At 65.3% G+C, this 42,759-nt stretch carries 41 protein-coding genes and 1 tRNA gene; 20 read left to right on the forward strand and 22 right to left on the reverse strand.

Going from position 1 to position 42,759, the window contains the following annotated elements; all coding sequences use genetic code 11:
* Together sphst_RS10805 and sphst_RS20500 are read right to left on the reverse strand one after the other, a co-directional pair.
* On the reverse strand, positions 1 to 1,142 hold a 1,142-nt coding region (locus sphst_RS10805; protein ID WP_159043579.1), incomplete at its 3' end, for a beta family protein.
* A 145-nt stretch (positions 1,143 to 1,287) separates the two neighbouring features.
* Positions 1,288 to 1,527 carry a BrnA antitoxin family protein gene (locus sphst_RS20500; protein ID WP_051916286.1) on the reverse strand — a complete coding sequence of 80 codons (240 nt, stop codon included), beginning with the start codon at positions 1,525 to 1,527 and terminating at the stop codon, positions 1,288 to 1,290.
* A gap of 318 nt (positions 1,528 to 1,845) precedes the next feature.
* Here sphst_RS20500 and sphst_RS10815 point away from each other — a divergent pair, with 318 nt between their 5' ends.
* The 6 genes from sphst_RS10815 (at position 1,846) to sphst_RS10835 (ending at position 5,537) form a co-directional block, all read left to right on the forward strand.
* Complete coding sequence (locus sphst_RS10815; RefSeq protein WP_107045541.1) at positions 1,846 to 3,474, forward strand: hypothetical protein; 1,629 nt, start codon at positions 1,846 to 1,848, stop codon at positions 3,472 to 3,474.
* A 27-nt stretch (positions 3,475 to 3,501) separates the two neighbouring features.
* Complete coding sequence (locus tag sphst_RS20505; protein WP_159043580.1) at positions 3,502 to 3,756, forward strand: hypothetical protein; 255 nt, start codon at positions 3,502 to 3,504, stop codon at positions 3,754 to 3,756.
* 59 nt (positions 3,757 to 3,815) lie between these two features.
* Positions 3,816 to 4,259 carry a DUF3597 domain-containing protein gene (locus tag sphst_RS10820; RefSeq protein WP_107045542.1) on the forward strand — a complete coding sequence of 148 codons (444 nt, stop codon included), beginning with the start codon at positions 3,816 to 3,818 and terminating at the stop codon, positions 4,257 to 4,259.
* 74 nt (positions 4,260 to 4,333) lie between these two features.
* Complete coding sequence (locus sphst_RS10825) at positions 4,334 to 4,747, forward strand: glycine zipper 2TM domain-containing protein (protein ID WP_031394997.1); 414 nt, start codon at positions 4,334 to 4,336, stop codon at positions 4,745 to 4,747.
* A 249-nt stretch (positions 4,748 to 4,996) separates the two neighbouring features.
* The gene (locus sphst_RS10830; RefSeq protein WP_031394996.1) at positions 4,997 to 5,209 is read left to right on the forward strand and encodes a cold-shock protein; all 213 of its coding nucleotides are present in this window, start codon (positions 4,997 to 4,999) and stop codon (positions 5,207 to 5,209) included.
* A 103-nt stretch (positions 5,210 to 5,312) separates the two neighbouring features.
* Positions 5,313 to 5,537 (forward strand): hypothetical protein, encoded by a 225-nt coding sequence (locus tag sphst_RS10835; RefSeq protein ID WP_056405216.1) that lies wholly within the window; start codon positions 5,313 to 5,315, stop codon positions 5,535 to 5,537.
* Between the two features lie 76 nt (positions 5,538 to 5,613).
* Here sphst_RS10835 and sphst_RS10840 read toward each other — a convergent pair whose 3' ends face one another.
* The 14 genes from sphst_RS10840 to sphst_RS10905 form a co-directional block, all read right to left on the reverse strand.
* Positions 5,614 to 6,333 carry a cell wall hydrolase gene (locus tag sphst_RS10840; RefSeq protein ID WP_442800396.1) on the reverse strand — a complete coding sequence of 240 codons (720 nt, stop codon included), beginning with the start codon at positions 6,331 to 6,333 and terminating at the stop codon, positions 5,614 to 5,616.
* A gap of 386 nt (positions 6,334 to 6,719) precedes the next feature.
* A complete protein-coding gene (locus tag sphst_RS10845; protein ID WP_031394994.1) occupies positions 6,720 to 9,557 on the reverse strand; it encodes a M16 family metallopeptidase in 2,838 nt (945 codons plus the stop codon).
* A gap of 8 nt (positions 9,558 to 9,565) precedes the next feature.
* On the reverse strand, positions 9,566 to 9,781 hold the full coding sequence (locus sphst_RS10850) for a hypothetical protein (RefSeq protein WP_197975095.1): 216 nt from the start codon (positions 9,779 to 9,781) through the stop codon (positions 9,566 to 9,568).
* A 9-nt stretch (positions 9,782 to 9,790) separates the two neighbouring features.
* Positions 9,791 to 10,936 (reverse strand): tRNA guanosine(34) transglycosylase Tgt, encoded by a 1,146-nt coding sequence (gene tgt, locus sphst_RS10855; protein WP_031394992.1) that lies wholly within the window; start codon positions 10,934 to 10,936, stop codon positions 9,791 to 9,793.
* A complete protein-coding gene (locus sphst_RS10860) occupies positions 10,936 to 11,379 on the reverse strand; it encodes a calcium-binding protein (protein WP_031394991.1) in 444 nt (147 codons plus the stop codon). The genes tgt and sphst_RS10860 overlap by 1 nt, the downstream gene beginning before the upstream one ends.
* A 7-nt stretch (positions 11,380 to 11,386) precedes the next feature.
* The gene (queA, locus tag sphst_RS10865; protein WP_031394990.1) at positions 11,387 to 12,442 is read right to left on the reverse strand and encodes a tRNA preQ1(34) S-adenosylmethionine ribosyltransferase-isomerase QueA; all 1,056 of its coding nucleotides are present in this window, start codon (positions 12,440 to 12,442) and stop codon (positions 11,387 to 11,389) included.
* A gap of 7 nt (positions 12,443 to 12,449) precedes the next feature.
* Entirely contained in the window at positions 12,450 to 13,172 is a 723-nt protein-coding gene (locus sphst_RS10870) for a peptidylprolyl isomerase (protein ID WP_031394989.1), read from the reverse strand.
* A 116-nt stretch (positions 13,173 to 13,288) separates the two neighbouring features.
* Positions 13,289 to 13,810: a pantetheine-phosphate adenylyltransferase gene (coaD, locus tag sphst_RS10875; RefSeq protein ID WP_031394988.1), complete on the reverse strand. Its 522-nt coding sequence runs from the start codon at positions 13,808 to 13,810 to the stop codon at positions 13,289 to 13,291.
* Positions 13,811 to 13,831: 21 nt separating this feature from the next.
* Positions 13,832 to 14,731: a polyprenyl synthetase family protein gene (locus tag sphst_RS10880; RefSeq protein ID WP_031394987.1), complete on the reverse strand. Its 900-nt coding sequence runs from the start codon at positions 14,729 to 14,731 to the stop codon at positions 13,832 to 13,834.
* Positions 14,732 to 14,738: 7 nt separating this feature from the next.
* Complete coding sequence (locus tag sphst_RS10885; protein ID WP_031394986.1) at positions 14,739 to 14,978, reverse strand: exodeoxyribonuclease VII small subunit; 240 nt, start codon at positions 14,976 to 14,978, stop codon at positions 14,739 to 14,741.
* 96 nt (positions 14,979 to 15,074) lie between these two features.
* Positions 15,075 to 15,272: a hypothetical protein gene (locus sphst_RS10890; protein ID WP_031394985.1), complete on the reverse strand. Its 198-nt coding sequence runs from the start codon at positions 15,270 to 15,272 to the stop codon at positions 15,075 to 15,077.
* A 75-nt stretch (positions 15,273 to 15,347) separates the two neighbouring features.
* Positions 15,348 to 17,006 carry a GGDEF domain-containing protein gene (locus sphst_RS10895; RefSeq protein WP_234387578.1) on the reverse strand — a complete coding sequence of 553 codons (1,659 nt, stop codon included), beginning with the start codon at positions 17,004 to 17,006 and terminating at the stop codon, positions 15,348 to 15,350.
* A 139-nt stretch (positions 17,007 to 17,145) separates the two neighbouring features.
* Positions 17,146 to 19,464, reverse strand: a complete 2,319-nt coding sequence (gene clpA / locus sphst_RS10900; RefSeq protein ID WP_031394983.1) for an ATP-dependent Clp protease ATP-binding subunit ClpA — start codon at positions 19,462 to 19,464, stop codon at positions 17,146 to 17,148.
* Between the two features lie 143 nt (positions 19,465 to 19,607).
* Positions 19,608 to 19,802, reverse strand: a complete 195-nt coding sequence (locus sphst_RS10905; protein ID WP_031394982.1) for a DUF1192 domain-containing protein — start codon at positions 19,800 to 19,802, stop codon at positions 19,608 to 19,610.
* A gap of 73 nt (positions 19,803 to 19,875) precedes the next feature.
* On the opposite strand from sphst_RS10905, the gene sphst_RS10910 reads away from it, so the two are divergent.
* The 7 genes from sphst_RS10910 (at position 19,876) to sphst_RS10940 (ending at position 26,692) form a co-directional block, all read left to right on the forward strand.
* Positions 19,876 to 20,901, forward strand: coding sequence for an NAD(P)H-quinone oxidoreductase (locus sphst_RS10910; protein ID WP_234387579.1), 1,026 nt, complete (start codon positions 19,876 to 19,878; stop codon positions 20,899 to 20,901).
* A 158-nt stretch (positions 20,902 to 21,059) separates the two neighbouring features.
* Positions 21,060 to 21,941, forward strand: coding sequence for a UDP-2,3-diacylglucosamine diphosphatase (locus sphst_RS10915; protein ID WP_031394980.1), 882 nt, complete (start codon positions 21,060 to 21,062; stop codon positions 21,939 to 21,941).
* 45 nt (positions 21,942 to 21,986) lie between these two features.
* Entirely contained in the window at positions 21,987 to 23,021 is a 1,035-nt protein-coding gene (locus sphst_RS10920; RefSeq protein WP_031394979.1) for a glycosyltransferase family 4 protein, read from the forward strand.
* 111 nt (positions 23,022 to 23,132) lie between these two features.
* Positions 23,133 to 23,810, forward strand: coding sequence for a DUF1013 domain-containing protein (locus sphst_RS10925; RefSeq protein WP_081877642.1), 678 nt, complete (start codon positions 23,133 to 23,135; stop codon positions 23,808 to 23,810).
* 177 nt (positions 23,811 to 23,987) lie between these two features.
* Positions 23,988 to 25,052 carry an MBL fold metallo-hydrolase gene (locus tag sphst_RS10930; RefSeq protein WP_031394977.1) on the forward strand — a complete coding sequence of 355 codons (1,065 nt, stop codon included), beginning with the start codon at positions 23,988 to 23,990 and terminating at the stop codon, positions 25,050 to 25,052.
* A 35-nt stretch (positions 25,053 to 25,087) separates the two neighbouring features.
* On the forward strand, positions 25,088 to 25,957 hold the full coding sequence (locus sphst_RS10935) for a dienelactone hydrolase family protein (RefSeq protein ID WP_031394976.1): 870 nt from the start codon (positions 25,088 to 25,090) through the stop codon (positions 25,955 to 25,957).
* A gap of 117 nt (positions 25,958 to 26,074) precedes the next feature.
* Positions 26,075 to 26,692, forward strand: coding sequence for a glutathione S-transferase family protein (locus sphst_RS10940; RefSeq protein WP_031394975.1), 618 nt, complete (start codon positions 26,075 to 26,077; stop codon positions 26,690 to 26,692).
* A 213-nt stretch (positions 26,693 to 26,905) separates the two neighbouring features.
* Here sphst_RS10940 and sphst_RS10945 read toward each other — a convergent pair whose 3' ends face one another.
* Both sphst_RS10945 and sphst_RS10950 read right to left on the reverse strand, forming a co-directional pair.
* Positions 26,906 to 28,495 (reverse strand): DEAD/DEAH box helicase, encoded by a 1,590-nt coding sequence (locus sphst_RS10945; RefSeq protein WP_031394974.1) that lies wholly within the window; start codon positions 28,493 to 28,495, stop codon positions 26,906 to 26,908.
* Between the two features lie 130 nt (positions 28,496 to 28,625).
* Positions 28,626 to 29,099 (reverse strand): hypothetical protein, encoded by a 474-nt coding sequence (locus sphst_RS10950; RefSeq protein WP_031394973.1) that lies wholly within the window; start codon positions 29,097 to 29,099, stop codon positions 28,626 to 28,628.
* Positions 29,100 to 29,165: 66 nt separating this feature from the next.
* Between sphst_RS10950 and sphst_RS10955 the strand changes: the two genes are divergently transcribed.
* Positions 29,166 to 30,614: an FAD-binding oxidoreductase gene (locus tag sphst_RS10955; protein ID WP_056405234.1), complete on the forward strand. Its 1,449-nt coding sequence runs from the start codon at positions 29,166 to 29,168 to the stop codon at positions 30,612 to 30,614.
* Between the two features lie 64 nt (positions 30,615 to 30,678).
* Positions 30,679 to 31,446, forward strand: a complete 768-nt coding sequence (locus sphst_RS10960) for a SapC family protein (RefSeq protein ID WP_031394972.1) — start codon at positions 30,679 to 30,681, stop codon at positions 31,444 to 31,446.
* A 303-nt stretch (positions 31,447 to 31,749) separates the two neighbouring features.
* On the opposite strand, the gene sphst_RS10965 is transcribed toward sphst_RS10960, so the two are convergent.
* Positions 31,750 to 32,628, reverse strand: a complete 879-nt coding sequence (locus sphst_RS10965) for an N-formylglutamate amidohydrolase (RefSeq protein ID WP_107045547.1) — start codon at positions 32,626 to 32,628, stop codon at positions 31,750 to 31,752.
* A gap of 97 nt (positions 32,629 to 32,725) precedes the next feature.
* Here sphst_RS10965 and cpdR point away from each other — a divergent pair, with 97 nt between their 5' ends.
* Together cpdR and sphst_RS10975 are read left to right on the forward strand one after the other, a co-directional pair.
* Positions 32,726 to 33,103, forward strand: coding sequence for a cell cycle two-component system response regulator CpdR (gene cpdR / locus sphst_RS10970; RefSeq protein ID WP_031394969.1), 378 nt, complete (start codon positions 32,726 to 32,728; stop codon positions 33,101 to 33,103).
* 44 nt (positions 33,104 to 33,147) lie between these two features.
* Positions 33,148 to 33,222: transfer RNA gene (locus sphst_RS10975), tRNA-Val, on the forward strand.
* A 189-nt stretch (positions 33,223 to 33,411) separates the two neighbouring features.
* Here the strand turns inward: sphst_RS10975 and sphst_RS10980 are convergent.
* Together sphst_RS10980 and sphst_RS10985 are read right to left on the reverse strand one after the other, a co-directional pair.
* Entirely contained in the window at positions 33,412 to 34,161 is a 750-nt protein-coding gene (locus tag sphst_RS10980; RefSeq protein ID WP_051916469.1) for a TorF family putative porin, read from the reverse strand.
* Positions 34,158 to 34,607: a hypothetical protein gene (locus sphst_RS10985; protein ID WP_234387580.1), complete on the reverse strand. Its 450-nt coding sequence runs from the start codon at positions 34,605 to 34,607 to the stop codon at positions 34,158 to 34,160. Before sphst_RS10985 ends, sphst_RS10980 begins: the two co-directional genes overlap by 4 nt.
* Before the next feature lie 336 nt (positions 34,608 to 34,943).
* On the opposite strand from sphst_RS10985, the gene sphst_RS10990 reads away from it, so the two are divergent.
* The 3 genes from sphst_RS10990 to alr all read left to right on the forward strand — a co-directional run bounded on the left by sphst_RS10990 (position 34,944) and on the right by alr (position 39,442).
* Positions 34,944 to 36,128, forward strand: coding sequence for an acetyl-CoA C-acyltransferase (locus tag sphst_RS10990; protein WP_107045543.1), 1,185 nt, complete (start codon positions 34,944 to 34,946; stop codon positions 36,126 to 36,128).
* A 112-nt stretch (positions 36,129 to 36,240) separates the two neighbouring features.
* A complete protein-coding gene (locus sphst_RS10995) occupies positions 36,241 to 38,310 on the forward strand; it encodes a TonB-dependent receptor (protein WP_234387581.1) in 2,070 nt (689 codons plus the stop codon).
* An 88-nt stretch (positions 38,311 to 38,398) separates the two neighbouring features.
* The gene (gene alr / locus sphst_RS11000) at positions 38,399 to 39,442 is read left to right on the forward strand and encodes an alanine racemase (RefSeq protein ID WP_234387583.1); all 1,044 of its coding nucleotides are present in this window, start codon (positions 38,399 to 38,401) and stop codon (positions 39,440 to 39,442) included.
* 141 nt (positions 39,443 to 39,583) lie between these two features.
* On the opposite strand, the gene sphst_RS11005 is transcribed toward alr, so the two are convergent.
* Positions 39,584 to 42,759, reverse strand: a 3,176-nt coding sequence (locus tag sphst_RS11005) for a TonB-dependent receptor domain-containing protein (RefSeq protein ID WP_325049473.1), incomplete at its 5' end; no start/stop codon positions are given.

The following is a 42,759-nucleotide window of genomic DNA, read 5'->3' on the forward strand; positions in this document are numbered from 1 at the left end:
TAGTCTGGCTGATAGCTAAATTGCCGATCGATGTGTCCGGCAATCCGGCTTGCATGCCATGGGCGAGGCGTATCCATACCCGCAATGTTCCCGCCTGCAGCAGCTATAATTCCGTTGTCGCTCCAAGAGTCTATCGCAGCGAACGCGGCGTCATTAGTTATAACCTGCGACCCAACTATCCACCCCTGAGGATCATCTGAGTTCTCGTGTCGGTGAACTAGCCATTGATCGTTTCGGGAGTGAACTACGGTCGCTCGGAATTTACGTGGCAGAAAAGCGCTAAGGTTTGGCAAACGTGGCGATGCAGCGTAGTCGCCAAAATGAAACGGAAATTGCTCGTACGCTGCCTCCCATATCTGACGATCGCAATTAGGTACCGCCCGCAACCCGGTATGATTCATCTGAGGATATGAATTACTCATGCACACGATAGATAGACCCATCATCTGCTCAGGTTCTATCTTCGCGGATATGCTTGCTAGACAGTCAAGGACCCACTGGGTTTTCTCAGCGACGCCGCGACGGCCTTGGCCACAGTCGAGGATTAGTAAAAGTTGGCCGCTTTCTGGGAAAGTCGCTAAAATTCGGGTTGCAATCGTCAGCAGTTCTTCGTGCTGAATCCGTCCCATTCTTAGCGCAACGCTGTTGCCTCCATGTCCAAGCAGTGCTGCTTGACGTAATATGGCATTTTGTTGTGCCGCTGGATCTGTAAACTGGATAACAGGAACTGCATTTGGGAACATAGCGCAGATATGTCGCCAGCGCTCAAAGCCGTTGTTAGGGGCGAGCAATGAAGAAAGATATGCGTTGTATGCATCATTCTCTTGTGTTTCACGAGTGATGCGTAGTTGCTCTGCAGCAGGATTGGTCGGATTTGCCGATTGATAAGGCGGCGGAGCATATCGCTTATCTAGATCGAGTAAAAATGGGAGATCGACTGTGCTCTGGACAAGTTCGATCGAAGATTGGAGAGTCTCTGCGCTTCTGTGTCTTGTCAATTCGAATAACGGCAGAATGCCCGCTCGCGTATCAGGCCTTAAATGCCCGTACGCTAGCCGTTCGACCTCTGTGCTCGCAAGTACTGGAATATACTCGTAGTTTCCAAAGGTCACCAGCGGCATAATATTATCTCCAGTGTTCACGACTCGTTCTTACAGCATAGAACTAGCGTTTACAATATGGAGGTACGTGAGGTCTCGCTAACAACCCACTAATAGCGCTGGCTCAACTTAACCCCGCCGCCGCGCGTAACGCCGCATTGATCCGCCCCTGCCAGCCCGGCCCGCCCTAGCGAAACTTCGCCAGCACGTCGGGATCGAGCTGCAGCGTCACCTGCTGCGTGGCACGGTCGCGCAAGGGAGGGCGGCCCTTCACGACGCCGGTCGGCTCCAGATAGCCCGTCGCCGGCCGGATCACCGTGCCGCCGATCGAAAACTCGGCGATCTCGAACATCTCGTCGGTCAGTTCCGGCGCGTCGTCGTTCGGATCAAGTAAGGTAGCGGGCGAACCGTTTGCGTTCTCTGGCATTGGCCTTCCTCATCGAGATGACGCGCCGACCGTCCTCGGCATCGACCCATAATATCACGACCACGCGCTCTTCGAGCATCCCGATCTTCGCCGGCACAGACCGGTCGAGCCGCACCGTTCCCTACGGCCCGACCCTGCAACCCCTCGGCCGAGTCGCGCCGTCTCTGCCGCCCGATCCGGCCCCCCACCGCCGCCCGGCCGCCGAATTGCACGAAACACCTCGCCCAATGGTACGGAATGACCGCCCCGGGGGGCTGTCCTACTACCCCCGTTTCAGCATATCTGATCGGTCCTCTCCCCTCGGGATAGGATCAAACCGTGAACAAACGTTCCGACACGCCGCCCCGCCCACCGGCCTTCGCGACGGTCCCCGGCACCGACTATGCCGCGCTCTACGCGCCCGAGCCCATAAAGCCCCGCATCACCTCGACCGCCGACACCCCCAGATGGGGCGGGACCCCGGCGCGGCTGCGCGTGCAGCCCGGCCCCGCCGTCCCGGGCGCCGGTCTGTCGGTCCCCCGCGCGATCGTCCCCGGAGGCGGCGCCCCCGCGAGCTATCCCCGCAAGGACGATCGCCACACGGCCGTGATGGCCTCGCCGCCCACCACCTTCGTCACCGGCGGCGCGGAGGAGGAGGACGACGACGCCCTCGACACGCCCGACGCCGCGGCACCGCCCCGCGCGTCCGCCGACCCGGACACGCCCGGCGACGACCCCGACCCGCACCAGCCCGCGCCCGACGCTCTCGAGCTCATGCCACCGGGCGCCGCCTGCGGCTCGCGCCGCCAGGACGGCTGGTCCGCCGCCAACCAGCGCCGCTTTCTCGAGGCGCTCGCCGAGGGGCACGGGGTCGATGTCGCCGCGCGCCGCGTCGGCCTGTCCGCCACCTCGGCCTATGCGTTCCGCCGCACCGCCAAGGGCGCGGTGTTCGCGCTCGGCTGGCGCGCCGCCGCGCTCGTCGCGCGCGATTCGATCGCCGAGACGTTGCTCGTCCGCGCGCTCGAGGGGACGGTCGACACGATCGTCCGCGGCGAGACGGTCATCACCCGCCACAAATATGACAACCGGCTCGGCCTCGCGCTGCTCGCCCGGCTCGATCGCCAGGCGGAGAGCGCGCCCGATGCCGATGCCAAGGCCGCGCGGCTCGTCGCGCAGGAATTCGACGCCTATCTCGATCTCGTCGGGCGCGATCAGGGCGCGGCGCGCGCGGGGCTGTTCCTCGCGCGGCGGACCGGCGGGGCCGGGGCCGGGGCAGGGGGCGCCGATGATGCCGCGGGGGCCGACGCGCATGATCTCGGGCCGATCTACGCGCTCGCCGCCGCCGACCGGCTCGTCCGCACCGGCGTCGCGACCGCGGCCGAGGTCGATATCGCCGATCTCGATCCCGCCGCACGCGCCGGCTGGAGCGGCGAGCAATGGGCGCGCGCCGAGGCCGCCGGGATGGTCGCGCTCGCCCCGCCGCCCCCCGCGCCCCCTCCCGCCGGGGACGACGAAACCGCGCTGGCGTCTCAACATTCGCAACATTCGGCCGCGGAGGAGGACGACGACGATCATGACGACGACGATGACTATGCGGAGGCGGGGGACGTCGGGCGCGCGCTGCCCGGTTTCGACCCGCCGGTCTGGCGCTGCGCGGCGACCGGCGCGTGGCGCACCCGCTTCCCGCCGCCGGCGGGGTTCGCCGGCGCGGTGATCGGCGACTATGGCGACGACGACTATGCCCGTGCGCTCACGCCGGCCGAGGCCGAGCTGATGGACGCGGCGCAGGACCTGTCGCGCGCGTCGCTCGCGGCGTCGGAGCGGCAGGATCGCGACCGCTGGTTCGCGCGCGTCACGACGCGGATCGCCGCCCTGACGGTTCAGCTCGCCGCGTCGGCGGATCCCGGCGACGGTTCCGGTGCCGAACCCGGCCTCGATCCGGGAACAGGGTTGCACGCAAGCCGTTGAGGCTGCGCAACAACCAGGACATTCGTCATGCCAACCCCCGTGCGTCACCCGCACCGCAAGCCCAAGACCTTCGGCCGCACCGCGATCGCCGCGGGGGTCGCCGCGCTCGGCCTGGGCGGCGCGCTGCTCGCGGCCTGGCTGCGCCGCGCACCCGCCAAGCCGGCCGAGCATGCCGCCCCCGATCTCGCCCCCGCCCGCCCGCCCGCATCCCGGCCCCGCCGACCGCGCGCCGGAGGCCTTCCGCCCCGATCCCACCGCGGTCCCGACCAAGGCGGAATATGACTCGCTGCGTCCCGCGACGCTGCCGGTCACCTGATTTCAGTTTTTCCACGGAGAATTTCATGAGCATTTTCAGCAAGATCAAATCCGCCATCTTCGGCGAAAAGGGCCCGCTCGGCAGCGGCCATTTCGGCACCCCCAAGCCCGCCGCCCCGGCACCCGCGCCGGCCCCCGCCGCCATCGCCCCGAAGCCCGCCCCCGCTGCCCCGGCGGCACCCGCCCCACAGACCGCCCCCGCCGCCACCCAGCCGGTCGATGTCGAGGCGGTGCTCTCGGGCATGGCGTCGCGCAAGAATTCGGATCTCAACTGGCGCAGCTCGATCGTCGACCTGATGAAGCTGCTCGACCTCGACTCCAGCCTCGACAACCGCAAGGAACTCGCCACCGAGCTCGGCTATACCGGCGCGAAGGACGGCAGCGCGGAGATGAACATCTGGCTGCACAAGGCCGTGATGCGCGAACTGGCCAAGAATGGCGGCACCGTCCCCGCAGGTCTGCAGGACTGAGTGCATCGGCGCCGGCAACCAAGGCCGGCGCCGAGCATTGAGGTGATACCTACAGCCCTCTGAAAGGACACGAAATGCGCGCTATGACGCTGGGCCTTATGGCCGCCTCCACCCTGATCGCCGGCTGCGTCGGCGGTGGCGGCGACCGCTACGGCGTCGACCCGCGCTATCGGTCCTATGACTATAACCGGCCCGACCCCGCCTATGGCAGCTACGACGCCGGCCGCTACTACCGCGACGACCGCCGCTACCGCGAACGCCGCCTGTCGAACAACGACCGCATCTATCGCGGCAATGACGGCCGCTATTATTGCCGCCGCAACGACGGGACGACCGGTCTGATCGTCGGCGGCGTGGCCGGCGGCGTGCTCGGCAACGTGATCGCGCCCGGCGGTTCGGGACTTCTCGGCACCGTGCTCGGCGCCGCCGGCGGCGCGCTCGCCGGACGCGCGGTCGATCGCGGCAACACCCCGGCACGCTGCCGCTAATGACCGGGGCCGGCGGCGATATGTTACGCCGCCGGTCTTGGTGCTGCGGGAGGACTTTCTGATGGTAATGGTCGTCTAAAAACACCGCCAGATTTGCAATTTCGGGTCGTCTGGCCCATATGGAGATTTGCTACAGTCGCATATCGACGGTTCTTGGCGCTTTGCGGCACCTTTCTCCTTCTTTCCCTGCTCCGCGGCATCGGGCGGTCCGAACCTCGGATTGCCCCATAACAAAGAAGGAGCCATCGCATGGCTATCACTGGCACCGTAAAGTTCTTCAACGCCGACAAGGGCTATGGCTTCATCGCTCCCGATGGCGGTGGCAACGACGCATTCGTGCATATCACCGCGGTTGAGCGCGCCGGCATGCCGACGCTGAACCAGAACCAGCGCGTCACCTACGAGCTCGAGCCCGACAAGCGCGGCAAGCAGTCGGCTGTGAACCTCCAGCCGGCCGACTGAGGCTGTCGGCGGACTTGTCCGCCGATGACTGATTTCGGTTGCGGCGCGGCGACCCCTCTGGTCGCCGCGCCTACTTCCTCTAGGTCCTCAGGAGCGCAGCAGCATGGCCGATAATCCAGAATTCTACCGGGCCCGCGCTGAAGAAGAGCGTCGCAACGGCGATGCCGCCTCGCTCGACAATGTCCGCGACCGCTGCCGCCGCGCCGAAAAGGCCTGGGATGACATGGCCAACCGTGCCGAGCGCACGCAGACGTTGCGCGCCGCCCGCGAAGCCGCCCCCCCCGGTGGCGAGCGCATGGCAAATACCACGATGATCCCCGCCGAATAGGATCGGCTTAGAACGGCCGCCGCCATCGGCGGCCGTTTCCATATTCAGCGTTCGAGCGTGGCTACACGCCGCACCGTCAGCGCAGCCCGCCTGTATCTTTCCACCTATCGAGGATTTCCGGAGCGGGGGGTAATCGATCCGCTTCGACTGGTGTCGACGCACTAGTGGCCGCACTTTTTGGAACCGTAGCCGGCACGGTTCCAGCCAGACCTGAATCGCCTCTAGCGCCACCCGCACTATCAGGCAGCGCTGTGGTCGAGAGTGCTGCCAACGCCGCCCCGATGGCCTCACCTGGCACCGGCTCGTGGCCGAGATAGTGCTGGTCAAAGGCAGCCGCGGTGCCCCAATAGCCTTTCCACCGGTGGAAGAAGTGTGCGCCGACCACCGCCGTCATCACCAGACTCCTGCTCCAAGGCGGCGTGACGGCATAGGTATGATAATGCGTTGCTAGCCCGACCGGCGCATACACATAGCCCGCCAAAACCATCGCCGCATTCCGCTCGGCCCGGACCCACGCAAGCCTAGCCGGCGCGCGCGCGGTCGCACCGTCACAGGCAAAGCTAAACTGACATGCAGCCGGTGCCCCGCCTGAATGCGGCCCCTGATAGACCACGCCGCAGACGCTTGCCGGAAAGGCGGGATGGCGGACACGATTGAGAATGACCTGCGCGACCGCGCGTTGCCCGGCATCGGGCTCGGATGCGGCCTCGTAATAGATTGCCGTCGTCAGGCAGAACAACGCCCGCGCCCGGTCCGCCGCGCTGGTCCCCGTCATTGAAAAGGGACGCGCTGCCACGACGCCGGGATCCCCTGTACGAACATCAACGGAACTGGGCACCTTGGGGAGGGCGGTCGTTCCCGTCACTCCGGGGACGGGAGCCCCAAAGTCCCCGGGAATGCTCTCGAGGGCATTGCTATGGCGCCCCTCGCCATTGCCGCCACGCAAAGGTGTCCCGGCATCCCTTGGCGCGTCACGGAACGCTGCGTGCGCAAACAGCGCGGTCGACGCGATCACGCCGGATATGGCCACCGGCAACCATCGCCGTCTCGATGACCGGGAGGCCCAGCGCGTCGTGTTCAAAATCCCGCTATCCTTGCGCCACCGTCATCAAAGACGGCCAGCCATATCGCAGGAAACCCTACCGTTCCGCTACCGAATGCCCGCGGTCGTCCCGACGAGAGTCATTTAAGTGCGGCGGTATCGAGCTTTAACGCAGCCTCGGGGATCAGCTCGGTCTGCGGGTAGGCTTGACGGAGCGAGGGGGCGAACTGCCTGGCATCGCCGACAACCACAATACTGGCCTTTTTGGGATCGAGCAGCGCCGCGGCTGCGGTTTGGACCGACGCGGAATCAACTGCGCCAACCTTTGCCGTAAACTGCTGCAGTTCATCGACGCTGACGCCGTTCTGGACATAAGATCCCAAAATTCCCGCAACGCCGGACGTCGTCTCGATCCCGCGCCCGAAATTCCCGACAAGTACCGCCTTGCGCGTTTCCAGTTCACCCGGGGATACGGGTGCCTTGCCCATGCCCGCCAGTTCAGTTGCGATCAGCGAGACCACTTCCGTTGCGGTAGGGTTCTTGGTCTGTGTCCGCGCGGCAATCGTTCCCTGTGTCTTCCCCGCGTCCAGCGTGCTGCCGGCGCCATAGGCCAGACCGCGCTTGATCCGGATTTCCTGGTTCAGCCGTGAAGAAAAGCCTCCGCCAAGTACGGTGTTCGCTACCGCCAGCGAATAATAGCGGGGGTCGGTGCGCGCGATCGCCGGCCGGGCGACGACGACGCCAGCCTGGCCCGCATCGGGCATGTCGACGACGATCACGCGAGGCGCCGGGTAATCGATAGCCATGACGGGTGTCGCCGCCGCGCCGGTCTTCTTCCAGGGGCCGAGTTGGCCGTTGGCCAGCCTCATCGCCTGCGCCGCGGTGACGTCGCCGACCATGATGAGCGTAGCCTGATCGGGGCTGAAGCTGCGCGCATAGGCCGCGGTGATGTCGGCCCGGGTGATCGCCTTCAACGAGATCGGCGTTCCGCCGACCGGCGCGCCATAGGCAGACGTGCCTAGAACCGCCCGATCGGCGACCAGTGCGGCCAGCTGCGCCGGATTCTTGAGCGCGAGTGATACTGCGTCGACCTGCTGCGTCCGTGCCCGTTCGATTTCGTCGGGCGCGAATGCAGGGTGCATCGCCACGTCGGCGAGGATCGACAGCGCGGGGGCAAGCTGATCAGCCTTCACCGTGACGTCGACGGAGGCACCGTCGCTGCCTGCATCGCTGCCGATCGATCCGCCGAGGCCTTCGATCTGGCGCGCTATCTGCGTGGCTGTCCGCGTGCGCGTGCCTTTGGTCAGCAACTCGGCCGCCAAGCTGCTCACGCCTGCTCGATTGGCAGGATCGGTTGCCGCGCCGCCACCGGTAACGAGATAGGCGGTGACGATCGGCAGATCGTGCCGTTCCACGGTGATAAGCCGCATGCCATTGGCGAGCTGCGTCGTGATCGGCTGGGGCAGGGTCGGCGATATCGGTGTACCGGGGGCGGGCGGAAGGATGCGCTGTCCTTCGGCGGCGGGGGTAACAATCTCGACGCTGGCGGGCGCCTTGAGATCCTCGACGCGGACGGTGGGGGCCACATCGATCGTCGCGACCCGCGTCGCGGCCGGCTTGGCATCGAGCGGGAGATACCGGATCGTCGCGGATTGCGCGTCAGCCAGATAGGTCCGTGCGACGCGCTGGATATCTGCGGCCGTGACCTGCGCAATGGCCGCGAGCTGGCGGTCTGCGGCGCGGGGATCACCATCCACGATCACCGATGACGCAAGGGTGCTCGCCTTTCCTTCGGCGGTTTCCCGGGCGATGATCGACGCTGTCAGAATTTCGTTCTTCGCTTCGGCCAGTTCGGCAGGGGTGACGGGGGCGTCGCGCAGCCGTGCGATCTCTCGCTTGAGCGCGGCCTCGCCAGCGTCGACGCTCTTGCCCCCGGCCATGATGGCATAGACGACCAGATTGCCGGTCGACTGCTTGCTGTCGATCATGGCGTCCGCGGACTGTGCGAGTTGATCGCGGTAGACGACGCTCTCGTAGAGCCGCGAGCTTTCGCCCTCCGACAATATCGCTTTCAGGAGACTGAGCGCGGGAATGTCGGCAGCGCGGTCCGCCGGGATATGATAGCTGATCAGCACCGCGGGGAGCGGCGTGTTGGGCTCGTAGACGGTACGCGTCACGGCTTGGGTACGGGCCGGCTCGGCGACCGTTACCCGAGGAATTTCCCCGCTCGGCTTCTTGATGGGGGCGAAGTAGGTGTCGATCCAGCGATTGAGCTGTGCCGGCTCGAAGTTGCCCGAGACGACCAGAACCGCATTGTCGGGTCGATAATAGGTTGCATGAAAGGCGCGGACGTCGTCGATGCCGGCGGCTTCGAGATTTTCCAGGCTGCCGATCGTACCACGTGCATAGGGATGTCGTGCATAGGCAAGCGCGGGATAATAGAGCGAGAACAGCTTGCCATAGGGCCGAGCCAGCGTGCTCTGGCGAAGCTCCTCCTTCACGACGTCGCGTTCGGAGGCGAAGCTCTTGGGCTCGACCACGAGGCTCGCCATCCGGTCGGCTTCGGCGAAGAGCAGACGCTGCAAGTGATTGGCCGGCACCACCTCGTAATAGTTTGTATAGTCGTCGTTGGTCGATGCGTTGTTATACCCGCCAACGTCTTCGGTCAGCCGGTCCATCTGTTCCGACACCAGATTGCGGGTCGATTTGAACATCAGATGTTCGAACATATGGGCAAAGCCCGACCGGCCCTTTGGATCGTCCTTTGACCCGACATCGTACCAGACCTGGACCGACACATTGGGTGTCGCCGTGTCCCGGATAGCATAGACGCGGAGGCCGTTGGCCAGCACGCGTTCGGTGAAGGCGAGCGGCTTTACCGATACGTTCGACGTGGGCTTTGGAGGAGCGGACTGCGCCACCACCGCTGCAGGACAACAGGCTGCACCAAGCAGCAAGGCGGAGCGGAGGAGGCGCATCTGTGTCCTTACTTCTGGGTACGCGAGCGGTTGAAAAGCACCGCGCCGGCGATGGCGGCTGAGCCTATGCCGACGCCAAGCCCGATCTTCGCAAGCGGCCAGGTCTTCGCCTTCTCTACGGTCGCCTTTGCTGCGGCTTCGGCGTGAAGCTTTGCTTCCTTGGCTGCGGCGAGAATTTCGTTGGGGGTATCGTCGTCGGCAGCCGTTGTGATGGGGTCGGTCACGTCACTCTCCTAACTCGATTTCCGACCATACTCCGCTCGGAAATCATTTGCGAACTTCGTCAATGTACCGGCGGCGATCGCAGCGCGCAGATCTGCCATCAGCGTTTCGTAGAACCAGATATTGTGTTCGGTCATCAACATCGCGCCCAGCATTTCGCCCGCACGGACGAGGTGATGCAGATAGGCCCGGCTCCAGGTGGCGCAGACCGGGCAGGCACAGTCGGCCGCCAGCGGCGACTGGTCCTCGGCAAACCGGGCGTTGCGGATGTTGATCGGCCCGTTGCGCGTGAACGCCTGGCCGGTTCGCCCTGACCGGGTCGGCATGACGCAATCGAACATGTCGATTCCGCGCTCGACAGCGCCCACGATATCATCAGGCTTGCCGACGCCCATCAGATAGCGGGGTTTGTCGGCGGGCAATTGTCCGGGGGCGAAATCCAGGCATCCGAACATCGCCTCCTGTCCTTCGCCGACCGCCAATCCGCCGACCGCATAGCCATCGAAGCCGATATCGATTAGCGCGTCCGCCGAGGATTTGCGGAACGACTCATTCAGCGCGCCTTGCTGGATTCCGAAGATCGCGTTGTTCTCCGCATGGGCACCGCCTGCATCGAAGGCGTCGCGCGATCGCTTCGCCCAGCGCATCGATCGTTCCATGGCGGCGGCCTGAACCTCCCGCGTGGAGGTCGTCGGGACAAGCTCGTCGAACGCCATGACGATGTTCGACCCCAATAATCGCTGGATCTCGATCGACCGTTCGGGGCTGAGCAGGTGCCGGGTGCCGTCAAGATGCGATTTGAACGACACGCCCTCCTCGGAGCGCTTGGTAAGATCGGCAAGGCTCATCACCTGATACCCGCCCGAGTCGGTCAGGATGGGCTTCGACCAGCCCATGAAGCCGTGAAGCCCGCCCAGTCGCGCGACGCGTTCCGCGCCGGGACGCAGCATGAGATGATAGGTGTTGCCGAGGATGATGTCGGCCCCCGCGGCCGCCACGTCGTCGGGCTTCATCGCCTTGACCGTCGCGGCGGTGCCGACCGGCATGAAGGCGGGGGTGCGGATCACGCCGCGCTGCATCGCGATCTGGCCCGTGCGTGCTGCGCCATCGGTGGCAGAAATGGTGAAGTCGAAACGAGGGGACACGGGATGATCCATTAACGGCGCTTGCCGCGCGGTGGGGCGTTGGGGGCAAAGCTCCTGATCGTGAGCAGCTCCTCGCGCACGAGCACACCGTCCCGGTTGCGGTCGAAGCGGAGAAAGAACTGCGCAAATCTGGCCTGAAGCTCGGCAAGGGTGATCGCGTTGTCGCCGTCGCGATCGACTTCGAAGGGGCTGGGCAGGGCGTTGCGATCGCCAAGCCATTTCAGCGACCAGTCGGCATAGGCGATATAGCCGATCTTGCCCGTCATGCTGCCCTCGGCGCCCGCAAAGCTCCGCGCGAGGCAAGCATCGAGTTCGGGCCTGGTCACGCGCGCGTCGCGATCCGCATCGCAGGCGGCGATCAGCATTGCGGCCGGTTCGGCAAAGATCGTTGCGGGCGGTTGCGCGATCCCAGCGGAAGGCACGACTTGCAAAGCCAGAATCAATGGGATCAACATGGGCCGGTCATGGCAGCAGCAGGCTGGCATCGCCATAGCTGTAGAAGCGATACTTGGCCGCAATTGCATGCGCATAGCCAGCCTGCATCCGCTCGCGTCCCATCAGCGCCGATACCAGCATGAACAACGTTGACCGCGGAAGGTGGAAATTGGTCATCAGGCCATCGATCCCCTTGAAGCGGTAGCCCGGCGTGATGAAGATCGCCGTGTCGCCCTCAAACGGGCGGATGACGCCGTCGTCACCGGTCGCGCTCTCGATCAGTCGCAGCGATGTCGTGCCGACCGCGATCACCCGGCCGCCGGCGGCGCGGACCGCGTTCAGCTGGTCCGCCGTGGTCGCATCGATCCGGCCCCATTCGGCATGCATCTGGTGATCGTCGGTATCGTCCACCTTCATCGGCAGGAACGTGCCCGCACCGACGTGCAGCGTCAGCGTGGCCTTCCCGATGCCCGCAGCCTCGAGCGCCGCCATGACCGATGGGGTGAAGTGCAGCGCCGCGGTCGGTGCGGCGACCGCGCCGGGCTCGGCGGCGAACATTGTCTGATAATCCTCGGCGTCGCGCGCATCCGTCGCGCGCTTCGCCGCGATATAGGGAGGCAAGGGCATTCGCCCCGCGCGATCAAGCAGCAGTTCGATCGGTTCGTCGCCAGCGAATTCGAGCGCGTAGCTGCCGTCTTCTGCCCGGTCGACCGCCCGGGCGACGACGCCGTTGCCGAAATCGATCGGATCCCCATCGCGCAGACGGCGCGCATTTCGAATGAAGGCGCGCCAACGTCGCGGCCCTTCGCGCTTGTGCAGCGTCGCCCCGATCTTCGCCCCGGACGATAGCTGCCCGTCCTGCTCGATCCCAGCACGACGTCCTTCGAGCTGCGCCGGGATGACCCGCGTGTCGTTGAACACCAGCAGGTCGCCGCGACGCAGCTGTCCAGCCAGATCGGTGACGCGCAGGTCGCGTGTTGCATCCCCGTCCAAGACCAACAGCCGTGCGGCATCGCGCGGCGTTTCGGGCCGGAGTGCGATACGATCGGTCGGCAGGTCGAAGTCGAAAAGGTCGACGTTCAACGGACTCTCACTTCTTCGCGGGGGCCTTCTTGGCGAGCTTGGGCTTTGCAACGACCGCCGGTGCTGGCCTCGACTTGCTGCTGCCGGTCCCCGGCAGGGTTACAGGCGCGCCCAGTGCCGGTGGCGGGGTAACGGGCGCGGCGACATAGGCCGGCGGGCTGTCCGCAGCGATATAGGCGTGCAGGATCCGCGAGGGGTTTGCCGGCGGCTCGCCGCGCTCAATGGCGTCGACATATTGCATGCCGTCGATCACCCGGCCGAACACGGTATATTTCTTGTCGAGGCTGAGGCGCGGCTGAAAGACGATGAAGAACTGACTGTTCGCGCTGTCTTCCTTTTCCGAACGCGCCGCGGACACCGCGCCGCGAACGTGCGGCAGATAATTGAACTCGGCCTTGACGTCGGGCAGGGGTGAGCCACCGGTGCCGTCACCCTTTGGATCGCCGCCCTGTGCCATGAACCCGTCGATCACCCGGTGAAACGCCAGGCCGTCGTAGAAACGCTGCCGAGTTAGGGTTTTGATGCGCTCGACCATCAAAGGGGCGACATCGGGACGAAGCCAGATCGTGACCCGGCCCCCCGTCGACAGGTCAAGCAGCAGCAGGTTCTGCGTGTCCGTCGTCAACGGCGGGGTAGCGCGTCCGGCAACGGCGGGATCGATGATCTGGGCGGACGCAGGCGCCGCGACGAGGCACCCGAGGATCGCAAACATACCGGCGAAAAAGCGCATCAAATCCCTACTCGCATTGGCCATGAGGCCGGGGCCGACCTTGAAGCCCGCCGCTTAGAACAAATCCGTGCTTGCGCCAAACTGAACATCGTCTGCCGACTGGCGTCCCGCGCGCGTCAACTTCCCTTGCGGCCGATCTGATTGACGCGGGCAATGACCTCTTCACTGACGGCAGGCGGCACGAATTTAGCTATGTCCCCGCCAAAGAGCGCGATTTCCTTGACCAGCTTGCTCGCAATCGGCTGCAGCGCGACATCCGCCATCAGGAACACCGTCTCGACCCGCGGATTGATCTGCTGGTTCATCCCCGCCATCTGATATTCATATTCGAAGTCGGCGACGGCACGTAGACCGCGGACGATGACCTTTGCGCCTTCGCGCTCGGCAAAATCCATCAACAGAGAATCGAACGCGACCACGTGGATCTCGCCGGCCACGCCGTCTACCTCACGCCTCACCATCGCCATGCGTTCCTCGATCGTAAACATCGGCGATTTGGAGGCATTCGTCGTGACGCCGACGACCAGCCGGTCGACCAGCTTCGCGCCACGCCGGATGATGTCCATATGGCCCAGCGTGATAGGGTCGAACGTACCCGGGTAAACACCGACCCTTACGGTCTCGTGGCTTGCCGTCATGGTCGGTGTCTCCGGAAGAGGTCAGCGGTCGCGGTCAAGCACGAAGCGTGCGATCTCGCGGAGCAGATCGGCCTCGCGGCCATAGCTGTGCAGATGTGCGATCGCCTGGTCGACAAGCATGCGGGCCTGTTCACGCGCGCGATCCGCGCCGAGCAGCGACAGGAACGTCTCCTTGCCCGCACCGGCATCCTTGCGGAGGCGTTTACCCGCCGCCGCCTCATCGCCTTCGGCGTCGAGCAGATCGTCGGCGATCTGAAAGGCAAGCCCCAGGTCGTGCGCATAGCCGCGCAGGCCAACCCGGCCCTCGGGCGCAATCCTGCCAAGAATGGCGCCTGCCTCGACGGACGCCAAAATCAGCGCACCGGTCTTCATCTGTTGAAGCCGGGTGACAGTGTTCAGATCGAACCGGGCATTCTCCGCCTCGAGATCCATCATCTGGCCGCCGGCCATCCCAGTCGGGCCGGACGCCTTGGCAAGGTCGAGCACCAGATCGGCGCGCACGAACGGATCGGGGTGCGTTGACGGGTCGGCGAGGATCTCGAACGCCAGCGCGTGAAGGCAGTCACCTGCGAGGATCGCGCATGCTTCGCTGAACATCTTGTGCACGGTCGGCTTGCCACGACGCATGTCGTCGTCGTCCATGGCCGGGAGATCGTCATGGATCAGCGAATAGACATGGATCGCCTCGATGGCCGTGGCCACCCGCGCCGCACAAGCACGGTCGACCCCAAACAGGCTGGCGGTCGCGAAAACAAGCAACGGGCGTAGCCGCTTGCCGCCGCCGATCGCGGCATGGCGCATCGCGCGATACAGGTCCGCACGCGGATCTTCGGGGATCGCCAGAAGGACGTCGAACTGCGCGTCGATCTCTGCGGAAACCTCAGCGAGCGCTTCCGCCAGCGACTGCGGCAAGGTCGTCATGCGCGGCTCAACCTGCCGCAAAGGGGCGAACCCCAGCCGGCTTACCCTCGGCATCGAGCCGGATCGCTTCAATCCGCGCCTGCGCAGCGTCGAGCCGATCGGCACAACGCTGGCGCAGCTTGTTGCCGCGTTCGTACAGCTCGATGGCCTGCTGCAGCGGCGTATCGCCACGCTCGAGCTGCCCCACGATCGTCTCCAGCTCTTTCAATGCCTCTTCGAATGAGAGGTCTTCGGTCGGCGTTTCCATGGGTGCTGCTATGGAGCAGGCGCGCGACGGGGGTCAAGGACGCGTCGACGGCGGAGGCTATGCCGCGGCCGGCGCGCGCCGTGTTTGCTGCAAATTCTAGTGCAGCCGCTCGACGGTCCAGGTGTAAAGCACCGATATGCCGATCAGCCCCAGGTCGACGGCAGCCTGCATCCTGTGCGGCGCGGGGTCGGACGGGTCATGCGTGATGAGGCGGATATCCGCCGTCGGTCGCGGCATTACTGCGAGCGTCAGCACCAGCGCAGCGACAGCAAGGGCAGCCTTACGATTACGCATCGTCATTCTCCCGGGGGAAGCTGCATCCTGACGTCGTCAATCCGCTTTGACAAGCCGCGGCACCAGGCACCGCACTCAGGCGGCCGAGACGAGGCTGACCGCGCTTCGCGATCGATCACGGCCCGCCGCCTTGGCCTCGAACAAGGCGCGGTCGGCGTCGCGGTAGAGCGTCTTCCAGTCGGCGTCGTGCAACAGGGGGCCGGTGCACGTACCGATGCTGGCGGTGACGGTGATATCATACGGCATCGACTGGCCGCGGACACGGTCGCGGATTGCGCAGGCCGAAACCGATGTCGAGGCATCGACGAGGATGGCAAACTCCTCGCCACCGATCCGGGCGATGAGTGTATCCGTTGGCAGTGCGCTGCGCAGCGCACGGGCGAAGGCCCGCAACACCTCGTCGCCGCCATCATGACCGATCGTTTCGTTGACCCGCTTGAAATGGTCGATGTCGGCGATCAGCAGCGTCTGCTCGCCGGGGCGGCCAATCGCGCGTGCCAGGAAGGCGCGACGATTGAGCAGACCGGTCAGCGGGTCAGTATCGGCAAGCAGGCGCGCTGCGATCTCCTGTTCCCGTGCAGCGTCGCGTTCGCGGCTCAGCAACAGGATGCGATAGGCAATCGCCGTGCTCGACAGAAGCGCCTCGATCGCCATCGCGATGACCGTCGAATTGTCGACCAGCAGGCTCGGCTCGACCATCCCGAAGCTGCTGGCGATGCGAAGCCCGGACATGACGATCGGTGCACCCCACGCAAGCGCAAACAACCACAGATAATTGCTGCGGACGCGCCACGCGCGCCACAGGATGATCGCCACGACCCCGATGAATCCCAGATAGGCGATCGACATACAGGTATCGAGAACATGGATCGCGCGTGGGGCGAGCATGACCCAGAGCCCCGCCATGCCGACCAGCCCGACCATCACAGCACTGCTGAGCGGCCGTACCCAACCCGAGAACACGGCGCGTTCGAAAAAGCTGCGGGCGAAAAGGAGTGCTGTGCTGGCTGATGCGGCCAGGAACAGTATGTTGAGCCGCTGGCGGTCGTTATTGTCGAGGCCCGTAAAGACTTGGCCGGCAGCACCTGATGACGTCGATACATAGGCCAGAAGGCACAGGACGAGCAGGCAGTAAATTGGCTGGAAGGACTGGCGAAGCGCTCCCCATAGCGCCAGATTGTAGACGATCAGCGCGATCGCCATGCCGGCAAACGCGCCGTAAAGTGCGCCGCGCACGATCTCGGTCGTCGCCGCCTCGCCATGATCCGCCAGTGCCGGCTGCAGGATGACGCCGCGAAGGTTCGTGGCGCCTTCGACATGCCACAGGAGACGTACCGGTGGCGCGTCATGGCGCGGCAGCGGTTGCGAGAGGACGGCGCCGAGGTTCAGGATCTCATGGGCGGTTTTTGGCGTGACGCCGACCTGGCGAATCGCACCATCGGCATAGCGGACATAGAGCGTGATGCGCGTCATCCAGATGCTGCCGATACGCGCGCTGGTGCCGCGTAGCTGAGCCGCGGGAAGCGGCTGTGACAGGACCCAGAAATCACCCGGGCCGAATCGGCGCTGTGGGGTGGTGCAGTCGAATCGTTCCGGCGTCTTGAACAGGGCCGGCGCCGTCATGCCGGGTGCTGCGCGGACGAGACAGGTCGCCAGGGGGAAGGCGGTCGCGGCGGCGGGCTGTGCAGTTACCAAGCAGAGCGTCCACAGCAGCAAGACCATGACCCACCGCATATATGCCCGTATCCCCATGACATGCCTCGTAAAGCGCGTTCGGCAAAGAACGGTAAACGTGGCTGGCTATGGCACAAAAAAACCCGGCGGCAAGCGCTGCCGCCGGGTCTCATAAACGCAGCTTGACGCCGTCTCGCTGCTACTTGGCAGAGACGGGTTCAGCCTTCCCCTTCTTCTTGGGCTTTTTCGGCGCCGCACTTTCAATCGCGAACGATAGCGCACCATCCTTCATCTTCACCGTCACCTCGCCGCCATGGACCAGTTTCCCGAACAGCAGTTCCTCGGCGAGTGGCTGCTTGATCTTTTCTTGGATCAAACGGCCCATCGGACGCGCTCCGTAGAGCTTGTCATAGCCCTTCTCGGTGAGCCACGCCTTCGACTCGTCATCGAGCTGGATATGGACGCCGCGATCCGCCAGCTGAAGCTCGAGCTGAAGAATGAACTTGTCCACGACCCGGGCGACCACGGTCGTCGGCAGATAGCCGAACGGCACGATCGCATCGAGGCGATTGCGGAACTCCGGCGTGAACATCTTCTGCACCGCCTGTTCGTCCTCGCCTTCACGCGTAAGGTTACCGAAGCCCACCGTCTCGCGCGCCATGTCGCTGGCCCCCGCATTCGTCGTCATGATCAGGATGACGTTGCGGAAATCGACCGACTTGCCGTGCTGGTCGGTAAGGCGCCCGTTGTCCATTACCTGCAACAGGATGTTGAACAGGTCTGGATGCGCCTTCTCGATCTCGTCAAGCAGCAGCACGCAATGCGGATTCTGGTCGACCGCATCGGTCAGCAGACCACCCTGATCGAACCCGACATAGCCCGGGGGCGCACCGATCAGACGGCTGACCGAGTGCCGCTCCATATATTCGGACATGTCGAACCGCTGGAGCGGGATGCCCAAGATCGAAGACAGCTGCTTGGCCACCTCCGTCTTGCCGACGCCGGTGGGGCCGGTGAACAGATAGTTGCCGATCGGCTTCTCTGGCTCGCGTAGACCCGCTCGCGCCAGCTTAATCGCCGAACTGAGCTTCTCAATCGCCGCATTCTGCCCGAACACCACGCGCTTCAGATCTGTTTCGAGCGTGGCAAGTGCGAGCTTGTCGTCGGTCGAAACCGATTTCGGCGGGATGCGCGCCATGGTCGCGATGACCTGTTCGATCTCCTTGGGGGTGATCGTCTTCTTGCGCTTGTTCGGCGGCACCAGCATCTGCATCGCACCGACCTCGTCGATCACGTCGATCGCCTTGTCGGGCAGCTTGCGGTCGTTGATGTAGCGCGCGCTAAGCTCCACCGCCGACTTGATCGCGTCGGGGGTGTATTTGACGTTGTGGTGATCCTCGAACGCCGAGCGCAGGCCAGCCAGGATCTTGATTGTATCCTCGATCGTCGGCTCGTTCACATCGATCTTCTGGAAGCGCCGCAGTAGGGCGCGATCCTTCTCGAAATGATTGCGGAATTCCTTGTACGTCGTCGAGCCGATGCAGCGGATTGTCCCGCCTGAGAGCGCCGGCTTGAGCAGGTTTGACGCATCCATCGCACCGCCGCTCGTCGCGCCGGCACCGATGACTGTGTGGATCTCGTCGATGAACAATACCGCGTCCGGCATCTTCTCCAACTCGTTGACGACCGCCTTCAGGCGCTCCTCGAAATCACCACGATACCGGGTGCCTGCCAGCAATGCGCCCATGTCGAGCGAGTAGATCACCGCCGGCTTGAGCACGTCGGGGACCTCGCCCTCGACAATCTTCCGCGCGAGGCCCTCCGCAATCGCGGTTTTTCCGACGCCGGGATCGCCGACATAAAGTGGATTGTTCTTCGAGCGACGGCATAGGATCTGAATCGTGCGATCCACCTCCGGCCCGCGCCCGATCAGGGGATCAACCTTCCCGTTCTTGGCTTTCTCGTTCAGGTCGACCGTGAATTGCTTGAGCGCGCTTTCCGTCTTGCCCTTCTCCTGTCCCTTGGTCGGCTTCTCGTCGTCGGCACCCTTGGGCGTCGAAGCTTCAGTCGGCTGCTGTCCGCCCTTGCCGACGCCGTGGCTGATGAAGCTGACCGCATCGAGGCGGCTCATGTCCTGCTGTTGCAGGAAATAGACGGCATAGCTTTCCCGCTCGCTAAACAAGGCAACGAGCACATTGGCACCCGTCACTTCGTCGCGGCCCGAAGACTGGACATGAAGGATGGCGCGCTGGACGACGCGCTGGAAGCCGCTCGTCGGCGAAGGATCGGTCGCGGCATCGACCTTGAGCGCATCGAGCTCGGTGTCGAGATAATGCGCGACCGTGGTTTTCAGTTCGCCCAGATCGACGTTGCAGGCGCCCATGACCTTCGATCCGTGCTCGTCGTCGATCAACGCCAGCAAGAGATGCTCGAGCGTCGCATATTCGTGGCGTCGGGACGATGCAGCCTCGAGTGCCTTGTGCAGGGTGGTCTCGAGGGCGGGTGCAAATGACGGCATTTACATTACTCCTGTCGGGCCACGCAGACGCAGGCCCTTTGCCACTATGTCGGAACGGTAATCGATCGCATCAAGCACTTGACCCCGCCGGCCTGCGTTCCTGCACCGTCCAAATGCGGACCGCCGAGACGAGGTCGAGGACATCACCGTCTAAATAGGTCGTCGGCGCTGGCGCGGTGGCTAATCGCTCGATCTTTTTTCAACTGGCAGCGCGCAATCTCGCCTTGCAGCACGGTGATCCGCGCATCGAGCTCGGCGACCGAGAGCGAGTCGATGTCCTGACGCACGAGCGCATCGAGGAAATCGTCGGGACGAGAGGGGGCGTCATCCGGATCCATTGCGCCTGTAACGTTGACCCGCACCGGAGTGATGTCAATAAGGCACGGGAATCCAATGGGGCGTCTCGATCACATGACTGCAAAAACCGTGACTCCGCGTTACATCGTCCCTGACGTCATGAAGGCAATCGATCCCGAAGCCCCGGGAGGCCCTGAAGTGCTCGTCCTTGTGGAGCGCGCCGTGCCGCATCCCGGAGCCGGCGAGGTCCTCGTCAAGGTTGCGGCGGCGGGCGTCAATCGTCCCGAGGTGATGCAACGGCAGGGTAAATATCCGCCGCCGCCCGGTGCCCCGTCGATCTTGGGCATGGAGATTGCCGGGACGATCGTCGCGGTCGGCGACGGGGTCGGCGAGGAACAGATCGGGCAGCGGGTCTGTGCGTTGATCACGGGCGGTGCCTATGCCGAATATGCGGTTGCGCCGTTCGGCCAGTGCCTCTCCGTGCCCGAAGCGCTGACGATGGTCGAAGCCGCGGCGATGCCCGAGACGTTGTTCACGGTGTGGACCAACCTGTTCGAGCGTGCCTATGCGACCGAAGGCGATACGGTACTCGTCCATGGCGGCACGAGCGGGATCGGCACGATGGCGATCGGCTTGTGTGCCATCTTCGGGATCGACATCATCGTCACCGCGGGCTCGAAGGCGAAATGCCAAGCCGCGCTCAGCCTCGGCGCGACGCACGCGATCGACTACAAGACCGAGGACTTCGTCGAACGGGTCAAGCAGATCACCGGCGGCAAGGGTGTTGCGGCCGTACTCGATATGGTGGGTGGCGACTATGTCGCGCGTAATCTGCAATGTCTGGCCGAAGACGGGCGGCACGTATCGATCGCGGTTCAGGGTGGGGCGAATGCGACAGTGCCGCTGTTCGAGATCATGCGCCGTCGTCTGACCTTGACGGGATCGACGCTGCGCCCGCGTGATACCGCGTTCAAGTCGCTCGTGGCCGATGAACTGGCACGGACGGTCTGGCCGCATGTCGAGGCCGGCAAGCTCAAGCCAGTGATCGATCGCGTCTTTGCCTTTGCCGACGCCCCGGCGGCGCATGCGCGGATGGAGGCGGGCGATCACGTCGGGAAGATCGTGCTGTCCATGACGTGACGCGGACATGCCTAACCAGGCTGTCCCCGAGCCGCCTCTGTATTCGTGACGGAGGCTGTGCGTCGTCCGATGACTTAGAATAGTCACCGGACTGCGACTGCCATGTCATATTGCGCCGCTAGACAGGACCGCAACGAACAGATTTGCGGGGCAGGCCGATGGACATCGTCACGTTTCCAACCGACGCGTTGCCGATAGCCGATGTGGCGGACATCGCGGACTTCATCCATTCGCGACCCGTTGTGCCCGAACGCGTGGTCGACCGGCGGCAATATCGCACGATCTGGATTTCCGACGTCCATCTCGGCACGCGTGGCTGCAACGCGGCGATGCTCAACGACTTTCTCGACCATGTCGACAGCGAGACGATGTTCCTGGTCGGCGACATGATCGATGGCTGGCGATTGAAGAAGAAATTCTACTGGCCGGCGGCGCATAACGACGTGCTGTGGCGGCTGCTCAAGCGCGCGAAGCGCGGTACGCGGGTCGTCTATATTCCGGGCAACCATGACGAGGTGTTCCGGCAATATTCGGGGCTCGACTTCGGTGGGATCTCGATCCGGCGCAAGGCGATCCACGAGACCGCCGACGGCCGCCGCCTGCTGGTTCTGCACGGTGACGAGTTCGACGCTATCACGCTGGCGCATCGCTGGGTCGCGCATATTGGGGATGCGGCGTACACATTGCTCATGGGGCTCAACCGGTGGGTGAATGGCGCGCGCCGACGCCTCGGCATGCCCTATTGGTCGCTCTCGAAACACGCCAAGGCCAAGGTCAAGAACGCGGTCGCCTTCATATCGCATTTCGAAGAAGTCGTCGCGCACGCGGCCGGCGTGCGGGGGGTCGACGGCGTCGTGTGCGGACACATCCATACGGCGGAAATGCGCGATATCGCCGGCGTTGCCTATTATAATGACGGCGACTGGGTCGAAGGCTGCACCGCGCTTGTCGAGCATTTCGACGGGCGGATGGAACTGCTTCACTGGGCAGACGAAATCGCCGCGCGTGAGGTCGATAACATCGTCACGCTGGCCGCCTGACCCACGTCAATTCGGCTCATGCCGCGGTTACCCAAGGAGACCCCGATGCGTATCGCGATCGTCACCGATGCCTGGAGCCCGCAAGTCAACGGCGTGGTTCGCACCCTGCAGTCCGTCCGGCGGGAACTCGAAGTGACGGGTCATCAAGTGCTGATCATATCCCCCGCGCAGTTCGCCTCGATGCCGTGTCCGACCTATCCCGAGATTCGGCTGGCCTTTGCACGGTCGGGCGCAGTCGGACGATTGCTCGAAAGCTTTGGCGCCGATGCGATACACCTCGCGACGGAAGGTCCGGTCTGCCTCGCCGCACGAACCTGGTGCCTGGCTCGAGATTTGCCGTTCACAACTGCCTATCATACCCAGTTTCCCGATTACATCGCGGCACGGACGGGTGCGAACCCCGCCTGGATATGGCGCTATATTCGTTGGTTCCATCGTCCCGCCGAGTCGATCCTGGTCTCCACCCCCTCCGTCGCAACAACACTTACTGCACAGGGCCTGCATCAGGTTCGCGAATGGGGGCGAGGCGTCGATTTTGCACAATTCGGGCTGGACGGCGCCCGCGATCCGGAGATGGCGGCGCTGCCCGGCCCGATCCTGCTCTATGTCGGGCGCGTCGCCGTCGAGAAGAATGTCGAGGCCTTCCTGTCGTCCGCGCATAGGGGAACGAAGGTCGTCGTCGGCGACGGACCCGCGCGCGCCACGCTTGCACGTCGCTTCCCCGATGCCGTGTTTCTTGGCCAGCGTGACGGACAAGGGCTGGCGGCGGCCTATCGTACCGCGGACGTCCTCGTCTTTCCCAGCCGGACCGACACCTTCGGGCTGGTCATGATCGAGGCGCTCGCGTGCGGGACGCCGGTTGCGGCCTATCCCGTCGCCGGCCCGATCGACGTACTCGACCCGCGCGTTGGCGTGATGCATGAGGATCTCGACGAAGCGATCGCGGCGGCACTGACTCGCGATCCCGTCGCCTGCGCCGCCTATGCTGCCCGGTACAGCTGGCCCGCAAGTGCGCGCCAGTTTCTGCGTGCCCTTGTTCCGCTTGCCCGTCCACTCGATCGACCGCGCATGGCGGCATGATGCGACGCGACGATCGCGCGCTTGCCTGTTAGCCATGGGCGCACTAAGTCGTGTGTCATGTCAGGCCGCTCCGAAAGGGGCGGCCCTTTCTATTTTTACGGAGTTTCCGCCGTGGCCCAGCCGCTCATGCCCCATGCGACCGCCGCTTGGATGGTCGACAACACTGCGCTCAGTTTCGAACAGATCGCAGATTTTTGCGGTCTGCACATTCTCGAGATCCAGGCGATCGCCGACGACACCACGTCGACCAAGCTGACGGGGCGTGATCCCGTCCGCGCGCATGAGGTCACGCAGGACGAGATCGACAAGGGCGCGGCCGACCCCGATTATCAGCTTAAGATGATCAAGGGTCCCGAGCAGGTCCGCCGGACCAAGGGCCCGCGTTACACGCCGGTGTCTAAGCGTCAGGACAAGCCCGATGGCATTGCCTGGATTATCCGCAATCATCCCGAGATCACAGATGGCGCAATCTCGTTGCTGATCGGCACGACGCGCACGACGATCGCCGCGATCCGTGACCGTAGCCACTGGAACATCGCCAACATCACGCCAAAGGATCCGGTCACGCTCGGCCTGACGTCGCAGCGCGAACTCGACGCCGCGGTTGCCAAGGCCGCCAAGGCGGCGGGTATGGAAGCACCGACCGACACGCGTCTCGAAGGTGATCGTGAGGCGCTGCTCGAGCAGCTTCGTAACGAGCGTACGCAGGCAGCGGCGGACGCGCAGTTCGTCGCAGACGGCGGTGTCCTGCCGGTCAAGCCGCTGTTCGACGACCCCTTCAAGCGCTGAACGTTCCCGGTCCCCGCGTGGCGCGGTGCGGGGCCGGTACGAGCTATCAAACAGGTTTGCGGTCCTGACGGCGCGGGGATGGCCGGCGACACAGGGCATTGAGGGCACGCGGCATGGCTGATGCGCGTGTCGGCCCAGGGACTATCTCTGGCGCCTAGTGGTTGCTACCTGCGGTACATGACGTCGCTGCCGGCTGCACAGGATGAACCGCTAACACACAAGGGGCTGGTCTACCCCTTTGGCCACCGCGAGCCCGAACCCGGTAACGTATTTCGCATCGCTCCCGGCGTTGACTGGGTACGCCTCAAAATTCCCGGTCCGCTGCGCCACGTGAACTGCTGGATGCTCGCCGACGGCGACGGCGACGCGCTCGTCGATACGGGCATGAATACGCCGGAAGCTCGCGACGCGTGGACCGCAATCCTGGCAGGGCCGAAGTCGGGCGTCCGCATCACCCGCGTGATCGGCACGCATTTTCATCCCGATCATATCGGCCTCGCTGGTTGGCTATGCGAAACGCACGACGCGGCGCTCGTCATGACCCGGGGCGAATGGCTGACCGCACGAATGCTGGCCGCTGATGCCAGGGATGCCGTTCCCGCCGAAATGCTGGCATTCTGGCGCGGTGCGGGCTGGGACAGTACGCAGATCGCGCATGCCAGTGCGAAGGGGTGGGCGGGATTCCGCAAGATCATCACGCCGCTTCCCTTAGGTTACACGCGGATCACCGACGGTGACGTGTTGACGGTAGGGCGCGATGACTGGCGGGTCGTGATCGGGTCGGGCCACAGCCCAGAGCATGCATGCCTTCTCAACGAAGCATCGGGCATCCTGATTGCCGGGGATCAGGTTCTGCCCCGTATCAGCCCCAATATCTCTTTGGGCATCACCGAGCCGCATGCGGATCCGCTGGGCGAATGGTTTGCCGCGATCGCCCGGCTGAAGACATTGCCCGCAGATCTGCTGGTCCTGCCGGGGCATGGCGATCCGTTTACTGGTCTTCATATCAGGCTTGACGCGATGGATCGTGAGCACCGCGAACGGCTCGACGAACTCGCTGCCTTTCTCGCCGAGCCGCGTCGTGCGGTCGAGTGTTTCGGACGGCTGTTCCGGCGCGCAATCGGCCCCGATCTGCTCGGCATGGCGACGGGTGAAGCGCTCGCGCATCTGCGTCGGCTCGAGGTCGAGGGTCGCGCCGTTCGGGACAGTGTCGATGGCGTGTGGTGGTGGCGCGCAACGTGAGCTAGCATCAGATCAAAGCCGGCAGGAGAGGCCCCATGTGCGACGAGCATACCGCAGACGATAACGAACACTATCTCGCCGCCATGTCGCGGCGCCAGTTCGGCGTGATGACCGGGGCCGCAGGCCTCGCGATGCTGTTGCCCGTGCCGGCCGATGCGAAGCCGATCAGCGGACGCGAGGTGTCGATCAAGACGCCCGATGGTCAGGCTGACGCCTATTTCGTCGCGCCGGCCACCGGGACTCATCCGGGCGTGCTTGTCTGGCCGGACATCATGGGTCTGCGCCCCGCGTTCCGTCAGATGGCCGATCGACTCGCGCAGTCGGGTTATGCCGTCCTTGTCGTCAATCAGTTCTATCGGTCGACCAAGGCACCGTTCCTTAGCCCCGGTGAATCCTACGACCAGCCGGCCGTCCGCGCTCGAATTGCACCCTTTCGTGACGCGCTTACACCCGAGGGTACGGTCCGTGACGCCAAATCCTTCACCGCGTTCCTGGATGCGCAACCGCAGGTGGATCGCAAGCGCGGGCTGGCGACCACCGGCTATTGCATGGGCGGGCCGATGGTAATCCGCACCGCTGCTGCGGTATCGGGACGCATCCGCGCGGGGGCGACGTTTCACGGCGGTGGGTTTGTGACCGACACACCCGATAGCCCGCACCGGCTGATCCCTGCACTGAAAGGCAGCTATCTGATCGCGATAGCGGCGAACGATGATGCGCGCGCACCGACCGAGAAGGACGTGCTGCGGGCGGCCTTCGCGACAGCGAAACGTCCGGCCGAAATCGAGGTCTATCCGCAAACGATGCACGGATGGTGCCCGCCCGACAGCAAAGTCTATAATTCGGTGCAGGCGGACCGTGCGTGGGGCCGCATGCTCGCGCTGTTCGCGACGGCGCTGGCGTAAGATTCATCGCTGCTTCGTTCGACGGCACAACCCGCTGGGTGCGAGCCGCGATCGCATCTTGACGGCATGGCATCGCCATGAGACCATCGTTCACTCTATGTTCTTGAGGGGCGAGCCATGACGTTGACGCTGTATTCGAATCCGATGTCGCGGGGACGTATTGCTCGCTGGATGCTCGAGGAGACCGGGGCGGCTTACGATACGGTAATGCTCGATTATGCGACAACGATGAAGGCGGCGTCCTATCTTTCGGTCAATCCGATGGGCAAGGTGCCGGCTATTGTCCATGACGGCCACGTCGTTACCGAATGTGGCGCGATCTGCGCCTATCTGGCCGACGCCGTGCCCGAGGCGCAATTGGCGCCGACGGCCGACGAGCGGGCCGACTATTATCGATGGCTATTTTACGCGGCCGGGCCTTTGGAGGCGGCAATCACCAACCGATCGCTCGGCGTGGTCCCGACCGAGACGCAGCAGCGGATGGTCGGTTATGGGACCTATGACGCCGCCATCGCAGGACTTGAGCATGCCGTTGCGGCGCATACCTATATCGCGGGCGAACGCTTCACGGCAGCCGATGTCTATGTCGGTGCCCAGGTCATATGGGGATTACAGTTCGGCACGATGCCGAAGCTTGCAGCATTCGAGGCCTATGCCGCCCGCCTGACCGAACGCGCGGCCTATCGGCGGGCAGCAACGCTGGATGATGACGCTATGGCCAAGATGGCGTCATGAGGTTGCGCTAGGAGGTCGAATGCCCGATCAGGCGGCCCAGACGCGAGCTAACCCGTCAGCGCCTGTGGCCCCATCGCGCGGGCATTCGTCAGTTCGGCCACGTGCCCCCGTACTCCCAAGGCGATCGCTCCGTGGATCGACGATCAAAACGGAAAGCGCGCTTGTGTCGTTATCGCTCCTATAGTGGGCAAGCCTGAAGCTAAGTTCTCGGCATCACTCGTATCCGCCAATCACGGCATTCAGGAAGCTGGGGAAGGGGCCGTTCCACCCGTCAACCGGCGCGTCGGGCACGGTACTGCGGCGGGTGGCCCGCACGGGATCGACCTTTGGCTCGCGTGCCTGCTCGGGCATGGCGGTCGACGGTGCTGGCGGCACTGTCGGCACCGGGACCGCGGCAGGACGTTCCGCGACCGGCGCGATGGGCATTGCCGGAGCAACACGGGGAAGCGCAGGCTGTGCGGCAGGGACCGGTTCGTCAATCGGCGTCCGAGCCCAGCGCGACGGTTTCGGCGTCGCGGCGGGCAAGGGCGCTGCGATTTCGGCGGCAGCCATCACTGCGTCCTCGACGGCATGGGCAACCACATCGGCACGCGGCACCCGCCGGGTCCGCGACCGCTCGCGCCGCGGTGGCAGCTCTTCATCGCTCTCGAACGGCGCGGTAGCCGCCGGAGCCAGCGCTCTCGGCTCGGACAGCTTCAACCGCTCGATCGTCTGGCCCGTCAGCTTTTCGATATTCTGGATATTCTCGGAATCGTCGGGTGCGACGAAGGTATAGGCTGTGCCCGTTGCGCCCGCACGGCCCGTGCGGCCGATCCGGTGGACATAATCGTCGGGATGCCATGGCGCGTCATAGTTGAAGACGGTCGACACGCCTTTGATGTCCAGACCACGTGCGGCGACGTCCGAGGCGACGAGGATCGTCACCGCACCGTTCTTGAACAGGTCCAGTTCGGCGAGACGCTGGGGCTGCTCCATGTCGCCATGGATTTCACCTGATTTGTAACCCGCCTGCTTCAACACCTTGTTGAGGTCGCGCACGGTCGTCTTGCGATTGCAGAAGATGATCGCGTTGGTGACCTCGTCCTGCGCCAGGATCCGGCGCAGTGTCTCGCGCTTCGCGGTCTGGCTGGCGACCGGGACCAGATACTGCTTGATGTTGAGGTTGGTCGATGCAGGGCGCGAGACCTCGATCGTCTTGGGGTTCGAGAGAAACTTGTCCGCCAGCTTCTTGATCGGCGGCGGCATAGTTGCCGAGAACAGCAGCGTCTGGCGCGACTTGGGCAGCTTGGTGCAGATTTCCTCGATGTCGGGGATGAACCCCATGTCGAGCATCCGGTCCGCCTCGTCGATGACCAGCAGCGAACAGCCGTTGAGCATGATCTTGCCGCGACCGAACAGGTCCATCAGCCGGCCCGGCGTCGCGATCAGGACGTCGACGCCCTTTTCGAGCGCGGCGAGCTGGTCGCCCATCGACACGCCACCAATGAGCAGCGCCATCGAGAGATGCGAATTGACGCCGTATTTCTCGAAGTTTTCGGCAACCTGCGCGGCAAGTTCACGGGTCGGCTCGAGGATCAGCGAGCGCGGCATCCTGGCGCGGCTGCGGCCATGGGCGAGAATGTCGATCATCGGCAGCACGAACGACGCGGTCTTGCCGGTGCCCGTCTGGGCGATGCCGATGATGTCACGCATCATGAGAACCGAAGGGATCGCGCCGGCCTGGATCGGCGTCGGCTCGGTATAGCCGGCGTCAGTGACCGCCTTCAGGAGTTCTTCGGAAAGGCCGAGATCGGCAAAGCTCATTTATATGTCCGGGAAAAGGAGGGCGCGCATTATTCCCTCAAGCGCCCCGCCGCTCGCGGATTTCCAGCAAAATGTCAAGGAAAGCGGGTGGCGACACGACGAAAGTCGCACATCACCCCAGCGGTCTTGTCTATTGCTTGAGCTTCAGCGTCTTGAAGTCATCGATTTCGCAGCGCGCCCCGGACCGCATGCGAATCGCGTCGCGATCGCGACATATCAGACCGTCACCGCTCGGCCGCAGGTAAAAGCCCGGATAATAGTCGAGTGGTTTGCAGTCGCCATCAAGCTTCGCGCGCAATCGCGTGCCGTCCTGCATGACGAGATCGACCGAGCCCGGCTGGCCGAGAAAGGCGCCCGCTATCTCCGCGACGGCGACGCATTTGGGCCCCTTGCGCTCCTTCCACTCGCGCGGCTTCGACAAGGGCGCGCTACCGACGGGTTGGGCCGATCGCCTGAACATGCGGGGGACGCGGATGATGATCCGCTCGTGGATCGAGACCTGCGTGATCTCGACGCGCGCGCGCGTTGGCACGGCGGGGTTCGCCACGGCCGCGAGGGGGGCGGTGAGGGCGAGGAGGGAGGCGGGAAGCGCAGGGTGAATCATGATGTCGCTAAGCAGCGTTAACCGCGATCGTTGAACGGGAGGTGAATTGCGCTTAGCGGCGCTGTCATGACGCCCGAACAGACACAGATGCTCGACGCGCTTGCCCCGCAGCTCGAGCGCAAGTCCATCGTCACCGATGCCGCCGATATCGCCCCCTGGCTCGAGGACTGGCGCGGCCGGTTCCACGGTGCAGCCCCGCTGATGTTCGCTCCGTCGTCGGTTGCCGAGGTATCGGCGATCGCCCAGGCCGCGCTGGCGTTCCGCGTCCCGTTGGTACCGCAGGGCGGCAACACGTCGATGGTCGGCGGGGCGACGCCGCCCGCCGATGGCCGTGCCGCCCTGCTGTCGCTGCGCCGTCTCAACCGCATCCGGTCGATCGATGCCGAGGCAGGCCTCGCGGTGGTGGAGGCAGGCGCTATTCTCGCCGATCTCGACGACGCCGCACAGGCGGCCGGCCAGCGCTTCCCGCTGACGCTCGGTGCCCGCGGCAGCGCGACGATCGGCGGCCTGGTCTCGACCAATGCCGGCGGCACGCAGGTGCTGCGGTTCGGGACGATGCGCGGGCTGGTCGCAGGCGTCGAGGCGGTGCTGCTCGACGGCAGCGTCCATGACGGCCTGTCTGCGCTGAAGAAGGACAATCGCGGCTACGACATCGATCAGCTGCTGGTCGGATCCGAGGGAACGCTGGCGATCGTCACCGCAGCCACATTGCGGCTGGTGCCAGCCGTGGCCGCACGCGCGGTCGCCTGGGTCGGGGTCTCCGGACCTGACAGCGCGCTCCGGCTGCTCCGCCGCTTGCAGGCGGCGACTGACCGTGTCGAAAGCTTCGAGATCCTGCCGCGTGAAACGCTAGCGGCAGCGGTCGCGCATCTCCCGGGGACGCGTCCCCCGCTCGACGGCGACCATGCCTGGCATGTCCTGATCGAGGCAACCGCACCGTCCATGGACGGCGAGACCCCCGCGGCGCTGCTCGAACGGCTGCTGGGCGCCGCGCTGGAGGCAGGGCAGGCCGAGGATGCCGTGATCGCCGCCAGCGAGGCGCAGGCCGCGGCATTCTGGCGGATCCGTGATTCCCTGTCCGCGGCCGAGCGTGCGCTCGGCCCCGCCACCCAGCATGACATCTCGGTCCCGGTCGAGACGATGCCGCGCTTCATGATCGATGCCGCGCGGGCCTGCAACGCGCGGTTTCCCGGTACGCATGCCAGCGGGTTCGGCCATCTGGGCGACGGCAATGTCCATTTTCACGTCCGCGCCCCGCAGGGCACCGATCCCGCGCGCTGGTATGCCGAGGATGCGCCGGTCGTGACGCGCTTCGTCGACGATCTGGTCGTCGCGGCCGGAGGATCGATCTCCGCAGAGCACGGGATCGGCCAGATGAAGATTGGCGAGCTGGAGCGGTTGTCGTCGCCCGCACGGCTGACGATCCTGCGCGCGGTGAAGACCGCATTCGATCCGCACGGGCTGCTGAACCCCGGCAAGCTCGTCACGCTTGCACGGGCAGGCGTCACGCCATAGAGCCTCGCGCCAATCGCCGGCGTCCTGCCGCCCAGATCCTCTGACGAAACACTGGAGATACATGATGGCCAGCGCACCGCAGCTTCCGCTCTTCTACAACGGCCTGGAGCCGCTTTCGAGCGACACGCACGCCGATTACAAGGTCCGCCCGCAGGAGAGCGCGCCGTTCCTCGTCGGCCAGCATGCGATCCCGATCACGGTTGACGAATTCCCGCTGGTGCAGCGTCACATGCCGATCGTCTTCTCGGTCGGCGACGATGCGATCCCGCTGGCGCTGATGGGCCTCAACGAGGGCGTCAACGTCTTCATCGGCGACGACGGCAAGCTGACCGAGAACACCTTCTACGTTCCCGCCTATATCCGCCGCTATCCGTACATGCTCGCGCGGCTGCATCCCGATGCGCAGGAGCTGTCGCTCTGCTTCGATCCGACCTCCGATGCGCTCGGTGCGTTCGACGAGGGCGACGCGCTGTTCGCGGATGGCGCGCCGACCGAGGTCACCAAGTCGATCCTGGCGTTCAATGAATCGTTCGAACAGGCCGGCGCGCGCACGCAGAACTTCATGAAGGAGCTGCGCGAACTCGGCCTGCTGATGGACGGCGAAGTCTCGATCCAGCCCGACGGCGCCGAGCAGCCCTTCGTCTATCGCGGGTTCCAGATGGTCAACGAGGAAAAGCTGATCGACCTGCGCGGCGATGCGCTGCGCAAGATCAGCAAGTCGGGGATGCTGCCGCTGCTGTACGCACACCTGTTCTCGCTCGCGCTGATGCGCGACATCTTCGCCCGCCAGGTCCAGCTCGGCAAGACGCCGCTGCCGCAGCTCGGCGGCTGATCCGCCCGTGCCGACCGATCGCAGTACGGTCGGTCGGCGCAGCGGATGCCGGTCGTTCGCGCTGGGATCCCGGGCTGCGATCGTTGCGGCGCAGAATTTTTCGCGTTGGGGTTGAACCAAAATCCCGCTCGCCCATTTTAGACCTGTACGGCACCGTGTCCCCCCTTTCGCGGCGTCGTACGGCACGCTTCCAGCGTGCCTCCTCCCTGAACCTTGGCCACCTCGTGCTTCGCGCACGGGGTGGTTTTTTTATGTGCCGAGCTAGGGTCCCGCTGCGGGGGATCGGTGTCGCTAGCGCTGGCCTTATTCGGCCGCTGCGGCCCGGGTGGTGGCCGATGCGCTCATTCCCAGCGCCTCGTTCGTCAAGGTCGTAAGAAGGGCCTTGAGCAGCCGCACCGTCGCATCCACGCCGGTGCCCAAGCCGTCGAACTGGCGATCCAGATAGAGCGATCGATCAAATTCGAGCTGGATCGCGTGGATCCCCGCGGTGGGACGCGCGTGCCGTTCGAGGATATGCCCCCCGGCATAGGGCGCGTTGCGGGCAAAGGGTAGGCCCGTATCCGCGATCTCGGTCTCGAGGCAGGCTAGGAAGCGCGGATCGGCGCTGCGGCCGAAGCGGTCCCCCAGCACGAGCCGGGGCGGGCTGCCGCCCGGTACGCCCGCCGCCGAGAGCGGCGGCATCGAATGGACGTCGAGGAGGATCGCGATCCCGAACTTCGCCTGCGCTGCAGCCAGCGCGTCGTGCACCGCGTCATGATAGGGGCGGTGGTCGTTGGCAATCCGGCTGGAGATGTCCGCGTCGGTAAACCGGCGCCGCCAGAGGTCGGGCGCGGCGGCTGCCCGACGCGGCACCAGGCCGAGGCCGCTTCGCAGCTTGGCGGAGGGTTGAGGCTGCGCCATCGGGTTCGCCCCCTCGTCCACGCGCGGATCACGTTCGGCCTCGCTGCGGTTCAGGTCGATCCAGGCGCGTGCCCGGGTCTGCACGATCATCGTCTCGACCGTCCGTGCCCGGGTGGCAACGATGTCGATATGACGGTCCTCGAGCGCCACCACGGTGTCGAACGGGACGCGCAACGCCTCGCGCAAGGCGGGCGGATAGTCGCGACCGGCATGCGGTACCGACATCACCACCGGGCTGGCAGGCGGCAGGTCGCCGAAGCGCGTGAACGAAGGAGACTGCATGCGGAAAAGCGTAGGGCGCATTGCATGAACGGGCAAACGATCTGGAAATCTTAACTGCTTATGGAGTAACGGACCGCTAAATCACGGGAATATATCGATGTTGCGAATCCTGCTGGCCGAGGATGATCAGGTCATGCGCGAATATCTTACCCGCGCCCTGCAGCGATCGGGGTATGCGGTGACCGCGGTCGACCGTGGCACCGCGGCGATTCCGCTGCTCGAGACCGAGACGTTCGACCTGCTGCTGACCGATATCGTGATGCCGGAGATGGACGGCATCGAGCTGGCACAGCGTGCTGGCGAGCTCTGCAAGAACCTCCGCGTCATGTTCATCACCGGCTTTGCGGCGGTCACGCTGAAGGCGGGCAAGACGATGCCGCAGGCGCGCGTGCTGTCCAAACCCTTCCATCTCCGCGACCTGGTGGCCGAGGTCGATCGGCTGTTCGAGATGGATAATGCAACAAGCTTCAATTGAGCGCTTGCGCCCCGCGATAAGCGCGGCTAGTGGAGCGCTCCGGCGGGCGTGTAGCTCAGTGGTAGAGCACTGTGTTGACATCGCAGGGGTCGCAAGTTCAATCCTTGCCACGCCCACCATGGAATTGACCCTACCCGGTCTTTCTCGTCTTTGCAGACAGAAAGCCGGGTAGGGATAATTCGAAGCGGAGGATGTCCTCAGGGACTTCCGGGCTTCCCAAACCCCATAATGTCATTTCTGGATCTTCGTGAGCACGGCCCTTAAAGGGGGCCGGACTCGGGAGCGCGGATCAGTGCGCTCCCGCGGGATCAGAAGCCCAGCCGCGCGCGGGCGACGATACGGTCGCCGCTGTGTCGCGCATCCGCAAACGGGCCGGTCGCATCGGCGCGTGCGATGTCGGTGCCGATATAATCGACCCCGAGCGTCAGCGGCCCCTGCTGGCGTTCGATGCCCAATCGCCAATCGGTATAGCTGCCACCGGGACGCAGCCGCTGTATGCGCAGCGGATCCGTCGTGGTGCCCGAGGAGTGCCCGATACCTGCCAGCAGCGTGTAGGGCGTCCCGGGGATCCCGGCATCGGCATTCGCATAAAGATAGACGTTGCTGCCCCCCAGCCCATCCTGCGACGGGGCGAATTCGATCCCGCCGACCAGACGGGCCGGACCATAGCTGTACCGCGCGGACGCGCCGATCTCGGCATAGTCCATCCCGGTGCGCGCGCCGGCGAACAGATGCCCGGTCGCGGACGTCCGGAGCGTGACTGCGCCCAGATCCCACCCGGTTGCCAGCATCACGTCGACGACCGCGTCGGCGCCCGCGTGGCGGTCGGCGTTGCGGAGCGTCGTCACGCGCGCTGTCGCGTCGATCCTGCCGAGCGAGGCCGCCGCATCCGCGGACAGTACCGCGCGGCCCTCGCTCCAACTGAGCCCGCGGCGTGCCTCGTCGGTGGCGACCTCGATCCCGCCGGAGGGCGCGACCTGTGCCCGCACGGACGTTGGGAGAAAGGCTGCCGTGCTGCACAGGGTCAGCGCGAGTGTATGCGTGAGGGGGCGCGTCATCCTGCGGCCAACGCTCCGTGGATCTGATCGAGTTCGGCGCGGAGTACGTCATGGTCTTCCTGTGCCATCGCGGTCACGTCCTGATGCAGGTCGCGCGTCTTCGCGGCGACCTCGCGCGCGATCGCGGCGCGGCTGCTGCTGCACCATCCCGGCTGGTGGCCCGCCGCGACGCCATCGCGCGCGAAGTTGCGCGTCATCAACGTGCCAGAAGACGCCTTGGCATGGCGGTCGACGATCATGTTGGCGGTCCAGGCACAACGCAGCGTCGAGGATTGTCCGGCTGGTGCGACCGCGCCGATCTGGCGGTGTTCGACGACGACCGCGCCGCGATAACGGACCTCCACGGGGCCGCTGTGATGATCGACCCGCGTCGTGTGTTCGATGGTCGGTGCGGCCATGGTGGCGGCGGTCGCGAGCGCGAGGCCAGCGAGCAACATATGGGTCATGTTCGTCTCCTTTCGGGTCCCGGCTTATGCTGGCCGGTGACGCTTCCAAGTCTGGGCACGGTCGATTGACCATGCCCTTTGAACGCGCGCGTCTGGCGGTTCGTTGCGCCGGTACCGCGTCGGGCCGGGGGTGCGACGTCCTGCGTGCGGCAATTCGGGGCAGCGCGCCACGGCGGCGCGGTGGTGTTGACACACCATTTACCGCGGGTATGGCAGGGCGCTCAGAGCGTCGGTTGCAGCGACTTTGGATGATCCGGTATGGTCCGCGCCCGTGCGCGGCGACGCCGGCCCCGGTCCACTGGCGCACGCCGCATGCCGTTTACAGGAACGATCACCATGACCGACGATCCGATCATCATCGCCAGCTATGCCCGCACCCCGATGGGTGGATTCCAGGGGGCCCTGTCAGGGGTTACCGCGACCGAACTCGGCGCGACCGCGGTCAAGGCGGCGGTCGAGCGCGCACGCGTCGACCCGGCGGTGATCGACCGCATCTATATGGGCTGCGTCCTGCCTGCCGGGCTGGGCCAGGCGCCCGCGCGACAGGCGGCACTCGGTGCGGGGCTTCCCGATTCGGTCGAGGCCACGACGATCAACAAGATGTGCGGATCCGGAATGCAGGCCGCGATCATGGGGTTCGAGGCACTTGCCGCCGGGACCGTCGACGTGGTGGTCGCGGGCGGAATGGAGAGCATGACGAATGCGCCCTTCCTGCTCGCCAAGCATCGCGGCGGCGCGCGGATCGGCCATGACGTCGTCTCCGATTCGATGATGCTGGACGGTCTCGAGGATGCCTATGAGAAGGGCAAGCCGATGGGCGCGTTCGCCGAGGACACGGCGGGGGCCTATCAGTTCACGCGGGCGGATCAGGACGCGTTCGCGCTCGAAAGCCTCGCGCGGGCGAGTGCGGCGGTCACCGGGGGGCATTTCCGCGACGAGGTCGTGCCGGTGACGGTCAAGACGCGCGGCGGTGACGTCGCGGTCGTCGAGGACGAGCAGCCGGGCAAGGCAAAGCCCGAGAAGATCCCGGGCCTGCGCCCCGCCTTTGCCAAGGACGGCACGATCACCGCGGCGACCTCGGCGTCGATCTCGGACGGTGCCGCGGCGCTGGTCCTGACGCGGGCGAGCGTCGCCGCGCGGCTGGGGCTGGCGCAGGAGGCGCGGATCGTCGCGACCGCCGCGCATGCGCACGCCCCCGCGCAGTTCACGACCGCACCCGTCTCGGCGATCCGCAAGGTGCTCGACCGTGCGGGCTGGACGGTCGGGGACGTCGACCTGTTCGAGGTGAACGAGGCGTTCGCGACGGTGGCGATGATCGCGATGCGCGACCTCGCAATCCCGCGTGACCGGTTGAACGTCAATGGCGGCGCCACCGCGCTCGGCCATCCGATCGGTGCAAGCGGCGCGCGGATCATCGCCACGCTGGTCGCCGCACTCAAGGCGCGGGGTCTGCGCAAGGGCGTGGCGGCGTTGTGCATCGGTGGCGGCGAGGCGACGGCGGTCGCGGTCGAACTCATCTGATCCAGCCTGGCGGGGGCGGGGGACCGCATGCGCGCCCCCGCCTTTGCCCTGGCGTCAGGTCTTTGGTGAAAGAGGCTTTTCGCCAGAGGTGCAATGCTGGCATGAGCCCGCAATGATGATTATCGCGCGATCGCGTCGCCTGTCCGCCGCCCTTCTCCTTCCGCTTGCGCTCCCGACGCCGGGCATCGCGCAAAACTTCGCCCCATCGCCCGTCACCGAGACGCCGCCGGTGATCGTCGTCACCGGGCGCGGCCTGGCGGATGCACCCGGCGACCGGGCCTACGACATCGTCACGATCGACCGCGACCGGATCCAGTCGAGCGCGAGCAACCGGCTGGAAACCGTGCTCGCCGATGTCGCGGGGCTGCAGCAGTTCCGCCGCTCGGATTCACGCAGCGCCAACCCGACCAGCCAGGGCATTTCGCTGCGCGGCATCGGCGGCAATGCGTCCAGCCGCGCGCTGCTGCTGTACGACGGCGTCCCGCAGGCCGACCCGTTCGGCGGGTGGGTCGCGTTTCCCGCCTATGCGACAGGCCGGCTGGGCCGGATCCGCGTCACGCGTGGCGGCGGCAGCGGCTATCAGGGGCCGGGCGCACTTGCCGGCACCGTCGAGCTCGAAAGCGCCAGTCCCGACCAGTTGACCCCGTTCCAGGCGGGCATCGCCTATGGCAGCCGCGATTCGGTCGACGCGCAGGCCTCGGCGGCGCTGGTCCGCGACGGCGGTTTCGCGGTCGTGTCGGGCGCCTATACGCGCGGCGACGGCTTCACGCCGACGGTCGCCGGGTCGCGCGGCGCGGTCGATCGCCCGGCGCCGTATGAACAGGCGTCGGGCGCCGTGCGCACGGTGATCGCCGTCGACGCGACCACCGAACTACAGCTGAACGCGAGCGCCTTCACCGACACGCGCGACCGCGGCAGCGATTTTACCGACAATCGCAGCGAGGGCGCGGATGCCAGCCTGCGGCTGGTCGGGCGGGGGCGCTGGGGCTATTCGCTGCTCGGCTATCTTCAGACCCGCGCCTTTGCCTCGAGCTTCGGCAGCATCAACGCTTCACGCAGCGCGACCACCCAGTCGCTCGACCAGTATAATACGCCCGCGACCGGGCTCGGTGCGCGGTTCGAACTTCTGCCGCCGCTAGGTGAGGCGATCACGCTGCGGCTCGGCGCGGACATTCGCGACGTCAGCGGCAAGACGCAGGAGCTGTTCTTTTTTGCCGGCGGCAATCCGACGCGGCGACGCGAGGCGGGGGGCAGTTCGACCACGTCGGGGCTGTTCGCGGACGGCAGTCTCGTCGCGGGCGATGTGACGTTCAGCCTTGGCGGGCGGATCGACCGCTGGACGATCGACCAGGGTTATCTGTCGGAACGACCGCTTGCCGGCGGGCTGCCGGTCACCGACCTGCGCTATGCCGATCGTGAGGGCACCGAAACGACGGGCCGCGCGGGGATCGCCTATCGTCCCGTCGACGCGGTTACGCTGCGTGTTGCGGGCTATCGCGGCTGGCGGCTGCCGACGCTCAACGAACTCTATCGCCCGTTCCGCGTCGGCAACGACACGACCGCGGCCAATGCGCTGCTGTCGCCAGAGCGGCTGACCGGGGTCGAGGGTGGGGTCACGCTGGCGCCCGCGCCGGGGGTCAGCATCGCCGCAACCTATTTCTACAACAGGCTGAAGGACGCGATCGCCAACGTCACCCTCTCGTCGACCGCGACGAGCGCGTCGCGCGTCCGCCGCAACCTCGACGCGATCCGCGCGCACGGGTTCGAGATCGATGCCGCGTATCGCCCCGGCCCGGTCGGCGTCCAGGCCTCTTGGTCGCACGTCAACTCGACCGTTGATGCCTCGGCCGCCGCGATCGCGCTCGACGGACTGCGTCCGGCCCAGACGCCGCGCGACCAGGTATCGGCGACGGTCGACTGGCGCCGCGATGCCGCCGCCGCGTCGCTGACCGTGCGCCATGTCGCGCGCCAGTTCGACGACGATCAGAACAGCCGCAGCCTCGATCCCGCAACCACGCTCGACGCCTATGCGGCCTATCCGATCACCCGCGCGCTGGTCGTCGAGGCGCGCGCGGAAAACCTGTTCGATGAAACTGTCGAGGCGGGGATCAGCAGCGGCACGATCGTCGAGCGTGCGACGCCGCGCACGCTCTGGATCGGGCTGCGCTACGCCATGCGGTAACAGACGGATCGGGGCCGGGCGAGGGCGGGCAGGCGGGAAGGTCATCGACGATGCCGCGCGAGCGCTCTATCCCGCGCGGGTGACCGATATCCCCGCCCCGCTCCGCCTGCGCCTCGACGGCGACGCTCTCGTCCGCAACTGGCAGACGCTCGACCGGATGAGCGGCCGCGCCGCGTGCGGTGCGGCGGTCAAGGCGAACGGCTATGGTCTGGGCGCGGTCGAGGTCGCGCAGCGTCTCGCGGGGGCGGGGTGTCGCGACTTCTTCGTCTCCAACTGGCGCGAGGCGGTCGAGCTGGCACCGCTCGGCCTCACGGTGTCGGTCCTGCACGGCGTCCGCGACGAGGACATGGCGGCGGGCCGCGCCGGGGTCGCGCGCCCGGTGCTCAACACGCCGGCACAGGTCGCGCGCTGGAAGGCGGCGGGTGGCGGCGCGTGCGACGTCATGGTCGACACGGGGATGAACCGCCTCGGCGTGTCTGCGCAGGATATCGCCGACGGACTGCTCGACGACCTGACGATCGAGACGTTGATGAGCCATCTCGCCTGCGCTGATGAGGACGCGGCGATGAACGCGGTACAGCGCGATCGGTTCGCGGCGTTGCAGGGCATGACGGGCGCGCGTCGGATGAGTCTTGCGAACTCCGCGGGGATCGCGCTGGGGCACGACTATGCGTTCGATCTGACACGGCCGGGGCTGGCGGTGTATGGCGGGGTGCCGCGAGGGGAACTGGGCGACGTGATCGTGCCGGTGGTCTATCCCGAGGCGGAGATCCTGCAGGTCCGGCGGGTGCGCGCCGGCGACGCGGTCGGGTATAATGCGACATGGACCGCGAAGGCCGACACCGATGTCGCGGTCGTCAATCTTGGATATGCCGACGGGTATTTCCGGGGATTTTCCAGTTGCGGCACCGCATGGCATGGTCAGGACCGGCTGGCAGTGATCGGCCGGGTCTCGATGGATCTCGTCGCGATCGACGTGACCTCGGCGACTGTGAGCGAGGGGGACTGGATCGCCTTTGACGTAGCCTTGCCGGATGCGGCCGTTGTGTCGGGGATGTCGCAATATGAACTGCTGACCGCGATGGGCACCAGGTTCCAGCGCCTTTGGGACGCGCCGCGTATATCTGCGTGACGCTCCGCGCGGGCAAGGCGCGGCACTAGGTCACGGCAAGCACCGCATAGGTGTTCGCGGACCGGCGGGTTACAAAAAAAAGGGGCGGTGGAAATCACCGCCCCGCAAGGGATACCGTTTGTCGCGAAAATTGCGATCAGGTCAGAACTTCGCCTGGAACCCGGCGTAGAATTTGCGGCCCAGCGGCTCGAAGATCGCGGTGCCGGCGCCGATGCCCGTCGAGCCCAGTGGCGGGAGGCGGTCGGTGAGGTTGTCGATGCCGAAGTAGAAGTTCGTTTCGCGCGTGACGTTCACGCCGAACTTCACGTCCATGTAGAACACGTCGGGGTAGTAGGGGATGTCGAAATCGTCGAGGTTCTGCGGGACGCGGCCCTGGAACGACTGACGGTTCTCGGCGGCCCCGACCGACTGCTTCGTGATGTAACGCATCTGCAGGTTGCCGAAGACCGAGCCGAAATCAGCGCCAAGGTTCCAGTTGACCTGATCCTTGGGCGTTCCGACTTCGCCGACCGTCGTGTCAGCAAAGCCCGGCTGCGTCGGGTCGGTGAACGAGCTGTTGGTCAGCACGTGCGTGTAGATGATGTGGCTGTTCAGGCGAACATCGCCAAAGGTGTGGGTGTAGTTCAGGTCGACGTCGATGCCGCGAACCTGCAGCTTTGCATAGTTGAGCAAGGTCTGCTGAAGGCTGCCCTCGACGATTCGATACTGCTCTTCACCGACAGCACCGGTCTGACCCGCGGGAACGCGAGTGAAGAGCGAGCAGAACTGGTTGCCGGTCGTTGGCGAATCGTAGCAGCTGTTGATGATGCCCTGCGCCGATGGCGCGGTGATCACATTGTTGACCTTGATGTTGTAGTAATCGACCGACAGCGTCAGGCCCGGGATAAACCTGGGCTGGAGCAGCACGCCATAGGTGTAGGAATCCGACTTTTCGACGTCGAGTTGCGGATTGCCGCCGCTGACAATCTCCAGCGTCTGTGCGTAGACATAGTCGTAGGTGGTCGGAATGCCCGCCGCGGCGCAATTGCCGGCCCGGAACTGCGTGCCCCCCGCGACGTTTCGCGCCGAGCACGGATCTGTGACGGTGGCGAAGTTCTGCGATTGCGGCGAGTAGAGATCGGACAGGTTGGGCGCACGGACCGAGCGAGAATAGTTTCCGCGGAAACGGATCCCATCGATCGGCGTATAGGTCGCGTTGCCGCTATATGCGTAAACCGTGCCCGCCGAGCCCTTGTAATCCGACACGCGGCCCGAACCGCTCAGTGTCAGCTCGCGGATGAGCGTGATGTCCTTCAACAGCGGTATGCGGATTTCGCCATACGCTTCCTTGACCTCGAACGAGGTCGGGTCGAACTTTCCGATCGCGTTGTAGAAGGTGTAGCCTGACGAGACCAAGGGATCCTGCTCGTAGAAGGCCGTCTCGCGCCGGTATTCGCCGCCGACCGAGAAGCCGATGTCGCCGCCGGGCAGGCTGAACAGCTGGCTCAGATCGCCGGAGACGAAGCCGTTGATGTCAAGCTGCGTGATCTTGCCACTCGAGACCGTGTCCTGAAGGACGTAGTTCTTGGCCGCCTGCGAGATATTCCCTGTGCCGAACGGATTGAGCGGCTGGCAGGCGGCGATATCCGCCGCCTGGACGGCTGCGTTTCCGGCGATGTCGCCGCCGAAGGACGCATCGGCGCGCGCCTGACCCGTACCCGGCAGCTGCGATCCGCAGATGATCTGGCCGTTTGCCGGATTGGTGACAGCGTCGAGGGCAAGCACCATGCGCTGCTGGTTCAGATTGCCCATGACCTTCGTCTTTTCGCGGAACTCGCCATAGTTCCCCGCAAGCTCATAGTGCCAGTCGTCGTTGAACGTGCCCCGGACACCGCCGACGAGGCGGTAGGTTTCACGACGCGCCGCTTCGGTACGGACGCCCAGATCGGTGAGGTTCTTGCGCAGGATGAAGCGGAAGGACCCATTGTTGATCGCGGTGATGTTCGCGGCCGTGAGCGGTGCGTTGGTGGTCGGATTGATACCGCTTGCGAGGATCTGCGCAGCGATGGTGTTGCGCGCATCGGCCGACAGATAGGGGTTATCAAGTCGCGGACGCTCGTAGAGAAGGTCCAGCGTTTGGCCGGTGAAGAAGGCCGGTCCCGAGCTCCCCTGTCCGACCGAATCGGTGCGCGAATATTTGGCCTCGATGAACGGGACGAAGGCGTCCGATACCTCGAAATGGCCGATGAGATTGGCCGAGTACCGGTTAAGTTCTGGCAGGATCTGAATCAGCTGCCCTTCACGGCGCGTGTCGCCATTGCCGCTCAGATAGGATCCGGCCGGCACCGCGCTGGCGCGGAACGGGTTGGTGGCACTGCCCGTGCCGGCCGTTGCGGCAAGGCCGACGCGCGAGCCGGTTTGCTGCGCGAGGGCGCCGGACGACTGGAACAGGAAGTTGCACGAGAAGGGGCGTCCGGCATTGTTGAACGTCGCCGTCGGCGTGTTGTCGCGCCCGCACGCGCCGGTCGGGCTTGCAAAGGCGACAAGACCGCCGGCCGAGATCGTTGCCGACCGGATATCGCGGAAGAACACCGAATCCGGAATGCCGTCATAGTTCAGGTTCGTCTGACCGGTAGCGACGCCCGCGGAGTCGGAATCGGTTGCGATGAAGCCGTTGGCCTGGCGCAGATAGTCGCGCTGCGACGCGTAGAGCGCATTCTGCCGCGAATATTCCAGATTGACCGCGAGGTTGCCGCGACCGTCGGCGAAATTCTTGCCCGCCAGGACGCTGCCAAAATAGGACCCGGCATCGCCACGCTCGCTGATCGCACCCTGGCCGCGGACCTGCAGACCCTCGTAATTGTCCTTCAGGATGAAGTTGACGACGCCGGCCAGCGCGTCCGATCCGTAGACGCCCGAATTACCGCCCGTCACAAGATCGACGGACTGGATCAGGTCAGTTGGGATCGTGTTGGTGTCGACCGATACGGCGTTGTTGAGGATGTCGGACCCGACATGCCGGCGACCGTTGACGAGCACGAGCGTGCGCTGCGTTCCAAGGCCGCGCAGATCGAGCAGGTTGAGGCCGGCCGTGCCGAGGAAGCGGGTCGAGTTCGCCTGGCTGTAGGTGCTCTGCAGCTGCGGCAGATCGTTCAGGACGTCGCCGATCGACGTCTTGGCGGTCGTCGTCAGTTCGACCGCACTGATCGTGCTGACGGGAACCGCGGATTCGCCGTTCGGGCTGGCGATGCGCGACCCGGTGACGGTGATCTCTTCGGGGGCGGACTCGCGCCGCGTTGCGCCATCGGCGCCCACCGCCGGCTCGCCCGCGACCGGCG

This window comes from Sphingomonas sp. STIS6.2 (genome assembly GCF_000732685.2).
Classification (GTDB): Bacteria; Pseudomonadota; Alphaproteobacteria; order Sphingomonadales; family Sphingomonadaceae; genus Sphingomonas; species Sphingomonas aerolata.

Coding starts and splice junctions, on each gene's coding strand:
- sphst_RS10985 (WP_234387580.1), bottom strand. CDS start 34,607: ATGACCCATATGTTGCTCGCTGGCCTCGCGCTCGCGACCGCCGCCACC.
- sphst_RS10950 (WP_031394973.1), bottom strand. CDS start 29,099: ATGATTCACCCTGCGCTTCCCGCCTCCCTCCTCGCCCTCACCGCCCCC.
- sphst_RS10825 (WP_031394997.1), top strand. CDS start 4,334: ATGCGCGCTATGACGCTGGGCCTTATGGCCGCCTCCACCCTGATCGCC.
- sphst_RS10830 (WP_031394996.1), top strand. CDS start 4,997: ATGGCTATCACTGGCACCGTAAAGTTCTTCAACGCCGACAAGGGCTAT.
- coaD (WP_031394988.1), bottom strand. CDS start 13,810: ATGACGGCAAGCCACGAGACCGTAAGGGTCGGTGTTTACCCGGGTACG.
- clpA (WP_031394983.1), bottom strand. CDS start 19,464: ATGCCGTCATTTGCACCCGCCCTCGAGACCACCCTGCACAAGGCACTC.
- sphst_RS20505 (WP_159043580.1), top strand. CDS start 3,502: ATGCCAACCCCCGTGCGTCACCCGCACCGCAAGCCCAAGACCTTCGGC.
- sphst_RS10905 (WP_031394982.1), bottom strand. CDS start 19,802: ATGGATCCGGATGACGCCCCCTCTCGTCCCGACGATTTCCTCGATGCG.
- sphst_RS10980 (WP_051916469.1), bottom strand. CDS start 34,161: ATGACGCGCCCCCTCACGCATACACTCGCGCTGACCCTGTGCAGCACG.
- sphst_RS10920 (WP_031394979.1), top strand. CDS start 21,987: ATGCGTATCGCGATCGTCACCGATGCCTGGAGCCCGCAAGTCAACGGC.
- sphst_RS10890 (WP_031394985.1), bottom strand. CDS start 15,272: ATGCGTAATCGTAAGGCTGCCCTTGCTGTCGCTGCGCTGGTGCTGACG.
- sphst_RS10845 (WP_031394994.1), bottom strand. CDS start 9,557: ATGCGCCTCCTCCGCTCCGCCTTGCTGCTTGGTGCAGCCTGTTGTCCT.
- sphst_RS10915 (WP_031394980.1), top strand. CDS start 21,060: ATGGACATCGTCACGTTTCCAACCGACGCGTTGCCGATAGCCGATGTG.
- sphst_RS10860 (WP_031394991.1), bottom strand. CDS start 11,379: ATGTTGATCCCATTGATTCTGGCTTTGCAAGTCGTGCCTTCCGCTGGG.
- sphst_RS10960 (WP_031394972.1), top strand. CDS start 30,679: ATGGCCAGCGCACCGCAGCTTCCGCTCTTCTACAACGGCCTGGAGCCG.
- tgt (WP_031394992.1), bottom strand. CDS start 10,936: ATGGATCATCCCGTGTCCCCTCGTTTCGACTTCACCATTTCTGCCACC.
- sphst_RS10895 (WP_234387578.1), bottom strand. CDS start 17,006: ATGCGGTGGGTCATGGTCTTGCTGCTGTGGACGCTCTGCTTGGTAACT.
- sphst_RS10945 (WP_031394974.1), bottom strand. CDS start 28,495: ATGAGCTTTGCCGATCTCGGCCTTTCCGAAGAACTCCTGAAGGCGGTC.
- sphst_RS10930 (WP_031394977.1), top strand. CDS start 23,988: ATGACGTCGCTGCCGGCTGCACAGGATGAACCGCTAACACACAAGGGG.
- sphst_RS10995 (WP_234387581.1), top strand. CDS start 36,241: ATGATGATTATCGCGCGATCGCGTCGCCTGTCCGCCGCCCTTCTCCTT.
- sphst_RS10940 (WP_031394975.1), top strand. CDS start 26,075: ATGACGTTGACGCTGTATTCGAATCCGATGTCGCGGGGACGTATTGCT.
- sphst_RS10990 (WP_107045543.1), top strand. CDS start 34,944: ATGACCGACGATCCGATCATCATCGCCAGCTATGCCCGCACCCCGATG.
- sphst_RS10885 (WP_031394986.1), bottom strand. CDS start 14,978: ATGGAAACGCCGACCGAAGACCTCTCATTCGAAGAGGCATTGAAAGAG.
- sphst_RS10910 (WP_234387579.1), top strand. CDS start 19,876: ATGACTGCAAAAACCGTGACTCCGCGTTACATCGTCCCTGACGTCATG.
- sphst_RS10870 (WP_031394989.1), bottom strand. CDS start 13,172: ATGCGCTTTTTCGCCGGTATGTTTGCGATCCTCGGGTGCCTCGTCGCG.
- sphst_RS10935 (WP_031394976.1), top strand. CDS start 25,088: ATGTGCGACGAGCATACCGCAGACGATAACGAACACTATCTCGCCGCC.
- cpdR (WP_031394969.1), top strand. CDS start 32,726: ATGTTGCGAATCCTGCTGGCCGAGGATGATCAGGTCATGCGCGAATAT.
- sphst_RS10955 (WP_056405234.1), top strand. CDS start 29,166: ATGACGCCCGAACAGACACAGATGCTCGACGCGCTTGCCCCGCAGCTC.
- sphst_RS10835 (WP_056405216.1), top strand. CDS start 5,313: ATGGCCGATAATCCAGAATTCTACCGGGCCCGCGCTGAAGAAGAGCGT.
- sphst_RS10965 (WP_107045547.1), bottom strand. CDS start 32,628: ATGCAGTCTCCTTCGTTCACGCGCTTCGGCGACCTGCCGCCTGCCAGC.
- sphst_RS20500 (WP_051916286.1), bottom strand. CDS start 1,527: ATGCCAGAGAACGCAAACGGTTCGCCCGCTACCTTACTTGATCCGAAC.
- sphst_RS10880 (WP_031394987.1), bottom strand. CDS start 14,731: ATGACGACCTTGCCGCAGTCGCTGGCGGAAGCGCTCGCTGAGGTTTCC.
- sphst_RS10820 (WP_107045542.1), top strand. CDS start 3,816: ATGAGCATTTTCAGCAAGATCAAATCCGCCATCTTCGGCGAAAAGGGC.